Below are 50,459 nucleotides of genomic sequence, written 5' to 3'. Positions count from 1 at the left end.
CCGTCCGAAGACGCACGATTCGCTTTGATCTGCGTGATGCTGATCAGTAAGTTTTGCGCGGGCCGTTTTGCGCGGCCGTTGCTATTTGTTGACGTTTTGCTGTTCAGTTTTCAAGGTTCAAGTTGTTCGCCGTTTCTGTAATGGCGACTTTTCAATATTACCAACTTCTCATTCAGAAGTCAACAACTTTTTTGTTAATGTTTTCTTCGCATCTTTTATTATGAAAAACGCGACAAGAAATAGTATAGCATCGTTTCGAAATAGATACAAGTACTTTTTTAAAAAATCACCGATTTAAAGGTTAAACCCCTTTAAACCGGCTTTTTTGAAACACTCTCTTATTCTTTAGGTCGCATTTGAGGGAATAATAACACGTCTCGAATAGATGAAGAATTCGTCAACAACATGATTAAACGGTCAATACCAATTCCCAATCCACCAGTTGGCGGCAATCCGTATTCTAGCGCCTCAATAAAATCCTCATCCATTTCATGAGCTTCATCGTTTCCTTCTGACTTCTCAATCAATTGCGCCTCAAAACGTTGACGTTGATCGATAGGATCATTCAATTCTGTGAAAGCATTCGCATGCTCACGTCGTACGATGAACAATTCAAAGCGATCAGTGAAACGTTCATCATCAGGATTCTTTTTAGCTAAAGGCGAAATTTCAACAGGATGTCCGTAAACAAAGGTTGGTTGAACCAATTGCTCTTCTACTTTTTGCTCAAAAAACTCATTTAAGATATGCCCTACTTCCATTGTAGGTTTAATATCAATGCTATGTTCTTTTGCTAAAGATTGAGCTTCTTCTTTCGTCATCTGTTTCCAGAAATCAACACCTGTGTATTCTTTCACTGCATCAGCCATGTGTAGTCGTTTCCAGCCCACCGCTAAGTCAATTTCATCTTCTCCATATTGTACCGTAGTTGTTCCAAGCACTTCTTGGGCAATATGCGCAACTAAATTTTCAGTAAGAGCCATAATGTCATTATAATCTGCATAAGCTTCATATAGTTCCAGCATCGTAAATTCCGGGTTATGACGAGTTGATATTCCTTCGTTACGGAAAACACGACCAATTTCATATACTTTCTCTAAACCACCAACAATTAATCGCTTTAGATGAAGTTCAATTGCAATGCGGATATACAATTCCATATCCAACGCATTGTGATGAGTTACGAATGGTTTTGCAGCCGCTCCTCCTGCGATTGAATGAAGCATAGGCGTTTCCACTTCTAAAAATCCTGCGTTATCTAAATAGCGGCGCATAGATTGAATGATGCGGCTACGAAGGATAAAGGTCTCTTTGCTAGATTCGCTTGTCAGCAAATCCAAATAACGTTGACGGTAACGTTGCTCTATATCTTTTAAGCCGTGGAATTTTTCAGGTAAAGGACGTAATGCCTTTGTAAGGAATTCCACTTCTTTTGCTTTAATAGAGAGTTCTCCTACATTTGTTTTAAATACAATCCCTTTAATCCCTAGGATATCTCCTAGATCAACTGTATTGTAAAACGCGTAAGCTTCTTCGCCAATAGCATCTTTACGAACGTAAATTTGAATTTGGCCTTTTAAGTCTTGAATATGGGCAAATCCAGCTTTCCCTTTTCCACGCTTGGTCATAACTCGTCCGGCAATAACTACTTCGTACGATGCTTCTTCTAACTCTTCTTTAGAAAACTCTCCATATTGCTCAATGATTTCTTGCGACAAGTGCGTCCGTTCGAATCGTCCACCGAATGGATCCATTCCGTTGTCTCGGAAGTTCTGCATTTTTTGACGTCTAACTACCAATTGATCGTTTAATTCTTCTGACATGCCCTACACTCCTTTATCTGTTTAACACTAAATCTCATTCATGTATTTCTCTATTGTACACAATTTCTTACCATACTACATAAAAAAGCTGCCACGAATTTGTGGCAGCTTTTTTACTGTGTTGCGAAAAGCTTTTGAGTCCACCAATTCTTCCGAACGGAATTTCTGTTACAACTCCATTCGTACGTCTTGCAAAAACATTTCAATGTCTTTGTAGGACTTCCATAAACGAACACCGTCTACTTCGAAATTATCTTCCACTTTAAATTCCTGGTTTATTTCGAGTAGCGGCACGATAACGAAAGCCCGTTCATCCATTCGTGGATGCGGAACAATAAGTCTGTCATTTTTTATATTATCTTGATTATACAATAAAATATCAAGATCTATTGTCCGTGGCCCCCACCTAATAAGGCGCTTACGATTTAAATTTTGTTCAATCTTCTGGCAAACATCCAATAATTTGACTGCATTTAATTCCGTTTCGAGTTGGACAACCATATTTAAGAAAGGCTCTTGCTCTTTATATCCCACAGGATCTGTTTCATACAGAGAAGAAATGCGCGTAACTGTAATGGACGGGAATGTTGAAAGTTGCAAGACAGCTTGTCTTAACATTTCGAAACGGTCACCCATATTTGAGCCGAGTGATAAATAACTTTGGTTCATGCGAACTTTCCTCGCGTTAAGTCAATGGCCACGGATTTATAGTGACCGGGAATCGGTGGATCTGGTTTGATTAGTTGTACACGAACGCCTTGCACTAAAGGAAAATCTGTTAGAATTCGGCTAGCTACACTTTCCGCTACAGCTTCCACCAATTTCTTCGGCTCTCCTTCGACAATTGAACGGCAAGCTTCATAGACTTCTCCGTAATGCACTGTATGTTCTAGAGCGTCAGTCTCTCCAGCTTGCTGAAGGTCCACTGCCAATGAAACCGTCATACGAAATCGTTGACCTAATTTTGTTTCTTCAGGAAATACACCGTGGTAACCATAAAATTCCATATCGTTTACGTGAATAAAATCCATTATTTCTCCTCCTTATACGGGCGCTTGCCCGTTAACGCGTCCATCATTCGAACTGTGCGCACCGTTTCTTTTACATCGTGCACACGAACTACGTGACATCCGTGACTTATGCCACAACAAATCGTTGCGAGCGAACCTTCTAAGCGTTCTTCAACAGTGGTGTCTAGAATCTTTCCAATGAATGACTTTCTTGAGGTACCCAGAAGAATGGGATAACCCAATTCCACCATTTGCTCAACCAACTGAATCGCTTGGAGGTTTTGCGTTACTGTTTTAGCAAAACCAACACCGGGATCGAGCCAAATATGCTCTTTACGCACGCCGGCAGCTAAAGCAATTTCAATACTTTCACTTAAATCCTGCATCATGTCTTCTCGGAAATTCGAATAGGACGCATGATGTCGGTTGTGCATAAGAATCATAGGGACGTTCCATTTAGCAGCCACACTCGCAATTAACGGATCAAACTTCGCCCCCCAAATATCATTTATAATATGGGCTCCAGCAGCAATAGCCGCATCCGCTACACGCGATTTGTACGTATCGACAGAGATCAATACATCAAAATGTTCTCGTAAAGCTTTGATGACTGGCACAATCCGCTCAATTTCTTCTTGATCTGAAATCCGGACATGGCCCGGGCGTGTAGATTCACCCCCTACATCAATAATATCCACACCCTCTTCTACCATCTGTTTAGCGTGACTCAATGCCTGTTCGACACCCGCGTACTTACCACCATCAGAAAAAGAATCTGGTGTGACATTTAATATACCCATGACGAGCGTTTTATTCGTAAAATTGATTTCCATAAACGTTCACGTCCAAACTTGGAATATGTATTGCTTCTTGAAAATGCAAGCACGCCTTCATTTTACCTCAATTGATCAGTTTTTTCCCATAAAAAAAGAGCAGCATAGGCCTGCTCTTTTTATCTTTTAATTTGATTCGTCAAATTGATACAGTGGTGTACTTAAGTAGCGTTCTCCATTAGACGGAATAATCGCCAATACTTTTTTGCCTTTACCCAATCGTTTAGCAACTTGAAGTGCAGCGTAGATGGCAGCACCGGAAGATACCCCTCCGAGAATGCCTTCTTCACGCGCTGCTTGACGAGCTGTTGCATATGATTGATCGTTGGTTACTTGGATAATTTCATCATAGACTTTGGTGTTTAGCACAGATGGTATGAAGCCAGCTCCAATACCTTGAATTTTATGTGGTCCTGGCTTACCACCTGACAAAACTGCAGAATCCGTAGGTTCTACTGCCACTATACTTATTTCAGGATATTTTTCTTTTAACACTTGGCCTGCGCCCGTAATCGTACCGCCTGTCCCAATCCCTGCAATGAAAGCATCCAATTGATCGCCCATCGTTTCAACGATTTCAGGACCTGTCGTTAACCGGTGCACTTCCGGGTTTGCTTCATTATTGAATTGTTGCGGCATATACCATCCGTGTTCAGCTGCATTCTTTTCAGCTGTTTTAATCGCACCATTTGGACCGTTCATACCATCTGGACCTGGTGTTAAAATCAAGTCTGCTCCGTAGGCACGCAATAAATTACGGCGCTCCATACTCATTGTCTCCGGCATCACTAACACAGATTTATAACCTTTCGCTGCCGCGATCATCGCTAAGCCAATTCCGGTGTTGCCACTTGTCGGTTCAATGATGGTATCACCTTCTTTTAACTCACCGGACTTCTCAGCCGCTTCAATCATTGCAAGCGCTATACGATCTTTAACACTGCTACCAGGATTGAAGTATTCTAATTTCAAATAAACATCAGCATCTTCAGGACCCGTTAAGCGATTTAATTTTACGATTGGTGTTTGCCCAATCAAGTCGGTAATTGAATTTCCCACTCTCGCCATCTCCAACACTCCTAATCCCTAGTAAATTTGTCGACTTTAATAAAGTTAATGTTAGCAATACTGTAGACCCTTTGTCAAACTTCGTGAATTCATAAAAAAAGACGTTTTATCACGAAACGTCTAGTGAAAATCTATTCTCCATAAAACCAAGTAGCATCAAACTCTTGCCAAAAAGCTTCTGGAGATACCGATTGCGGCAATTGCTCAAGCGCTAGCTCACGGCTAATGTGACCTGCCACATCCTCATAAGAAAACGTTTGGCCATCTACTTTTTCTGTAACAGAAATAATGGCTGTTTTGCCATTTTCAAGCGCCAGCGGAGATGACCATCCACCTACCTCTATTTTTGTAACCGCTTTGGCAATATTAGCATCTACCCCCGGTTCGCCATTAGAAATATAACCAATGTCGCCACCAAGGTTTCCAGTTGCACTGTCGATGGAACGTTCACGAGCAGTCGCTTCAAATGAAGAGCCTTTTTCGAGCTCTGCAATGGTTTCTTCCGCCTCTGCTGATGAATTTAAGACAATCATTTGCGTACGGTATGAATTTTTAACATCATAAAGTGATTGATTATCGTCGTAAAACGCCTTGATTTCATCATCTTCAATAACGACGTCTTTTGTCAGCACTTTTTCTAAAATCAATTGCGCTTTTATTTTTTCGCGTTGACGCGTTTCGTCTGCTGCATACAACGCTGTTTCCGTACCGTCTTGTGATGATCGAAGAAGCGCCAATTCCAAGTCAATTTCTTTATCACTTACTTCAATTCCATAATCCTTAGCTGCTGTTGCCATGACTTTTTCGTTGACCAACTCGAGTAACGCTTCGCGGCCATGCTGTTCTTCCATAGAAGCCAGCCATTGCTCACGTGTAACGGCTTGTCCGTTAACTGAAGCGACTTCTTCTGCCTTTCCGGTATCATTTGGAATTAACCAAGCAATAAACCACAAAAAATTAGCTAATAGCAAGATCCCTATGATCATCAGTACCGGCTTCGTTTTTAAATGTCTTTTCGGCTTCGCTGTATCTGCCGGTGATACAGGTCGACGGTTATTATAATTGGAGCTCATTAATAAACGACTCAAGTTCCTCTTTGGAATAATGATACGTTTCTAAACAGAAATGGCATTGCGCTTCTGCCATTCCGTCTTCATCGATCATGTCTTGGATTTCCTTTTTCCCAAGCCCTAGAATAGCTGTTGCGAAACGATCTTTGGAACAATTGCAGTCGAAATGTACCGGCATTTTATCAAGAATTTGAACATTCCCTTCTCCAAGAACCGCTTCAAGAATTTCTTCTGGTGATAAGCCGCGCTGAATCATATGCGACACAGGCTCCATACCGGCCAGGTGTTCTTCGATTTGCGTGATTGTTTCATCGTCAACATTTGGCATCAATTGAATAACAAATCCACCCGCCGCCAAAATTGAGTTGTCTGTATCTACCAATACACCCAGTCCAACTGACGACGGTACTTGTTCAGATGTAGCAAAATAATAAGTGAAATCTTCTGCAATTTCTCCCGAAACAATTGGCGTTTGACCTGTAAAATTATCGCGCATTCCCAAATCTTTCACGACTGACATCATGCCGGTTGTACCAACTGCACGACTAACATCCAATTTCCCTTGTGCGTTTAAATCGAAATGAGTTTGCGGGTTAGAGACATATCCACGAACGCCACCTTTGGCATTGCTATCGACTAGCAACGCGCCAACTGGTCCGCCACCTTCAATTTTGATGGTTACTTTATCGTCACCTTTTAACATAGCTCCTAGCATAACGCCACCTGTCATGGCACGTCCTAATGCCGCTGACGCGGTTGGCCACATCATGTGACGACGCTGCGCTTCTCCTACTGTTTTCGTACTATCTACCGCAAATGCACGGACGCTCCCATTAAAACCGAGGCCGCGAACTAAATAATCTGACACATTTATCGTCCCTTTCTTTACGCTTGGTTGCGTTTGTAAATTAAATACAGTCCTCTTACTGTTAAAAAAGGATCTACATAGTCGATGACTGTTGTTTCGCTAGCAATTAAAGAAGCCATACCACCCGTCGCAATCACTATCGGCTTTTCTTTGCTGTGCTTTTTCATTCGCGTCACGATTCCTTCTACTTGACCTACGTAACCGTAGACAATACCAGCTTGCATAGCGGAAATGGTATTTCTGCCTACTACATGATCTGGAGTAGCGATTTCAATCCGCGGCAATTTAGAGGCACGAGCATATAGCGCCTCTGTTGAAATGTTAATGCCAGGCGCAATGGCACCTCCCATATACTGCTGCTTTTCATCAATATAACAGAAGGTGTTGGCCGTACCAAAGTCCACAACAATTAACGGACCACCGTATTCGTGAATGGCGGCTACCGCGTTGACAATCCGGTCGGCACCGACTTCACGAGGATTGTCATACTTAATATCGAGACCTGTTTTGACACCAGGTCCAACAATCATCGGCGTTACCCGAAAATATTTTTGACACATACGCTCTAACATAGACATAATCGGCGGCACAACAGAAGACATAATAATACCATTTATTGATGAAAACGTTAATCCTGCTTCATCTAGAAATGCTTTGATTTGCATTCCGTATTCATCTTCTGTTTTGTGGCGAAGAGTTGCCATACGCCAATGGTGCAATAGCTGATCCTGGTCGTAAACGCCCAGAACAATCGTTGTATTTCCAGCATCTAATACGAGTATCATCATTTACCCTCACTTGTTGACGAATTTCCAAAACATCATACCATAATTTAAAGAAAGCAAAAAGCTGATTGCCTGTCCCCTCAAAAGGGAATGGGCAACCAGCTTGTTGTTTTTGTTATTTACGTTCTTCTTGAATCGAATCTCTTACAGGAGCCGCTTCGCCTTCTGCAGATGGTAAATCTCCTGCTGAAGGATCAGACGGAGCACCTACAGCTTCCGAAACGTCACTGTCTTTAGTCAAATCGGGTTTGCTGTCGTCTCCGAAATCACCGTTTAATGTTTCGTAATCACGTTCAGGAAGTGTACCGTGATCTTTCAAATGCAAAATCTGACCTGCATCTAAAGTTTCCACTTCAAGCAATGTAGTCGCAATCAATTCAAGAAGTTCTTTCTTCTCAGTCAGAATTTCTTTTGTGCGAATATATTGCTCCTTGATGATTCGTTGCATTTCCTGATCGATTTCAAAGGCAATGGCATCTGAATAGTTTTGTTCAGAGTTAAAGTCACGCCCTAAGAATACGTTACCGCCTTGTGCTGTACCGAATTGAACTGGACCAATCTTGTCACTCATTCCGTATTCCGTTACCATGCTGCGGGCAATTGCCGTCGCACGTTGGAAATCGTTATGAGCGCCGGTAGATACTTCACCGAACATGATGTCTTCAGCTACACGTCCGCCTAGTAAACCGGAAATCTTATCAAGCAGTTCAGGTTTCGTCATAAAGTAACGATCTTCTTTTGGTAGCATGACCGCATAGCCGCCAGCTTGCCCACGGGGAACAATGGTTACTTTATGGACTGTTTCAGCATCATCAAGCGTTAATCCGATGACTGTATGACCTGCTTCGTGGAACGCCACGATATTGCGTTCTTTTTTCGAAATGACACGATTTTTCTTAGCAGGACCCGCAATAACACGGTCAGATGCTTCGTCAAGATCGGACATATCAATTTTAAGTTTATTGCGACGAGCTGCAACGAGTGCTGCTTCGTTCAATAAATTCTCTAAATCCGCACCTGAGAATCCAGGAGTACGTTGAGCGATTGCTTTTAAATCAACGTTTTCTTCAAGCGGTTTGTTGCGCGCATGTACTTTAAGAACTTCTTCGCGACCTTTAACATCTGGACGACCTACAGTAATCTGACGGTCAAAACGACCTGGACGAAGTAGAGCCGGATCCAAAATGTCTGGACGGTTTGTTGCAGCAACAATGATGACGCCTTCGTTTACACCAAAGCCATCCATCTCTACCAATAACTGGTTCAATGTTTGTTCACGTTCATCATGTCCACCACCGAGGCCAGCGCCACGTTGGCGTCCAACTGCGTCAATTTCATCGATGAAAATAATACAAGGTGCATTTTTCTTCGCGTTTTCAAATAAATCACGAACTCGAGAAGCTCCGACACCAACGAACATCTCAACAAAATCTGAACCACTGATAGAGAAGAAAGGAACACCTGATTCTCCAGCAACAGCACGTGCCAACAAGGTTTTACCAGTACCCGGAGGTCCAACAAGCAAAATTCCTTTTGGAATGCGAGCGCCGATGTCAGCAAATCTACGCGGATCTTTCAAGAAGTCAACAACTTCGACAAGTTCTTGTTTTTCTTCATCTGCGCCTGCTACATCATTAAAACGAACTTTTTGTTTCTGATCATCATATAACTTCGCTTTGCTTTTACCAAAGTTCATCACACGGCCGCCTCCGCCACCTTGTGATTGGTTAAGTAAGAAGAAGAAAAGAATAAAGATGATAATGAACGGGATGATACCTGTGAAAAATGAAACCCAACCACTCGTTTGTGGAGCTTTCACATATTCAACTTCAACACCGTCTTGCGTTTTTGCAACTGCATCAATTTCAGCAGTCAACGCTTCATTTTCTAGCGGAATATTCGTAACAAACGACTGACCGTCTTTATATCCAGTCATTTTCCCTGTCACTTCATAGACCATTGCATCTGGCTGAATTTTGACTTCTTCAATTTTGCCATCTTCAAGTGCTTCTAAAAATTCGTTATATCCTATATTTTCAGTCGGCTGGTTGCTATTGTTGAAAGTACCCAGAATCCCGATAATAACTAGGAAAATCAGTAAATAAAATATGGTGTATCGAAATATCCGATTCATCCCGCGCCTCCTCATAAAGTTTCCCTAAAACTATACTAAATACTACCATAGGAACATTTCAGCATACAACGAAAAGCCCTTATTCTCGCCGTTAAATCCCCAGACTGTGAACGATCATTGTCTATTCTTCTTGTTCAGCGTAAATCGATGGCTTTAAAACACCGATGTAAGGCAGATTCCGGTATCTTTCTGCAAAATCCAGTCCATAACCTACAACAAATGCATCCGGCACTTCAAACCCAACGTAATCAGCTTTCAAATCTACTTTTCGTCCAGTTGGTTTATCCAACAAGGTAACGATTTTAATCGATTTTGCTTTGCGGTATTTGAATAGGTCCACTAAATAGCTAAGTGTTTTTCCACTATCGATGATGTCTTCAATAATTAGCAGATCGCGTCCTTCGACACTAGCGTTCAAATCTTTAACGATTTTAACTTCTCCAGAAGAAACAGTGGCATTCCCATAACTCGAGACGTCCATAAAATCCATTTCAACAAAACCATCAATGCGCTTCATCAAATCTCCCATGAACGGCATTGCACCTTTTAATACCCCAATAGCTAATGGATATTTATCTTTGTAATCCTCTGTTAACATAGCTCCCAGTTCACGTGCTTTGTCCTGTAGCTGTTCTTCGCTAATCAATATTTCTTTAATATCGTTCTGTAACATAGTGGACCTCCTAATATTCCTTGTTTTACATGCTATATAATTGTTCAATTAGTACCCAATTATCTCCACCGCGCTTATGCTGACTAATTACGGAAGATGACCGTAAGCCTGGCACTAATAACAGTTCATTTGTGTCCGTCGCAATGACAGGCCAATTTTCTCTCCTAGGCATAGGGATTTTTTCATCAATCATCAAACGTGCCAGTTTTTTTGGCTGATCCATCCCAGCTAGCTGAATCCGATCACCCGGTTCTCTGCTCCGCAAAAAGAATGTAGAATCTTTTGGTGCTTGAAAATACCAAATTACGGCGTTTTCAACTTTTTCAAATTGCGCAGTAGGCATTATTTTGTAACGATATCCGCTGTAAACGGGTGTCCAGTCCGCTTCAATAGCAATAGGTGCGAGTGTATCCTGTTGCCTTAGCGATTGCTGTTTGAAGACAACTAAATCGTATTGACGTGTTGCTATATAATTTTGCGGCAAATGCAAAAAGACAGTGCCAGATGAACTTTGCATCATTCCCTGCAGTTGTTCGACCAGTTGTCTCGTCACAGGAACTCGCTTCGGATTATATAGATAGTTTAATAGTAGTAGAACCATTCTTTTTTGTAAAGCACGCGCTTCAACTCTGAAACTTTTGGCAGACAACATAATTGCTCCATCTCTTCTCTGAATCAACCGTTGCAGTTTGTCTTTAGTCAACTCCTGAAGAAATTGTTGATCTTGCTGCATGTCTTCAGCGAGTTCTACGAAATTCTGAGAGACTTCTTTATTCTCTTCTTTGAGAAGTGGTAAAATCCGCTTGCGCAAGCGATTCCGTGCATATGTTATTTCACTATTACTCGAATCTTCTCGGTACGGAATTTCATAAAAATTGGCGTAAGCTAAAATTTGCTCTTTATCTACCGCCAATTGAGGACGAATTAAAAAACCGTCTCCGAAAGGCCGGCTCGCTTGAATGCCAAAAGCACCATCTTGAAGACTGCCTCTCAACCCTGACATGAGGATTGTCTCAAGTTGATCGTCTGCATGATGCGCTGTAGCAAACTTATTGGCGCCCGTCTGCTTCATGATTTTCAAGAAGTAGGCATAGCGTTCGGATCGGCACAATTGCTGCTTATTGCCGCCTTGTTCTTCTAAAATTTTTAGAATCGGAATAGCTCGACTAAAGCATTCAACTCCCCACCGCATAGCTGTTGCTTGTGTAAACAGATGATCTTGATGCGATTCTTCGCCTCTTAGCATATGGTCTACATGAACTGCCACAACTGAAATACCCAGTTCCTCTTTTTGTGCATTCAAAAAATGAAGTAACACCATGGAATCGATTCCACCTGAACAACCGACAAGCACCTTGTCTCCTTCTTGAAATAACTTATGCTTTTTACTATAGTGCATCAGTAACTCTTGAAAGTTTTTCATTTCTTCATTTCACCTGCCTATCTCCACTTTTAATACATTTATTGAGAAAGTGGACTAAATTGTTTTGAATTAGTAATTGACAGACCGAACATTCAATAGTATGCTATTAAATGTTCGTTTAAACAAGGCGGCGTAGCTCAGCTGGCTAGAGCGTACGGTTCATACCCGTGAGGTCGGGGGTTCGATCCCCTCTGCCGCCATCATAGTTTACTTTAAAGCAGTACCCTTCAAGGGTGCTGCTTTTTTTGTTTCAAAAAATCAATACCCAGACATAAAAAAAACGCTCCCCATGGTGAGAAGCGTTTCAATATCAATTTCTAGCTGTGTTGAAGCATTTCCCTATACTATTAAAACAGCTAGCAAGTTAGCCTCTTTTTGCCCCTCTGCCGCCGCGCTTAGATTCAGTAGCGCGCTTCAAAGTCGTCATATTTTCTTCGCTGTCTTTCAAGAACTTTGCCATTTTCGTTTCAAAGTTCTCTTTTGGAGCGCGTTCAAATGAACGATTATTGCTTGGGCGTGGGCGTTGTGGTCGTTCTGTGCCGCCTGCTGGTTGTGGCTTCGCTTTACGAATGGAAAGGCCGATCTTACCGTCTGCTTCTACATTCATGACTTTCACTTCTACCATTTCGCCAACTTTAAGATGATCGTTAATATCTTTTACATAGTTGTCAGCGACTTCACTTATATGCACGAGGCCTGTTGCACCAGTTGGAAGCTGAACAAATGCTCCAAAGTTTGTAATACCTGTGACTTTACCTTCTAACTTGCTGCCTACTTCAATCGACATAAAAAAAATGCTCCTCCTTAAAAATTAAGGTGACTCCAAAATTCTAGGTCACGCTGTCATTTTGCGGGACTTGTCCCACTTTTTATTATAACCATCAAAAAAAGAGTGTCAACTGACTACTCTTTTTCTGCTGGTTTTTCTTCATCTTTATTTTCATCATGTGGCGTGGTAAAAATGATCTCTCCTTCTTCTGAAAGAAAGTAATCCTTACGTGCCAGCTTAGCTAAATACTCTTCGTCATTTAATAACAAAATCTGTTCTTGTAGCTGATCTTGCTGCTTTTCAACTTCTTTAAGTTCCATCAGTGCTTCCTCACGAAGTTGTGCTTTTTCAGAGATTGTTTGTGTTTGTGCATAAATAGTCGAACCAATCCAAATCGTAGCCACCAGAATCATTAATCCAAAAACTGACAGTCTTCTAAATAATCGTACTCTGTGAGCCGATTTGCGTGCTTCCTCTACTTCTACCGAACGGACATAGTCATTGCGAATTGAGGTGACTTCGCGCTTTTCCGCCTTGTTGTCTCTCTTCAAACTCATGACCCGCTCTCCTTCCATACTAACTTTGTCATTATTATACATGAAATCCCTTGATATGATAAGCTTTTTCAATAATTTTCCCTATTTTCACTTCTTTCCTCCATTAATCGGCGAAACACAATTTTTTGGTATCATAAAAATACAGTTGACTTAATTTTTATACAGACATATAATACTAATCATTATCTTTTTATCTATTCTAACGGATGATTTTTAGTTTAACTTTTAATTTTCATTTTATAAATATACATAATCAATGAATAAAATTTGGAGGGGAATAAATGACAGGTTTATTGACATTATCGAATGGGACAGCATTTAAAGGACATTGGTACGGTAAAGCTTCTGCTATTCAAGGAGAAATCGTCTTTTTCACAGGCATGACTGGCTATGAAGAAGTTTTAACAGATCCGTCTTATAAAGACCAAATCATTGTATTTTCCTTTCCACTTATTGGTCAATACGGAATTCAATCTCTGTATGCACAGTCTGACGTTATTCAAGTAGCTGGCATCATTGTTTCAGGATTGTACGAAGGACCACTCCCTGATGGGGCGATTTCACTTGCAGAGTTTGCTAGTAGTCATGAAGTTCCGATTTTCAGCGACGTCGATACACGTACCCTTATTCAACATGTTCGCGACTCCGGAACCATGCAGTCGCAATTAATTCACGATTCCTCGTCTGAGCTAGAGTGGCAAGCTATAAAAACCCACTTTTTTTCACCTATTGAAGAAACTGAAGAAATTCAAACGATCGGCTGTGGCTCTATCCATATAGGATTGATTGATTTTCATTACAAATCCTCCATTTTAAAAGAGCTGCTGAAATTGGATTGTAAAGTAACCATTGTGCCTTACGCAACGCCGACAGAAAAGCTTGATTCACTAGAGCTTGATGGCTTACTTTTCTCCAATGGTCCCGGAGACCCCGCCGCTCTTCAACAGTTGTTGCCTATCTATCGCGACTGGGCTGAGCGCTATCCAAGTCTCGGTATTTGCCTCGGTCATCAAGTACTTGCTTCGGCATTTGGCGCGAAAACAACTAAGCTTGTCTATGGTCATCGCGGAGCCAATCATCCGGTTATGAACATGCAGACAAAACGTGTCAGCATGAGTTCACAAAACCATAGCTATGTGGTCGAAAACGATAGTTTAACCACTATCCCTTTTTCTGTACTTTATAAGAACGTCAACGACGACAGCATTGAAGGGCTCATTCACGATACTTTGCCCATAACTACTGTTCAATTTCATCCAGAAGCAGCACCTGGTCCCACTGATCACCTTGAATTGTTCCAGCAATTTTTGGCGGTGATTCACCAGCAAGAAGGAGCGAAACTATATGCCTAAACAGCAACAAATCAAAAAAGTGTTAGTCATTGGGTCTGGTGCTATCGTTATCGGCCAGGCAGCAGAGTTCGATTATTCGGGTACACAGGCTTGTGTTGCTTTAAAAGAAGAAGGCATCTCTGTCATTTTAATCAACAATAATCCCGCAACGATTATGACCGACAAATCCATTTCCGATCGAGTCTACTTTGAGCCACTGACTTTGGATAGCATTACTGCCATTATTGAAAAAGAACGTCCCGATGGATTGCTTGCAACAGTTGGCGGTCAAACCGGTTTAAACTTGGCGATGACTTTATCTGATTCGGGCATCCTGACTCAATATGGCGTCACTTTGCTTGGCACTGACATGAAAGCCATCAAGCAAGCCGAAGACCGTGAGCAGTTTCGCTCGTTAATGAAGCAGTTAGGTGAACCTGTTCCAGACAGTGACATCATTTATTCAGTTGAAGGGGCATTAGCATTTGCGACTTCAGCCGGTTACCCTCTCATCGTGCGTCCTGCTTATACGCTCGGCGGCTTTGGTGGTGGAATTGCCGAAGATGAAAAAACCTACATCAAGCTGGTCAAGCAAGGATTAAGTGCCAGTCCTATTAAACAATGTTTAGTAGAAATCAGCATTGCCGGTTATAAAGAAATCGAATATGAAGTAATGCGCGACGTAGATGGCACATGCATCACTATCTGCAATATGGAAAATCTAGATCCTGTTGGTGTACATACCGGTGACTCAATTGTAGTAGCACCCAGTCAAACTTTGAACGACAAAGATTTCCATATGCTGCGTAGCGCGTCTATTCACATTATTGAAGCCCTCGGTATTATCGGCGCTTGCAATGTGCAGTTTGCGCTACACCCGGAAACTTCGGCTTATTATTTAATCGAAGTCAATCCGCGGGTCAGCCGTTCTTCTGCTCTCGCTTCAAAAGCAACCGGTTACCCAATCGCTCGAATCGCCGCGAAATTAGCAATTGGCTATACATTGGCCGAATTGAAAAACCCAGTAACCGGCACGACATTCGCCAGTTTCGAACCCGCATTGGATTATGTGGCGGTCAAAATCCCGCGCTGGCCTTTCGATCAATTTCCACAAGCGGATCGCGTACTCGGCACTCAAATGAAAGCGACTGGCGAAGTAATGGCAATCGAAAGGTCCATGGAAGCGGCCCTGCAAAAAGCGATTCGTTCACTTGAATTGCCAATTGATGGCTTTCGCCTGGTAGCACTTTCGGAATTTTCTACAGAATATTTATGCGAATTAGCAAATAAAGCCGATGATCGTCGTTTGTTCGTACTCTTCGAATTGCTACTACGCGGCAAGTCCACCGACTCGCTTCATAACCTTACAGGCATCACACCCTACTTCTTGTTTGTAATGGCTACTATCGTTACAGAATGGCAAGAGCTTCAGCAATTGGACTGGAACAGCATGACGCGCACTCGTCTTTTGAAGGCCAAAAAGCTCGGTTTCAGTGATCAGCAATTGGCTGACTTATGGACGATTCCTTGTTCAGAGATTTGGGGACAACGCCGACTTTGGCAAGTAACACCCGCTTATCGAATGATCGATACGTGTGCCGCTGAGTTCCAATCGGATACAAATTATTTTTATTCGACATGGCAAGGCGTTTCAGACGTTACACGGACTCATCACAAGAAAAAAGTAGCAGTTGTGGGTTCTGGACCCATCCGAATCGGACAAGGCATTGAGTTTGACTATTGCTGTGTGCATAGTGTTCTGGCTGCACAAAAGCTAGGCTACGAAGCCATTATGATTAACAACAATCCGGAAACGGTTAGCACTGATTACGAAGTGGCAGACGCTCTTTATTTTGAACCCATCACACCCGAAGATATTCTCAATGTCTTGGATTTTGAAGGCATTACTCAAGTAATTCTTCAGTTCGGTGGGCAAACTTCACTAAACGTTGCGGCGGCCTTGCAAGAAGCAGGCATTACAGTTCTTGGATCGACAGTTGATTTGTTAGATCAAATGGAAGACCGTGATCGTTTTTATGCCTTCCTAGAATCGATCGACTTACCGACAATCCCTGGTAAAACAGCACTTGATGCTGCTGCTGTCATTCCAGCTGCTCGCGCCCTCGGCTTCCCAGTGCTACTGCGACCATCCTATGTTATCGGTGGACGCGGCATGATTGTTTTGCACAACGAAACCGAACTTACCAAATGGTTGCAACAAACAACCATGACATTCCCTGTACTAGTAGATCATTTTATTACCGGTAAAGAAGTCGAAGCCGACATCTTAACCGATGGCGAGCATGTCTGGATTTCTGCCTTGTTTGAACATGTTGAAGGAACCGGCGTTCACTCGGGCGATAGCATCGCGATAACGCCACCTGTATCGTTATCGGAAAAGGCACTACAAGAACTTTCTGACACTGCGACGCATGTCGCTAGAAATATGGATTATACCGGCTTATTCAATATTCAATTCGTTTACGAAAACGAACAATTATTTGTCATGGAAATTAACCCACGGGCCTCTCGTACAGCTCCCATTAGCTCCAAAGTGACCGATGTGCCACTCGTTCAACACGCCACGGCTTTATTGCTCGGAGTGCCTTTTGAAAAACTAGCTATCGGAAAAACCTATAACGGACAGCCCGAGTATACGGTTAAAGCACCAGTCTTTTCTCATATTAAATTGCCGGGTCTCTCTCCTATCTTGTCACCTGAAATGATGTCGACAGGTGAAGTGATTGGAACAAGCCCGAATTTAGATACCGCCTTAGCAAAAGCCTTAAACGGCGCTTCCGTTCAATTGGCAGAGCTCTCTTCCGGTGGGACGATTTTTGTTGCAGAACAGTCAGTCGATTACGTAGATCTCGCTACCTGGCAAGCACTGGGCTTTCGTATTGTCACCGAGACCGTTATGCCTTTTGAGGACTGGTTGAAAACGGAATCGAAAAAAGCTTATATCGACTTTGCCCCTGACCCGGAAAGCACGAATGCGAAGCAAGCAGCCATTCACCGTCTCCACGTGTGGACACGTCCTGAAACAGCGGCTGCCTTTAACGGAACCTATTCATCCATTCTCTCACTATCAAAAGGAGTGCTTGCAAAATGACAATGACCACCCCATTTGCACCATCGATTATCCAGGAAAATTTCTTGTCTTTGAAAGATTACAGCACAGATGAAATTATGGATTTACTAAATCTCGCCATTGAATTAAAAAAACCTGAAAACAAATATTTACCGCTGTTACAAGGCAAAGTGCTGGGCATGATTTTTGAAAAATCTTCGACGCGTACGCGTGTTTCATTTGAAGCTGGTATGCTTCAACTTGGTGGCAACGCTATGTTCTTGAGTTCACAAGACACACAACTTGGACGTGGAGAAACCATTGCTGATACCGGACGTGTTTTGTCAGGTTATTTAGACGGGCTAATGATTCGTACGTTTCATCAATCTAGCGTTCAAGAACTAGCAGATTTTAGTTCAATTCCTGTCATTAACGGATTAACCGATGACTATCATCCGTGCCAAGTGATGGCTGATTTGATGACGATACTTGAGCATTTCGGTACCTTAAAAGGCAAAAAAATGGCCTATATCGGAGACGGCAATAATGTAGCTAACTCATTAATGATCGGTGCCGCTAAAGTCGGCATGGATATAAGCATTGCTTCTCCAATCGCCTATGCTCCAAAACCAGAAATGATCGCTTTAGCAAAACAGATCGCACAATACACCGGTTCAACCATTGAAATTACAGACAACCCAGAACAAGCAGTTAGTGGAAGTGACGCCATTTATACGGATGTCTGGGCAAGTATGGGACAAGAGCAGGAAACCATTGAACGTTTCCAACATTTCCAAGGCTTTCAAGTAAACGAAAACCTCGTCAAACACGCTAAGACCGATTACATCTTCATGCATTGTTTGCCCGCTCACCGTGAGGAAGAAGTGACTACTGCTATTTTAGAAGGTCCGCACTCCGTCATTTTCCAGCAATCTGAAAATCGGTTGCATGCACAAAAAGCAATTCTCGTTGCATTGATGGCTGATAAATAAGCAGAAAAAAGCCTTAGGAATCATTGGATCCCTAAGGCTTTTTCTGTTTTTACGCTTCGTCATCAATAAATTCAGGCTCAACTTTTTCTAGCTTTTCTTCTTTTAAGATGGTGTACATCGTAACAGCTTCTTCTTTTTTCGCTATTTCTTTCAGCCGATCAATACGTACCGTTACGATTTTTTGACCAAAACGAATTTGCAGTTCATCATTTTCTTTAATAACTGAGCTGGCTTTCGCTTTATTGCCATTTACTAGTATGCGCCCTTGGTCAGCTACTTGCTTGGCTAACGTACGGCGTTTGATCAACCGAGATACTTTTAGAAATTTATCTAATCTCATTTCAGTCTTCCTTTCTTGCCAATAATTTGGCTTGGTTCCAAAATGCATCTAACTGCTCTAGCGAATAATCACTAAAATCACCGGTTCCTTGTGTTACTTGCTGTTCAACATAATGGAAACGACTTTTGAACTTCTGATTCGCTTGCATCATCGCTTCTTCCGGTGACAAATCAAAGAATCGTGCAAGATTCACTAAGGTAAACAGTAAATCACCCAATTCATCTAATTGACGAGCTTTGGAACCATTCGCTATTTCTTGCTGGAACTCCTTCAATTCTTCTTGAAATTTATCCCAAGCTGCTGCTGCATCCGGCCAACTGAATCCGATCTTCGCTGCTTTTTTTTGATAATTAAATGACGTTGTTAAAGAAGAACTAAATCGTTCTTGGCCTTCTAATACAGAATCTGCTGCCGGTTTTTCCTGTGCTTTGATTTCTTGCCAATTAGCGATAACTTGCTCGGAATCGTCAACCGAAACATCACCAAAAACGTGCGGGTGACGACGAATCATTTTCGCACTAACCGCTTCAAGTACATCTTCTAATTGGAAATAGCCGTTATCTTGACCGATTTGAGCATGCAAGAACACTTGCAGCAATACATCGCCCAATTCATCAGCAATCGCTTCATCATCACCTTCTTGAATTGCCTGAAGCAGCTCATGCGCTTCTTCGATCAAATATGGACTTAGGGACTCATGCGTCTGCTCGCGGTCCCACGGACAGCCTTCAGGGCTTCTCAGTTTCGCAACAATACTGCGGAAAGTTTGCCATTCTTTTAAGCGCTGCGTTTGTTGTGCAGCTGGCGGTACGTAGACAGTCGTCAAATTCGTCACTTCTGCTACGCGGTCTAATTCATGAAGCGGTACGGTCTGTAGCACTTCATCTTTAGAACCGGCAGCCGTCACAATCGTTACTGGATACTCATCCGGGTATTTTTCCATCAGCGTTAACTTTACTTCAGAGGCGCTAAAGCTGTCGTATACTTGTGCGATCAATAAATGCTGCGTCATATTTACTTGGTCGCTGGTCATTTCGGTGCCATCCATCAATTGAAAACCTTCGATTGGGTCAATACGAAGCGCACCAAACAAAGAATCTAAGAAACTATGCCCGCCTTCAATAACCAATTGGCAACGTCCCGCTTTTTCTGCCTCAATCAAATTTTGCACTGTTTGCTCGGCAACCAATGGATGACCTGGCACTGCATAAATGACTGATTCTTTTTCAGACAAGTCGATCAAGGTTTCTGCAATTTCTGCATATACCGGACTAAAGCTATCGTGTTTTTCATAAACCGCATCGAAACTTGTGAACGCTACGCCTTCTTGGACAAGTTCTGTCAATACAGGGTGATCCTCGGTTCGTACATATAAGTTAACTGCCGCTTTTAATTTTTTATAGACACCGAGCGGCAATTGGTCTAAATCTCCTGCACCGAGGCCAATAATGTGAATTGTATTCATCGCTTTTCACCTTTTTTCTTTGAATTTATTGCTAATTGTAATTTGGCTAGTTTGCGGCCGAACGGAATAATGTACCATTCCTTTTCTGTGATGATTCGACTTTTTCCGATGATTGCCATAAAGATTAAAGCACCAAGTGGAATGGCTGTAGCCGTTGTTAGAAAAGCACCGAAACGACTAGATAAGTGATCAAACAAATAGTTATCAGCTAAAATTGACCAGCCGAATACTACGACAGACATTGCCAGCGCAGCACCGAAAAGCCAGCCATAATAGGAAAGTGGCGCAAATGTTATTGGCCATACCCGCTTAAAATAAAGCAATAAGCCCATTACTACGACCATCAAACCAATGTTTCCAGCAACAGCCGCGCCAGTTACTCCCCAGACAGGCAATAGTAACCAATTACCGATAACTTTCACAACCATTCCCGTCACTAGCAATAAAGCTGGAACTCTGACCTTACCGAGTCCGTGAAGCATCGCTGTCATAATGAGTAGGAGTGACATCCAGACGATTTGCCAACTGAAAATAATTAACGCTCCAGATCGTTCACGCGTTTGAAATAAGGTTTCATTAACGTATGGCATAACGAACGTCAGCCCAACTGCCGCTGCAAACGCAAATAAAAACGAGACACGAAAAGCTAAACGTGCGTACATTTCAGCTGGTCGACCACTGTCTTTTTTAGAAGTTCTTGCGACTAGGGGAACAATCGCTAACGTTAGTGAAGTAGCGATTAAAATACCGAATTGTACAAGCGGTTGCCCTCGATCGTAAATCCCTTTTTGCTCCATCGCAACAAACCGTCCCATGCCGCTTTCCTCGAGCAGACGAAAAACCGTAAACGAATCCACTAGCTGAAACAGTACCAAAATTAACGAGCTCATGCTGACGCTCAAACTCACTGCCGTCATTTCCTTAATAATGGGCCAAGCACGAACCGGTAACATCTGATTCTGCGTTTTTAAACCTCTGTTAAAGTAAACCAGTAGTAAAATAACTGCACCAAGTCCACCAATGGCCGCGCCAAGCATTGCCAGTTGTCCAGCAACGTATAAGGAAAACCCATTCGAGACAACCAGCCAAGCACCAGCCAAAATAACGGTGACACGGATTCCTTGTTCCAATACTTGAGCATATGCAACTGGCGCCATGTTGTTGGCGGACTGAAAATAACCTTTCAGCACTGCCAGTGGCGCCATCAATAGTACCGAAAACGCACCGACTTTTAGTAATGGATTTAACTGCAGATCCCCCATCCAACCTGCCAATAATTCGGCACCTGAAAACATGACAACGAAGATCACGACAGAAATGCCTGCTACATAAATGACAGCGATGCGAAGAATCGCTCTGTGTGATTGCGAATTATAGTCTGCTAATAATTTGGAAATAGCAATGGCAAAACCGTAAGAAGTCCAAATGCCAAAAATCGCAACAAACGGATACACTTGTTGGTAAATGTAAAAGCCTTGGTCTCCTACAAGATTTTGAAAAGGTACTCGGTAAATTGCACTCAGCAACTTAACGATAAACCCTGCAATCGTCAGCAAGACCGCACCTTTCATAAATGTTTTCATTGTGCCTTCATTGTTCAAAGGACTCACTCACCTCTTACTGATATGAACTAACTCTAATTATTCGGCCGATAAGTCCGGTGATAGTTGCCAAGTACGAAGCCATATGGTGGAATATCCGCTCTAAAATTCATTGCCTGAAGTTACAAAACCACTTTTTCTTCTCGAAGTGATTCTGGTAATAATTTCATCATGCCTTCTAACACATCAAATGGATGTTGTTTTTTCGTTTTATTTTCATCAATAGACATCATTAACTGTTGACCGGCCATACTAAAACCAACGGCGCGCCCATATACAGCAGATTCCTCTACGACTTTGCCGCCATTGATACTAGCGGTCCCTTTTTCACTAAGTCGAACTGTCACAATTTTACCCGTTTGTTTGATGGATTCGACACCTACTTGGCGCGCCCATACTTTCATGCGGGCAATGCGCAACAAGCTGTCCGTTTCATTCGGCATGTCCCCAAAACGGTCGATTAACTCATCCTGCAGCTCAGTCATTTCCTCTACCGTATCCACACCTTTGACACGTTTGTACATTTGGATTTTCTGGTAGCCATCACTGACATAGGAATCTGGAATGTACGCATCAATATCGAGTGAAATCTCGATTTCAGGCACTACTTCTTTTTTGATACCGGTCTGACGTTCATCAATTGCCTCTTGCAGCATTTGCGAATAAAGATCAAAACCGACAGAATCAATAAAGCCGTGCTGCTGTGAACCGAGCAGATTTCCTGCTCCGCGAATCGTCAAATCACGCATGGCAATTTTAAACCCCGATCCAAGTTCCGTAAATTCTTTTATTGCCATCAAGCGTTTTTCTGCAACGTCAGTTAACACTTTGTCACGCTGATACATAAAATAAGCATAAGCGACACGACTCGAGCGTCCGACGCGTCCACGCAATTGATACAGCTGTGACAAGCCCATTCGGTCAGCATTGTAAACAATCAAGGTATTAACGTTTGGAATATCAATGCCGGTTTCGATAATAGTGGTCGTCACCAAGACATCGTAATCGCCATCTAGGAAACCTAAAATGACTGATTCCAGTTCGGTTTCACTCATTTGTCCATGAGCATAACCAACGCGAGCTTCTGGTACTAATTGTTGAATTTCTTCCACTTTTCGCGTCATATCATCGACACGGTTATACAAATAAAACACTTGCCCACCGCGCGCCATTTCGCGTTCGATCGCTTCGCGTACGAGACCGCCATTGTGCTCCATTACATAGCTTTGTACAGGAAAGCGGTTTGCTGGTGGTGTTTCGATAACAGATAAATCTCGAACGCCAATCATCGACATATGAAGCGTACGTGGGATTGGTGTCGCTGTCAGCGTTAAAACATCAACGTTTGTCTTCATTTGTTTGATTTTTTCTTTATGAGTAACACCAAAACGTTGTTCTTCATCAATAATCAGTAAGCCCAGATCCTTGTATTGCATATCCTTCGACAAAATTCGGTGCGTGCCAACGACAACATCAATCGATCCATTTTTCAGTCCTTTAACGGTTTCCGTTTGCTGTTTTTTAGAACGGAAACGACTCATCAAGCCGACTGTAATTGGGTAATCTTTGAACCGCTCGCTCATTGTTTCAAAATGCTGTTGTGCCAATATCGTTGTCGGCACTAAAAACGCCACTTGCTTGCCATCGAGTACCGCCTTAAACGCGGCTCGGATTGCCACTTCCGTTTTACCATAACCTACGTCCCCGCAAATCAAACGGTCCATCGGTCGCTCGTTTTCCATGTCCCGTTTGACTTCATTGATTGAACGCAATTGATCGACAGTTTCTTCGTATGGAAACTCCGCCTCAAATTGACGCTGCATATCCTGCTCTTCAGAAAAGGCAAAGCCTCGTAACGCTTCTCTTTCTGCATAAAGCTTGATCAAATCATCCGCAATGTCTTGAACAGCAGCCGACACTTTTGTACGTGTCTTTTTCCATTCTGCGCCGCCCATTTTATGCAGCTTTGGTTCTTTTTCTTCAGAAGCCACGTATTTTTGAATCAAGTCAATTTTATCGACCGGTACAAATAATTTATCGTCGGCTTTGTAAACGATATGGAGGTAATCTTTATGAACCCCACCGGTTTCTAAAGTTTCAATACCGATAAAACGACCAATCCCGTGATGGATGTGAACAATATAATCACCCGGTTTGATTTCGGAATAACTCTTAATACGTTCTGCATTCGTCAGCTTTTGAGACCGCGTTTTCTTTTTCGGTTGCTGCTTAAATAATTCAGAATCCGTAATAACAGTTAATCGTTGCAGCGGCATTTCAAAACCAGTCGCTAGCTCTCCATCAACCAAATAAATGTTACCACCTTGGATTTCTGTCGAAGGAACTGCGATTTCAGCTTTCATATCGTAGTCGGCAAGGACCGAACGTACTTTCTCTAAACGCTCCTCGCCTTGCGCTACGATAAAAATCTGCGACTTCCCTAAAACCCAGCGCTCCATTTCCGCTTTTAGCAAATGCATCTGACCATGGAATGACTGCATCGGCTTACAAGAAAAGGCCAATGATTTTTTGACCGATACCATTGGAAATGTCCGAACGAATAAAGACAGAAACGTTACTTTCTGCTCCAATTTCGTCATCATTTCACGGAACGTATACGTTAAAGAAACATCGTGAAGAAACTTCCCTTCTTCAAGCAATGACACAATCCAGTCGCCTTCTTCGCGTTCTAATGTATCTGTCATTTCTTGAATTCGTCCGAGTTCGTCGAAAAAAACCAGTCCATTTCCCGGGAAATAATCGCCTAGAAAAGCTGATTGCGTATCAATCAACGAAGCATATTTAGCTAGCTGTTCTGGTGTTTCGCCTTGTTTTAATTGATTGATATCATGCTGAATATGCTGGTGCATCAAAGCTTTCGTATCGTCAGCTTTTAATTTCTTTAAGCTAGCTGCAAGGTTCGTTTCCAATTTTCCAGCTAGTTGGACCCGTTGGTCTTTTGATAACACTAATTCGCTAGCAGGCAATATGCACAGTGAATGAACTTTTTCGAGTGAACGCTGGTCTTCTGCAGAGAATAGCCGTAGTGAATCCACTTCCGTATCAAATAGCTCGATACGCACCGGATGTTCAAAGTTCAGTGGATAAACATCCAGTATGCCTCCACGAAGCGCAAACTCGCCCGGGGTCGTTACCATTGGAGTACGAGAATAGCCCATCGCCACCAACTTTAACAGCCATTCGTTCGTATCGAGTTCTTCCCCTTCAGCAATCCGCAAGGTAGCATAATCCCATTGTTCTTTCGTTGGCAATAATTTACGCATTCCCGCAACTGGTGTAATGTAGATTCCTTTGCCTACACTCTTCATATGATCAAGCGTATCAATGCGATGAGCTCGCAGTTCAGGCCCTGAAAAAGACACCTCTGCTGCGATTAACTCTTCCGCTGGGTAAAGGTGGACTTGCTGTTCACCCATCAAACGAACCAAGTCATCATAGACGCGCTGTGCATGCAATAAATTAGGCGTCACAATCAATAGCGGTGTTTCCATTTCAGACCAAATGGTTTGGTAAAAAATAGGCCGCGCGCTACCAGACAAACCAGAAATCAACTGATGGTCCTGCCCTTTCTTCAAATCAGCGATAAATTTTTGTGTGTGGGTATCCTCCGAAAAAATCTGTAAAATATGGTTCATTCAACTTCCTCCTTTCAACAAAATACAAGAAACAGAAAAAAGCTCTGAACGCCGAATGCGTCAAAGCGGTTATGCTCCATTAAATTGATTCATGACTTCGAGATACGGTTTAGATAACCAGTTTTCACAAGCTGCCGCACTTTTTTTGATGGCGTCATCTACCTCAGGTCTTTCCTCTTTTGAAAAACGCTGCAGTACGTAATCTGGCACTTTCATCCCTGCTGGTGGGCGACTAATGCCAATACGCAAACGATTGAATTCTTGTGTTCCTAAATGCTGAATCAGTGATTTAATGCCGTTGTGGCCACCTGCACTCCCTTTTTGCCGCAATCGTAATTGACCTGCTGGCAAATCAAGGTCGTCGTATATAACAATAATGTCTTTTATATCAATATCGTAGTATTCCATCAGCGCACCTACACTCTCGCCAGATAAATTCATATAAGTCAGTGGCTTTAATAGCATCACTTTGCCTTCAGGTCGATGACTAATAGAATACATGCCTCTAAATTTAGACTGCGTCAAGGGTGTATTCCATTGACTTGCTAAATAATCGATTACCTTAAAACCAATATTATGGCGCGTATCTTCGTATGCTTTCCCCGGATTTCCCAGGCCAATAATCAATTTCATACCCATCTTCCTTTGCTTTTTCAGTGACTTCTATTTTACCATAATCATTTGATAAGAAGAACATAAGCGGTCTCCTTGATTTGATGGACAAACAATTTACAATTGAAAAACAAAAAAACAAGAGACTGTCTCTCGACAACCTCTTGCTCGTTCTTTGTATTTAACTTTATTTTTCTTCTTCTTTAGAATCTTCGCTGCCAACCACTTCTGGTTCTGCATCTTCATCAGATACAGTCTCCAGCTCATCCAACTCATCTTGAGTACGCGGAGCTGTTGCAGATACAAGGATAAAGTCGTCTTCATCTAAAATTTCATAAGATACCGTTCCGCGGATATCGCCGACTGTGATTGTTTCGCCAATCGCCAGTTCAGTAGTATCTACTTCTAGTGCATCAGGTATGTCAGAAGGTTTTACACGAACATTCACTTCACGGTTTGGCTGAGTGATGAATCCGCCTTCTTTTTCGCCTGCTGATTCGCCTGTCAAGTGAACTGCTACAGCCACTTCAAGCTCATCTGACATATTAATTGCTAAAAAGTCAACATGCTTAAAGCTACCTTTTAAAGCATCCATTTGATAATCACTTAACACAACATTTTTAGATGTGCCATCGATTTCAAGGCTGATTACACCGTTACGTCCAGATTCACGTAAAGTTTTAATCAATTCAATTTCAGATACAGTCACCGGTGTAGTTTCCGTTTTAAAGCCATAAACTACTCCTGGCACATCGCCTTTTGCACGAAGTTCAGTTAACGCCGAATTCTTATTGTTGCTTTCTCTTTTTTGTGCTGTCATTTTTACAGTCATTGCTTTCAGCCTCCAGTTATATTAAAGTACGTAGTCACGATAAGTACATAATCTATATATACCCATGTCTTGTCTTAATGAAACCTAGAGCATGAAAAGTTGTTGCTGCTGATCAATCAAAAAGAGTGCTGACAGATTTTTGTTCGTGAACACGGACAATCGTCTCAGCCAATAGACGCGCTACAGACAATTGTTTGATTTTAGGAGATTTCTTTTCTTCAGGCAATGCAATCGAATTAGTGATAATCAATTCTTTGATTACTGAGTCGTTAATACGTTGTACGGCAGGACCTGAAAGAACAGGGTGTGTACAGCACGCGTAAACTTCTTTCGCGCCACTTTCAATCAACGCACTAGCAGCAATTGAAATTGTTCCAGCAGTATCAATGATGTCATCAATGATGATCGCCGTTTTCCCTTCTACATTACCGACGATATTCATAACTTCCGCTACGTTTGGACGCGGACGACGCTTATCGATGATGGCAATCGGTGCTTTCAAGCGATCTGCCATTTTACGTGCACGTGTAACCCCGCCGTGATCCGGCGAAACAATAATGACATTTTCAAGATCAATGCCACTTTCATTTAGGAAGTAGTCAGAAAGCAAAGGTACAGCTACTAAGTGATCAATCAAAATATCAAAGAATCCTTGGATTTGAGGAGCATGCAAATCGAGTACGATTACACGCGTTGCACCAGCAGTTTCCAATAAATTCGCTACTAATTTTGCTGTAATCGGCTCACGTGAACGAGCTTTGCGATCTTGACGCGCATAACCGTAATAAGGCATTACGACGTTAACTGTACGAGCAGAAGCACGTTTAACTGCATCAATCATGATCAATAACTCCATCAAGTTCTCATTTACTGGCTGGGAAGTCGATTGGACGATAAACACATCATAGCCACGAATACTTTCTTCAATATTAATTTGGATTTCACCATCACTAAAATGTGTCACCGAACTTTTTCCAAGCGGAATACCCGCGTGTTCTGAAATTTCCTCAGCTAGCTCTTGGTTCGAATTCAATGAAAAGATTTTCAATTTCGAGTTTGCATTTTGATAGCCCATTAGGTGTGAACCCTCCTATTTTCTTCCGTTTAATCTACTTGCATAGCCTTCTTTATTTTCCTGGCGCGCGCGTGCGATTGCCAATGAATCCTCAGGTACATTTTTTGAAATAGTAGATCCTGCAGCGATGTAAGATCCTTTTCCTACAGTGACAGGTGCAATCAGATTTGAATTGCAGCCGATAAACGTATCATCTTCAATGACAGTCTGGAATTTGTTTTTGCCATCATAGTTCACGGTGATGGTACCGCAACCGATATTAACACCTGTGCCGACGTGAGCATCGCCAATATAGCTCAAATGAGAAACCTTGCTATCGTTGCCGATTTCTGCTTTTTTCACTTCAACAAAGTTGCCGATTTTCACATCGTTGCCTAAAACGGTTTGAGGACGAATGTGCGCAAACGGTCCTACAGCTGTATCCGTTCCAATGCTGCTGTCATGAATTTCTGAACTGCGAATTGTTGTACGATCTCCAATGATGCTATTGACGATATGGCTGTTCGAAGAAATAATGCAATCTTCCCCAATTTGTGTTAAACCATCAATTGTCACGTTCGGGTGAATAATCGTATCCGCTCCGATTCGGGCTTGTGCACTAATATAAGCAGTAGCAGGATCGATAATCGAAACGCCAGCTCTCATATGTTTTTCAGCAATTCGCTTGCGCATAATGTTTTCGGCCTGGCTCAATGCCACACGGTCGTTTACACCAAGCGTTTCGTCAAAGCTATCTGTTGCATAGGCAGCTACAATTTCGCCTTGCTTTTGCAGAATTTCAATCACATCAGGCAAATAATATTCACCTTGAACGTTATCATTTGAAACTAATTTCAACGCCTCAAATAACGCTTCGTTATCAAAGCAATAAGTACCGGTATTGATTTCCTTTACTTGTTGCTCTTCTAAAGACGCGTCTTTTTGCTCGACAATCTTTTCGACGATGCCCGCATCGTTGCGGAGAATCCGTCCATAACCTGTCGGATTATCAGCGATTGCCGTCAAGATCGTCGCTTTTGCACCAGTTTCGGCATGCTGATCAAGCAATGACTGCATGGTTTCTGGTCGAATCAGTGGCGTGTCTCCACAAACCACCAAAGTCGTTCCTTTAAGACCTTCAATCAATGACGCTGTTTGTTGCACGGCGTGAGCTGTTCCAAGTTGTTCTGCCTGCAAGGCATATTCACTTTTGTCACCTAGTTGCTGCTGAACTTTTTCAGCACCATGACCAACGACAGTAACGATTTTCTCAACTCCGAGTTGCTCGACATTGCCCGTTACATGTTCAACCATTGGCATGCCACAGACTGGATGAAGCACTTTGTACAATTTTGACTTCATCCGTGTGCCTTGTCCTGCTGCTAAAATTACTGCGTATGTATTTGCCACTTCTTATCCCTCCACTCTTGATTTGATAAGAACTCTTGTTACTGGTTCTATCCATTCATTTATTCTATCAATTGATAGACCCAGTCTCACACTGGCTATGTCAATTAAAAATTTGCTTTTCCTTATTGACTATAGCGGAAAAACCTTGATTTTTCAAGGTTCCAAAGCATGACAATACCATGACAAAAAAAAGCCAAATAAAAAAAGAGCCATTTCAATGTAGAAGGCTCTTGATTCAGCTCCGTTAAACGTTGGCATTTTCCAATACCGATTCACTTTCGCTTTGTTTATATGCAGTTAAGACAGCTTCTTGAAGCTTAGTGCGTGCGCTTGAGTTGATCGGATGTGCAATATCACGAAACTCTCCATCAGGTGTTCTTTTACTTGGCATTGCGACGAATAAGCCATCATTTCCATCGATTACTCGAATATCATGAATAACAAACTCATCGTCCAGCGTGATGGAAGCGATTGCTCTCATTCGGCCATCGGTTTGTACGCGTCGTAGTCTTACATCTGTTACTTCCATTCTCTCGTCCCCCTCCTCTCAGCCGCAGTATTTCAACCCTAATTATGGGTATTCGCTAAAAGGGACTATTATCCTTCATAAATTGCAAAACTTATTAGAAAATTTACTTAATGGAACTAATGACCGAAACGACATACACTTCACGCTTGAACATAATTTTTTATTCTCTCTATGAAAAAATGCAGATCGCCTCGTATTTAACGAGGCGATCTGCATTGCTATAACTCATTCTAGTTTACTGGTTAACTTTTGCGATCACTTCGATTTCTACTTTTACGTCTTTTGGCAACCGCGCTACTTCAACAGTTGAACGCGCTGGTTTATGATCGCCAAAATAAGTTGCATAAATCTCGTTTAGTTCTGCAAAGTCATTCATGTCTTTGATAAAAACAGTTGTTTTAATGACATCTCCAAAAGAAGAACCGGCTTCTGCAAGAACCGCTTTCAAATTTGAAAATACTTGATGCGCCTGCTCAGAGATTGTGCCTTCAACCAATTCGCCTGCTGCTGTTAAAGGTATTTGACCTGAACTGTAAAGAATTCCACCCGAGACCACACCTTGTGAGTATGGTCCAATTGCGGCTGCCGCTTTATCTGTCGCTACGTAATTCATTCAAATTCCCCCATTTTCAAAGTAATTGCCTTCTTCTAATGCAATCGTACGTTCTTTTTCGCTAACTTCATGCAATTTAACAAGAGATAAATACTTTTCTACGAGCCGTTCATCCGAATGTTCCGATTCTACTAATACAGCAACACCTGCTAATGTGCATTCAAATTCTTCCAGTAGATTTTTCATACCATTCATCGTGCCGCCGACTTTCATAAAGTCATCCGTAATTAGTACGCGTTGACCGCTTTTCATACTACGCTTTGACAAGACCATCGTTTGAATTCGACGAGAAGAACCCGAGACATAATTGATGCTAACTGTAGATCCTTCAGTAACTTTACTGTCTCTACGGACAATTACCACGGGCACATTTAAGTGGCGCGCAATGGCATGGGCAATCGGAATGCCTTTTGTAGCTACCGTCATGATGACATCAATTTTTTCTTTAGCAAATGCTGTAGCAAACACTTTACCGACACGATTCATCATTTCCGGATTACCTAGCACGTCGGTCATGTACAAATAGCCACCCGGCAATAGCCGGTCTGAGTGACTTAGCTCTTCCATCAAATCAGCCATTACTGCTCTGATTTCACGTTCTTGAAGCTTAGGTACATATTTCACGCCACCTGCTGCTCCAGGAACTGTCATCAACAAGCCAATTCCTTTTTCTTCAAATGTCTCTTTAACAATCCCCAAATCCTCACTAATAGACGATTTGGCCGATTGGTACAGATCCGAAAAATAAGTTAGTGGAATCAATTTATGCGGATGTTCCAATAAAAAATGCGTCATATCAACAAGCCGTTCACTGCGCTTCCACTTCAAAACTACCCTCTCCTAAACACGAATGATTTATAGAAAACTTACCATAAATGTCCGTATTTAGGCAAGTGGCTCCCGTTCGCCAATCAAGCGCACAGCGTATACTTCTGAGCAAAAGCCACGCAAGCCATTGTATATACGTGGAATACGCGCTTCTTGGTGCACCAAACCAAACACTGTTGGTCCACTCCCACTCATAAGTACAGCGTCCGCTCCAAATTTCTTCATCTGCTCTTTAATTTGTTCAACTTCGGGATATAACTTTAACGTAACGCTTTCAAGTGCATTACCAAGGTTAGCGCACATAGCCTCGTAGTCACCGTTGTTAAGTGCTTGAATCATGGCACCTGTATTTGGATGTTGAGCGGTTTGAACATCGAATGCGCCATAAACATCGGCTGTAGAAACGCCAAGTGTAGGTTTTGCTAAAATGACCCAGCAATTCGGTGGCGTTGGTAATTGTTGAATGATTTCTCCACGACCTTTGGCTAATGCTGTACCGCCATAAACGCAGAAAGAAACATCCGAACCAATTTTAGCCCCCAGTTCCGCCAGTTCATCGAGTGACAGATTAAGCTGCCAAAGTTTGTTTAATCCTTTTAATGTCGCTGCAGCGTCACTGCTGCCTCCAGCTAAGCCTGCAGCGACCGGGATTTTTTTATCCAGTGAAATGATAACTCCAGTTTTGATATTAAAGGTATCTTTAATCAATTGCGCCGCCTGGTAAGCGAGGTTGCGGGAATCGTCTGGCACGAACCGGTCTGCTGATTGAATATGTATGCCTTTGGCTGTGCCCATCAGTCCAATACGATCCGACAAATCCACAGTGGTCATAATCATTTCAATTTCATGGTAATTATCTGGACGTTTGTGCAAAACATCTAATGTTAAATTGATCTTGGCAGGCGCTTTTACGTAGAGCATCCCACTGCCTCCTTTTTATATTCTAATGAACACTATTTTAACATACCGCGAGATAATGGAAAGTAAAGTGTCGATAGAAACAAAAAAACTCGCCTTCCGCTTAGATCAGCAGTAGCAAGTTTTGGAGTAACTTATAAATATAATTCAATTATTTCACAACAAGTGCATCTTCAGTTCCTTCGTACACAGTAATTTCTACTGCTTCAGTTAAGATGTCTGCGTAGCTGTAAGACACGCGTTCAAATGCATGCTCTTCTTGATCTAGCTCAATCACGAACACGGAGTGATAGGTCTCGCGTAGGATTCCGGCACGTTCTACCGTTTTCTTACGACCTCCGTTTGCCTTCAAAAGCAATCGTTTTCCTAAATGTAGGTCTAACGATTTTTTAATATCCGCCAAAGTTTTGGGCATTTTGTCTACACCTCACTATGGATATAATTCTACCATAATTTGATGGAATTGTCAAGCAAATTTATAATTTTATCAACCAACCTTAGTCGCTGTCAATATTTATTTATTCGAAATTTCTTTAATCCGAAAGAAGTTGTGCCGATTTTGTAACAGAATAACCATTTCATCCGAAATATGCATACAATTTATCTGCCAACAGTCCAAACTCCTTAATCGTTAACGTTTCTCCACGTCTTGTTGGATCAATTTCTGCTTCTGCTAATGCTGTTAAAATCAACTCTTTTTTCTCTTTACCTAAAGGCATAGCAACTTGAAGATTGTTCAAAATGGTTTTTCTGCGTTGTACGAACGACCCTCTCGTAACGGTAAAGAAGAAGTCTTCATCAATTACCACGACTTCTGGCACGTCGCGTTTGGTCATGCGGATAACAGCCGAATCAACATTGGGTTGCGGCAAAAATACAGACTTAGGAACAGTCAATGCCATTTCAGCCTGTGTGTAGTACTGGATAGCGATAGAAAGTGATCCATAAGCTTTTGTACCTGGTTTAGCTGTAATGCGCTCAGCGACCTCTTTTTGCAACATAACGACCATGCCGCGAATTGGCAGCTTTTCGAGTAATAACTTTAAAATAATCGGTGTCGTTACGTAATAGGGCAAGTTGGCCACGACCACGATGTCATCGTACCCTTCCAGTTCACGATCAATCGCTGCTTGGACATCTGCTTTTAAAATATCCGAATGAATAATGGCAATGTTATCATAAGGCGATAAAGTATCCTCGAGCACCGGTAATAATCGTTGATCAATTTCAAAAGCTAATACTTTTCCGGCTTCTCTTGCCAAATGTTCTGTTAAAGCACCAATTCCTGGACCGATTTCAATTGCTGCAGACTTCTTGGTCAATTTCGCTTGCCCAACAATTTTACGCAAAATATTCGGATCGATTAAAAAGTTTTGTCCTAAGCTCTTCTTTACTTTCAACCCATATTTCGCCATAATTTCTTGCGTTCGAATAGGTGTGGCAATATCTTTAGTCATTAGTTTTCCTCCTGAGTTAACGCTTGTACCGCTTTAATAAACTGAGCTTTGGATATACCGAACATATAGAGCCGTTTTTGAAGCTGCTTGCCGTTCGTATAGCCAATCTGCAAGTCATTGCCCATTTGAATACGGCGCTGCTTTGCTTTTGGATGAGCCACAAGACCTGCATCAATTAAATCTTCCATCGTAATTTCTACTGCACGCTCTTCCTGTAGCGGCGTATAAACTGCGTGCAAAGCTTCACGAATATCTTCATCGCAGGCATGTTCGATTCCTAGGCCTTTGCCGTTTTTAGCAATGGTTTTTTCTTTCGCCAAAAATGCGTGTTTAGCCAGTGGCACATGTTCTTCAATAATAGCACGTATGCGTCTTCCAGGATAATCCGGATCCGTAAAAACGATGACGCCTCTTTTCTGCTGTGCATGAGCGATTCGTACGAGTGTTTCTGCTGTAATGGCTGAACCATTTGTTTCAATCGTATCTGCATCAACCGCACGTTTGATTGCTACCGTATCATCTTTTCCTTCAACTACTATAATCTCATTTATCTTCATTTATAATTTTCCTCTTTTCAAGCTTCTTGTTTATTCTACACGTTTGCCTATAAACATGTAAAAAGCTTTCCCGGGAAATATCCCAAGAAAGCTTGCAGTTAAACTAACAATCGATTAGTTCAGAATTCTAACCTTTACTTGCTTGCGTCCGAATGACAAAGCATCAGATTTATTAGCCATAAATAAATCAATTTTATTTCCTTTGATTGCTCCGCCTGTATCGCCTGCAATCGCATTACCGTATCCTTCAACCCATACTTTAGAACCTAATGGAATCACACTAGGATCTACTGCAATTACTTTTAGGCCTGGATTCGTTTTTAAGTTTATGCCTGTAGCAGTAATTCCTGAACATCCTGTGCAGCTAGCTGTGTAGGCTGTCGCAGATACATAAAATTCTTTTCCGTCAGCTGGCTCTGCTTGAACAGGTGTTGCTTTTTCAGCTACTGTTTTAGTAGGCGCTGCTTTTTCTGTTGAAGCTGTTTTAGCCACCGCTTTTTGAGGCGTTACTTGTTGTTTTTGCTGTACAGGTGTTGTTTTTTGTTGAGTACCACGTGAAACGCTAGCAACCATCGTTTTTGTTCCAACAGCTGTTACTTGTTTCGTTGGCTCTGTAACAACTTTTTCTGTTTTAAGGTCGCGCTTTACTTCTTTGCCATTTTCTTTTACTACTTCATACGTTTTTTTGACTACGCCATTTTTACCTTTTTGAACGATTTTTTCACTGCCTTTAAGAAGTGTTTCGTCTTTTTTAGTTTCGACTGCATATTTTACAGAACCTTCGACTACGTCAGTTAGCTTTTCAACACGAACTACTTTGACTTCAGAATTCGGTAAAACCAATTCGTCCATTTCGCTTTCAACACGATCTAGTTTACCTAAAGTAACTTGATTTTCTTTTAAGAGATTAGCCACTGTTGTTGAAGTTGACCATACTTTCTTTTCTTCAACACCGTCTTGAATCGTAACTTCATATGCTTTTTCAACTGAGATTTTTGTATCCTCATTTACTTGTTCATCTAACGCTGGTGTTACTTTATCGTGTTTAGTTAGTTCAATTTTAGCTGTTTCCAAAATTTCTGATACCGTGTTTTTAGTCGTCCAAGCTGAGGTTGATTTCCCATCAACTGTCACAGCATATTGTTCTGCTGCATCCCATTCAACAGCCATGTCTTTGTTAATAACTGTTTCCGCTGAATGACTAACGAAATCATGTTCTCCAGTTTTGATGTCTTGTTCTTTTAAAAAGGCACCTACTGTTTCTGCATGTGTTCTTACTTCTTCTTTTTCACCGTTTGCTGTTACCGTTACTGTATTTTTTGTTCCTTCGTATATAGCAAAAGTTAAAACCGCCGCGAACAACAACACAGTTGCAATTGTTACCGCCAATGATTTACCTTTGAATAATTTTGTTGAATAGGTATTACTTGTTTTGTTTGACAAAAATAACTCCTCCTTCTTCACCTGAGTGATTATATAGATTCACGTTTAAGCTATCAACAGATACTAATTTCATCATTTATCTTTTTTTAAGAAAATTTGTAGAACCTTTTAGCGTTCTCAGTTGTAGCTTTTGCTACTTCTTCTATTGAAATTCCTTTTAATCGTGCAATTTCTCCTGCCACTAGCGGCACATAAGAAGGTTCATTTCGTTTTCCACGATGTGGATGTGGCGCCAAATACGGGGCGTCTGTTTCAATCATTAAATGATCAAGTGAAATTAATTCAGCGACTTCTTTTGGTTTTTTAGCATTTTTGAATGTTACTGGTCCTCCAAGAGAAATCATAAAGTTCATTTCTATACTTTCACGGGCTGTTTCTACACTGCCACTAAAACAATGCATGACACCGCCAATTTCTTTTGCATTTTCTTCTCTGAGAATTCTCAAAACGTCTTCAGTTGCTTCTCGGTTATGAATAATAATCGGTAGCTCTACTTTTTTAGCCAACCGAATCTGCTTACGAAAAACTTCCTGTTGTACTTCTTTCGGTGATTTATCCCAGTAGTAATCCAATCCGGTTTCCCCGATTCCCACTACTTTCGGGTGAGCTGCAAGCTCTTCAATCCATTCCAAGTCTTCCTCAGTACAGTCGATGGCATCAACGGGGTGCCAACCAACTACTGCGAAGATGAATTCATAGGTTTCGGCCAATTCTATGGCTCGTTCGATCGTTTTTCGGTCGAAGCCGATGACTACCATTTTCTCCACATGGTTTTCTTGTGCGCGCTCAATGACTTGTACCAGGTCCTCATCATATTGATCTGCATTTAAATGTACATGGGTATCGATAAACATCAATCATTCTCCTCACATTAAGCTTTATTCTAATGGTTCTTCCCGTGTCTTTCTTCACAACAACATTACAATTGAGTAACAAAACATGTTAGTTTAGTGTCAAAATCATTTATTTCTCTGTAATATTAGGTAAAAAACACTACAAAACCAAAAAAAGACCCACCGGTGAAAGTGGGTCAAAACAGGTCTTTTTTAGTAGTCTTATTTGATTTTTGAGCCGTTTGGAAGCTGCTCTGCAACCGATGCCAAAGTTAAATATCCATCTTTCTCACCAGCAAGAATCATTCCTTGGGACAGTTCACCACGTAATTTTACAGGTTTTAAGTTTGCTACGACGACCACTTTTTTTCCGATTAAATCTGTTGGTTTATAGTGCTCTGCAATTCCTGAAACCACTTGTCGCTGCTCGTAACCCATATCTAGCTGCAACTTTAATAACTTAGAAGTTTTTGGTACAGCTTCACAATTTGTAACAGTCGCTACACGTAAATCGACTTTTGCAAAATCCTCAATCGCAATTTCTGGTACATCTGGAACTTCCACGATTGCCGGCTCTTCTGCAACAGGTACTACTGAACCGCGCATTTGTTCACGAATATAAGCTACTTCTGGTTCTACTTCAAGACGGGGAAAGATTGGCGTTCCTTTTGACACTACTTGAATGCCAGCTGGAATTTTACCAAAGCCTTGTAAGCTATCCCACGTCAAATAGTCTTCCGTTAAGCCTAACTGTTCAATAATTTGTTTAGGTGCATTTGGCAAGAACGGCTGTAACATAACCGCAGTCATGCGAAGACTTTCTGCTAAATGAGCCATAACTGAATCCAATTGTTCTTTTGCGCTTTCATCTTTTGCCAATACCCACGGCTGTGTTTCATCAATATACTTATTGGTTCTCGAAATCAATGTCCATACTTCGCTCAACACAATACTAAACTGCATTCTTTCCATATGCTGCTCATAGACTTTTACCGTCTGTTCAGCTACTTGTTGTAACGGTGCATCAAATTCCGTCTGCAAACCATTGATTTGTGGCACAGCACCATCGCAGTATTTATTGATCATGGATACGGTACGATTCAATAAATTCCCGAGGTCATTCGCCAAATCATAATTGGTTCGTTCAATAAAGGATTCTGGTGAAAAGACACCATCAGAACCGAATGGCAATTCACGTAAAAGGAAATAACGTGTGGCGTCTAATCCATAGCGCTCAACAAGCATTTCTGGATAGACGACATTGCCTTTGGATTTCGACATTTTACCGTCTTTCATCATAATAAAACCGTGTGCGAAAACTTTTTTCGGCAATGGCAAATCTAAAGCCATTAAGAAAATCGGCCAATAAATCGTGTGGAAACGAACAATATCTTTCCCTACTACATGAACATCAGCTGGCCAATACTTATTAAATAAGCTATCGTCTTTTGAACCGTAGCCAAGCGACGTAATGTAATTCGACAAAGCATCGACCCACACATAAATAACGTGCTTCGGATCCCCAGGAACCGGAATGCCCCAGTCAAAAGAAGTTCGTGAAACCGATAAATCTTCTAATCCCGGTTTGATGAAGTTATTGATCATTTCGTTTTTACGCGATTCTGGTTCAATAAATTCAACATTGTTTTCGTAGTAGTCAAGAAGACGTGCAGCGTATTTTTTCATATTAAAGAAATACGATTCTTCTTTTACTTTGTGAACCGGACGTCCACAGTCTGGACAATTGCCGTTTTCTAACTGATTTTCCGTGAAGAACGATTCACAAGGTGTACAATACCAGCCTTCATACTGACCTTTATAAATATCGCCGTTGTCGAGGAATGTTTTAAAAATTCGTTCCACGCCTTCTTTATGGCGATTTTCTGTCGTGCGAATAAAATCATCGTATGTGATATCCATAACCGACCAAACGTGTTTCGCAGCTTCTGCCATCTCATCCACAAACTCTTGTGGTGCTTTTCCTGCTTCTATCGCTTTTTCTTCGATTTTTTGACCATGCTCATCCATTCCAGTTAAAAATCGAACATCAAATCCACGCAATCGCTTATAGCGAGCCATGGCATCAGAAGCGACTGTCGTATACGCCGTTCCAATGTGAAATTTTCCGCTTGGGTAATAAATCGGTGTAGTCAAATAAAATGTGTTGTTAGCAGTCACGAAAAATTCCTCCAGTTTTTTTGTATAGTTCTTATTTTAACCAAGTCCCTAATTTTGTACAATCTTTCAATTCGACAAAGTCATTTTTAAGTAAAGTTTTCATGTTACTAAACATGTCTATAATGGAATTTTTTACTTTTGGGGCTACTTTGTCTAATTAATAGCGTTTTTTCAACTAATCTAGATGAAATTAATACTAAATATAAATTTTTATTATCTTTTCGATAGTTTTTTATTGACCTAATTGACAGTAGTTGGTATGATTTATTACAAGAAGTGGAAAATGTCGAATTTTGACGAATCTAACTGACAAACTAAAAGGAGGACTATTATTATGAAATCAACAGGTATTGTTCGTAAAGTAGATGAGTTAGGACGTGTGGTAATTCCAATCGAATTGCGTCGTACTCTAGGAATCGCTGAGAAAGACGCATTGGAAATATATGTAGATGACGACAAGATTATCTTGAAAAAGTATTTACCCAACATGACGTGTGCAGTGACAGGCGAAGTATCAGACGAAAACATGAAATTAGTTGGCGGTAAATTGATCTTAAGCTCTGAAGGCGCTGAAATGTTAGTAAAAGAAATTCAAAACAACTTAAACAAGTAATATTCAAAAAAACCGGATGCCCGCGCATCCGGTTTTTTATTTGCTAAATAGAAAGTATTTGCACTTCGCCAGACTGGCTTACGCCCCGCAGAGCTACATGGGTGCTTGCGCTTTTCTTTGTCCAGACTCCAGCACCCAGCTCTTTGGGTCGTAAGCCATTCTGACTGTGCGGCTGAAAATACGCCACTTCGCCAGACTGGCTTACGCCCGGCAGAGCTACATGGGTGCTTGCGCTTTTCTAAGTATGATAGGCCTGGTATACTTCTCTTTTTGATAATTGGCGCTCGATGGCTGCTTCTTTGATTGCTTCTTTCGATGTCAGGCTTTTGGTTTCCATCAACTGATCAACATGTTCTTCAATGGACAAGTTTTCCCACCATTTGACGTTTTCTACAGGATCCGGGTCGGCATTCCCTTCAAGGACTAAACAAAATTCACCACGAATTTCGTTTTCTTCTGCCCATGTAATAGCTTCTCCAACTGTGCCTCTTATAAACTCTTCGAATTTCTTGGTTACTTCTCGTGCCAAGACAATTTTTCGTTCGTTACCTACTGCTTTTTGCATGCTTTTCAAGCTTTCTTTTAATCGGTGCGGCGCTTCGTAAAAAATAAGCGTTTCTTCTTTTTGGCTTAGTACTTCCAGCTCAGTTAGCCGATCCTTTTTATTGCGTGACAAGAACCCGTAAAATAAAAACGGCTGTGGTGAAATTCCAGAAGCGATTAACGCACTGAGTGCTGCATTGGCTCCTGGGATTGGCACTACAGGGAAGCCATCTGCAACTGCTCGTTTCACAATATCTTCGCCTGGGTCCGATATACAGGGCATACCTGCATCACTAACTAACGCCACAGATTTGCCTTGTTCTAAATAAGACAATATTTTAAAACCGCCACTTTCTTGATTATGCTCGTGGTAACTAACTAATTTTGTTTGGATATCAAAGTAATTGCAGAGGTTTTTGGTGTTACGCGTATCTTCTGCTGCAATAATGTCGACTTCTTTTAAAATACGTAATGCGCGCATCGTCATGTCTTCTAGATTGCCAATAGGCGTTGCTACTAGATACAGTGTTGCTTCTTTGTGCTGAAAACTTTTTTGAGATTTCATTTGCCGCTCTCCTTCTCTTCAGCAATATAACGAATTTTTTTACCTTTAGTTAATTGCTTAAAGGCATATTCTGCTTTCATTGCCTCTTGTTTTGTCTCAAAGCATTCATGATAAATCAGCTTCGACGGTCCTTTAGCACGTGTGTACTTTGCACCTTTTCCAGCATTGTGTGCAGCTAGTCGCTTTTCAAGATCATTAGTATAACCTGCATAGTACGATTGATCTGCACATTCTAAAACGTAAAAAAAATGCTTATTTGTCGCCATACAATAACTCACGCACTTCTTCAGTGTATTCCCCGTCTTCTCCGTAAACAATAAGCGGTGGCAAGATTTTCAAATCCGGCTTGCCATCTTTGATTCCTTCAATTAAGAGGGTATTGGCTTCTTTGCCGGCTTTTGGATAGACCAGTCGAATCCGTTTTGGTTCTAAGCGATTTGCCCGCATTGCCGAAATCAAATCAATCAATCTGCCTGAACGGTGAACAAATGCTGCTTTTCCGCCTTGCTTGAGCAATTGGCTCGCTGATAAAATGGCTTCATCTAATGTTAGATATAGTTCGTGCCGTGCAATTGCCATATGCTCACTGATGTTTTTATCACTCATTTCGTGTGCTGGAAAATAAGGAGGGTTACACGTCACGACATCGTATTTTTCAAACCCTAATTGTTTTGGCATATCTTTAACGTCGCCTTCAATAATATCAATCTGACTTTCTAACTCGTTGTAAGCGACACTGCGGCGTGCCATATGAACGAGGCGCTCTTGCAGTTCCACACCAATAATCCGAGATTCTGTACGGGCGCTCAGAAACAAAGGAATTGCCCCATTGCCTGTACACAAATCTACAATTGTGCCTCGTTTTAACGGAACATAAGCAAATCGCGCCAATAAAACAGCGTCTAACGAAAACGAAAACACCGATGGACTTTGAATAATCCGTAAGTCTTCCGCTAATAAATAATCAAGTCGTTCATCATCCACTAACATTTATTCAACTCCTAGCATAACAAAAGGCTGCCGCCACACGGAGTGTCGGAAGCCTTTCTCTTTAAAATTTGGATAATACGTTCTTTTTAGTTTTGCTTGTTCAAGAATGACAAACAAAACAGGCAATCGTCACCTTTTCGGGAACTGCCGAAATGTACATTACAGACATGATAGCCTTCATGATACAAACGCGCTAAGTTATCGTAACCTTCACCGATGTCCATAACAGCTTTTTTTAATTTTACAGGATCTACAGCTGCTACTTCAGGTACTGCTTTATGAAATTCATCTAAGCGTGAACGCAAATGATGATTTTCCAATTGCAGCGCATGATGTTCTTCCATCGTCCGAGCTACGACTGCTTTTAATTCGCTGAATTGCTCTTGCATGGATTGAAGTTGTTGTTCAAACTCCATAACCGTATCCAAAAAATTCTTTTCCTTCACTTAAACCACCTCACGCTCTCGTTCCTTGGCCCATTATCTCATCTAATGTATATTCAAGTGTTTGTTCCTGCTCAGTTAAACGAACTTTTAACACTCGTTCTAAAATATTCATGCCAACAACACGACCATCGCCATCTGGTGTGGTTACTCGTGTACCAACGTCTGGCATTTCTTTTTTCGCTGTTTCGTATTCATCGTTCTCATATTTTAAGCAGCACATCAAACGGCCACATAAGCCTGAGATTTTAGAAGGATTCAACGATAGATTTTGATCTTTCGCCATTTTAATGGATACTGGTTCAAAATCACCTAAGAACGTCGAACAACAAAGCATACGACCACAAGGACCGATACCACCAAGCATTTTCGCTTCATCACGAACGCCGATTTGGCGAAGTTCGATGCGTGTACGGAAAATGGAAGCCAAGTCTTTGACCAAGTTCCGGAAATCCACGCGTCCCTCTGCTGTAAAGTAAAAAATGACTTTATTGCGGTCGAAGGTATATTCGACATCTACTAGCTTCATGTCTAAACGATGCTCTTCGATTTTGTCCGTACCCAGTTCAAAAGCACGACTTGCTTCTAATCGATTTTCTTCCACCTGTTGGCGGTCGCGTTCAGTCGCTATTCTTACTACTTGCTTTAAAGGTAGAACCACATCGTTTTCTCCAACAGTTTTCGTTGGCACCACTACTTTGCCGTATTCTACACCTCGTGCTGTTTCGACAATAACGTAATCGTCTTTTTCAATCCCTAATTCAGCTGGATCGAAATAATATATTTTACCCGCTTTCTTAAAGCGGACACCTATGACATTATACAATTGCTACCCCTCCTGCAGATTCAGCATTAACTGCTCCATCAACAGCGTCCGGTTCATATTGCGCGGCAATTGTTGTTTGGCTTGTAATATAGCCTGCAACTGCCTGGACAATACCGTAAAGGAGCGTTGGAGAGCCATCTGCTTCCAAGTTTCTTCCATGTCTGGATATGTGCGTGCAGTCTCAAGACCTGCTTTTACCGAAGCAATGTCCCGATATGCAAATAATAACATGTCTAGACCTCTTTCGGCATCTTCTTTTTCTTTAAATAATGGCAACCAGTCAGACTGAAGCATTAAAAGAGCTTCATGAACGTTGATACTAGCGACTTCTACTAGTTTCAACACTGTTTTTCTAGCTTGTGCAAATTGTTCATCCTGACTTAAAGTAAATGCTTCTTCTTCGCTTTGTGTTAGCATGCTGACAGTTGCAGCCATCGATTCAGTCATTCCTTCAGCCATTAACTTCTCCATTAACTTTGGTCGCGACAACGGACGAAACGAGACTAACTGACACCGAGAACGGATTGTACTCATCAGTGCATTCAGTCGCTCCGTCAACAAAATTGCCGTGACGTTAAACTCTGGTTCTTCCAAGAATTTCAGCAAAGCATTGGCAGAAGAATTATTCATCCGATCTGCCTGCTCAATTACGTATATTTTACGACCTGTATTCAAGCCCGTTTTATTCAATCTAAAAATCAATTCTCGAATTTGATCAATTTTAATGTTTTGACCATCTGGTTCGATGAAAACAACATTTGTATGATTGCCTGAATTATAAAGTTGGCAACTTCGACATGTTTCACATGGAACATTTTGAATAGGTATTTCGCATAACAGCAGCTTAACGAAAAAATGAGTAATCTCTTTTTTACCTGAACCTGCAGGCCCTTCGAATAGATAAGCATGTGCTAGACGTTCTTTTGAATAAGCACCTTGTAGTCGTTTCATAACTACCGGTTGCATTTCCAAAAATTCATCGGTTGTTTTTTGCATCAATTTCACCTTCAGACTTTGTAAAAAATCCCGTGTTCCGATTGGAGCACGGGTATTATTTATGGTGCTAGGAAATTCACGTGTCTTTTATCGATTAAAAATGATGGAATTGTTCGATCGGCAAGACAAAAATAGTTGCGCCTCCGACTTCAACTTCCACTGGATAAGGAATATATGAGTCAGCATTTCCGCCCATTGGTGACACTGGTGCTACCATCTGTTCGCGTGATCGGCAATTTTCACGAATCAAGTCTAATAACTTCGGTATGAGATCATCTTCTACACCGATTAAAAAGGTCGTGTTCCCTGAGCGCAAAAACCCTCCTGTACTGGCAAGCTTTGTAGCCCGGAAATCATTTTTTGTTAACGCATTGGATAATCGGTTACTGTCTTGATCCTGTACAACTGCTACTACGAGTTTCATCAGTATCCACTCCTTTTTATCTTTCTTCTATATAAGTATAACATGAACAAAGCTACGCGCTGTACATCTTTACAGCTGTTTGACAAAAAAACAGCTGCTCCTCAAGAAGGATCAACTGCCGTTTGCCGTTCTTCTATAAATCGTATAGCTGTTTCTAATGCATCTGAAAAAACGTTCTCTAGCTCATTTTCCGCATTGATCAAGCGAATACGCTCTGGATTTTGACTCAATAGCAAAAGGTAACCTTCTCTTACTTTATAATGGAACTTCATCGACTCTACATCTAGTCGATTTATTTCCCGGTGTGCATCCTTTTCAATACGGGCCATCCCTACTTTCGGATTAACGTCAAAGTAAAGAGTTAAATCTGGCATGTACGCATCAATGGCGAATTTGTTGATAGCAAAAATTTCTTCCATCCCGATTCCTCGTGCATAGCCTTGGTACGCGAGACTTGAATCGATGTAACGATCACATAAAACGATGCTTCCTGCTTCAAGTGCGGGAATAATTTTTTCAACTAAATGCTGTCTTCTCGCTGCAGCATATAGCAAAGCTTCTGTTCGCGCATCCATCGCAGTGTTTTGTCGATTTAAAATGACCTCACGGATTTGTTCGGCAATATCAATGCCTCCTGGTTCTCTTGTGCAGACAACGGAAAATCCTTTTTCTATTAGTGCATCTGCTAGCATTTTTAAGACCGTCGACTTGCCTGATCCCTCTCCGCCTTCCAGATTGATCAAATAACTCATTTCCTATTCACCTTATTTCATGAAATTAATCTTCAGTTGCTGTTTTGAGCTCTTTATACTATACACGAAAAAGTACTCCTTTTATAGTGACCAGTAATGACGATATAACTAAACAACAGCTTTATTCTTCATCTTCTGCCACTTGATAAGCTCTTCGGAATAACTCTTTTTGGCTATCTATTGCCGGCTCATCATTTTTTCGTGATACGTAATGATATACACCAGTCGCATCCTGCCTTCTCGCTTTAACATTGTCCGCAAGTCCCAATTCAAGTATGGTTTTAACTTGTTTTTTAATCGTTTCATCAACTATTGGAAACAAAATTTCGATACGGTTGTTCAAATTCCGCGTCATCATATCAGCTGAGGATAAAAACGTCTTTTCTTTGCCGTTATGATTGAAAAAATAGATGCGGCTATGTTCCAATAAGCTCCCTACAATGCTTCGTACTTGAATATTTTCGCTGACATCTGAAATACCTGGTCGTAAACAGCAAATTCCTCTGACGATTAACTCGACCTTCACTCCAGCATTCGATGCTTCATACAGTTTCATAATAATGAGTTTGTCTGTCAATGAGTTCATCTTCGCTATAATCCGACCGGTTCCATGCTTTTTTTGAAAGCGGATTTCAGCATCAATCAAGTCAATAATGTCTGTACGAATTGTAAAAGGCGCTACCGATAAATAATGGAACTCAGGTTTTTCCGTATAGCCGCTCAAATAGTTGAAAAAATTAGTCGCATCAATTCCGAACTGTCTTTTCGACGTGAACAAACTCATATCAGTATAGATTTTAGCCGTTTGGTCATTGTAATTCCCCGTACCTAAATGAACAAAGCGTTCAATTTTATCTTCTTTTTTTCGGACTACTAGCGTGATTTTACTGTGGGTTTTCAAGTGAGTCATGCCGTAAATAACATGACATCCTGCTTTCTCCAGCTCTTTTGCCCATTGCACATTGTTTTCCTCATCAAAACGCGCTTTTAATTCTACTAGCACCGTTACTTGCTTGCCATTTTCTGCCGCTCTTTTTAATGCCTTGATAACTGGTGAATCTCCGCTAACACGGTATAAAGTTTGTTTGATCGCCAGTACGTTCGGATCATCTGCAGCTTCTGAAATAAATTGAACGACGGGCTCAAAGGATTCGTATGGGTGATGAAGAAAAACGTCTTGCTCGCTAATTTTCTGAAAAATTTGTTTGCCAGTTTCCATTCCTACCGGCAGCTGCGATACCTTTCCTTCAAAAACCAACTGCTCCCAAGTAGGGGCCATCTGTTTATAAAAGTTGAAAAAAACCGTTACATCTAAAAAACCTTCAATGAAGTAGACATCTTTTTTATCGACCTCTAACTCGTCTGTCAAGTAGTCTAAAATAACGTCATCAAATCCAGGTTGTTGAATTTCCAGACGGACAGCCGCTCCCCATTTTCGTTTACGGAGTTCCTCTTCAATTTCCTTCAGCAAGTCGCGCGCGCCTTCTTCGTGAATGGTCATATCGGCATTACGGGTAATCCGAAACACCGATACCGATACTACTTTAAAGCCATGAAAAAGCTTGCGAATAAAGAAACTAATAACGTCTTCTAACAAAACAAATTTTAAACTGCCTTTCTCTGACTGTAAACGGACAAATCGTTCTAATACAGCAGGAACTTGAACGATGGCAATTTTCTGTCCTTCTTCGTCTCTTTTTTCCTCGTCTTCCAACCTCACCGCTAAGTTGATGCTTTTGTTCAACAGCATTGGAAAAGTTCGATAAGCATCGATGGCCATAGGCGTCAGTACTGGAAAAATATATTCTTCAAAGTATCGTTCTAATTCGTCCAACTGATTGGTGTCTAAGTCTGCTGTTTTCACAAATTCCACATGCTCTTTTTGAAGCTTTGGCAATAACGTGTTTTGTAAAGCTTCATATTGTAACTCGACAAGCTGATGAGTCTTTTTTGCGATTTCATTTAGTTGTTGCTTAGGGGTCATTCCAGCTTTATTTTCAGGCTTCGTAAATCCAACTTTCACTTGATCCTGCAAACCTGCTACACGAACCATAAAAAATTCATCTAAATTAGAGCTGAAAATCGCCAAAAATTTAAGCCGTTCAAGTAAAGGATTTTTTTTATCGAATGCTTCTTGTAGAACACGTTCATTAAAAGCAAGCCAGCTCAACTCACGATTATTATAATAAGCCGGATTTTTGAGTTCGACGTTCTTTTTTTTCTGCGTCTCCAATTTTGAATCTCCTTTTTACTTATATTTTATTCAGACTATCCCTTGTACTAAAATGAGATTCACCTTTAAACGATTGATTAGCTATCAAATTTAAATTCTACTGATTTTTTCAGTTGTTTTTCCACATGCTTTTTCTGTTTTTCTACTTGGTATTGCTCCGGTTTCCAGTCTTCACGACAGTGAACAGAAAAAACAAGCACGTCATCTTTTTCTTCTACTGCGATCGTCTCCACAATGTCTCGTTTCGTCGCATTTAAACTATAAGCCACTTTAATAATAGCTCCGAGCAGCGTGTATTTGGCTAATTCATCTTTGGTAAACCACTCTTCGTAAAGAGCCACATTGCGCTTAAAGACATTTCGATTTTTAAACGAAGCCATCAATGCGATAATGACTCGTTCTTTATGAAGCAAGCCATCAATGGTCCTGTTACTCAATAGATAAAATGTATGCTGGTGACTCGATTCTGAATCGATGTAACTGCCCAAATTATATAAGGCGCTGCTTAACTTTAAGCGTTTGTCATCCTGCTCGTCCAACGATAACAAGCCCAATTTCTCTAGCTCTTTTGAAATTAGCATTGCACTCGTGCTGACATGAAATGCATGTGTTAAATTAATGTCATAATCGACAGCCAGCTCATGGAAACTTTCTTCCACGACATTTGGGAATACGGATAAATCGAAGCCCTTGGTCGTCTCTTCATAGAAAACACCATCTCGCAACCCTTTTCTACTAAGAGCAAACTGCTTTGTATCAATCAATTCCATTAAGTAACGAAATACTTCTACAGCTGGAATGATAATATCCGCACGATCCTTTGATAATCCCTCTAGTCGCTGTAATTCCGAAAACTCAAGAGAATTGAACAACTCGTTAATGTCCTCAACATCGTCTTTACTCATGACATATTGATGAACGCCAGAAAATGGGTATTCAATGTGCTCCTGATGGATTTGTGCTAAATTTCGAGCACTTCCTCCAATTCCAATCAGCGGTAAGCGTTTGTCATTTAGCCATTCTAACTGATCAAACTGTTCTTTTAAAAACGATCGTAACTCACGCAATTCCTCTTTTGTCGGCATATCCCCTTCAATAAATTGCTCTTTCAAGGACAACACACCAAATGGAAAACTATAAAAGTAAATCAGCTGGCGATTCTTAAAGTACGTAATCTCTGTACTACCTCCACCGATATCTACCGTGATGCCACTAGTAAATGGTGTCGAGTTGACGACTGCTAGGTATCCATAATTCGCTTCTTCAAATTCAGAAAGGATACGGATTGAAAAGTCGGTTTCGCTCTGTACTGCCTTTATAATGTCATCTTGATTTACTGCTTGACGAACTGCTGCTGTAGCCACACATTTGATAGCTTCAAGTTGATGATGGCGCGTAACTCCTTGAAAACTTTTCAGGGTCTTGATTAGTATATCGATTCCTTCTTGTTCTAAAATATTTTCTTCGTTCAAGTAGCTGCGGAGACGAGCCACGGCCTTCACGTTCTCACTTTCAGTAAAACGACCACTTTTGTCTCGTGTATAGATAACAAGTCGGATGGTATTTGAACCAATATCAATAATTGCGTATTTTTCTTGAGCCATGAAAATCCCCCTCATCCTACTCTATTTAAAACGATAGTACAGTATACCCTCTATCCCTTACTTATTACTGGATCTCCTTGTTGAAGTACCGATAATTGCTTAGACTCTAAACGATGATCTCCTTGAATTTGCGCATTTGAAGCCAGATGATTCATCAACTCTTCCACTTTGGCCAATGTCCACTTTTCACCAGCGACTATGAGTGGAATTCCGGGTGGATATGGAATCACCATACCTGCAGCAATTCGACCAATCACTTGTGTATACGAAACCCACTCTTGGTCCGCCACATCAATTTCTTCAAAAGACAATTCCGGAACCGTTACATCGACGAATTTTGTTAGTCCTAATTTTGTTTCTTGCCTTTCTTCATCTTCAAGCATTGATATAGCTTCTTTTAAACGACTACGAATTTCTGCAAACGGGTAAGTATGCCACTGCTTTAACAATGGTAAAATTAGGAGCACTTGAAAAAGATCAGCCAATTCCACTTCGATTCCAACTTGCTCTAGTTTTTGTTTTAATTGATAGCCACTATGATGATCTACTCGCATCATAATTTTCAATGGGTCATCGGACTCCACCACTGTTAGATGTGGAATCATACGCAAGCTGCTAAGAAAGCGATCGCGCTTTTCATTAAACATTCGGATATCCGGTTGCGAATAGTTTTGAAGATATGAGCGTGCATCATCCAAAGAAGCCAGGATCAAATAAGACGGACTGCTTGATTGATACATTCGCAAATATTTTTGAATTTTTTTTACATTTATGCGGTCACTACCCATATGCAAAAATGATCCCATTGTCATCGCTGGCAAGGTTTTATGCGCTGACTGGACTACTACATCTGCACCTAATTCTAAAGCTGAAGTCGGGAACGGTAATCCTACTTGAAAATGAGCACCGTGCGCTTCGTCTACTAAAACCGCAATGTTTTTCTCGTGGCACAGAGAAATAATAGCAGCAAGCTCTCGGGATACAATTCCGTAGTAATTGGGATAGGTCAGCACGACTGCCTTTGCTTCCGGATATTCCTCTAGCGCTGATTCTATTGCGTTAAGAGAGACCGCAGCGGCCGTCATAGACTCTTCGTCCCATTGTGGTGAAACGTAAACTGGACGCACGCATGCAAGCTCTAGTGCATGAAAAATGGACTTATGCGAATTGCGCTGAACAATAACGACATCCCCTTCTTCACACGCTGCATGAACCATGGCCAAATTTCCTACAGTCGAGCCGTTTACCAACAAGAAGCTCCTTTTCGCTCCATAAGCCTCCGCCAATAAAAGCTGCGCTTCTTGAATGATGCCTTGTGGATAATGCAGATCATCCAAATCTGACAGTTCCGTCACGTCGTAGGACAGTGCTGATTGGATTTCTTCTGGTAATCCTGATAAAATCCCATGCTTATGGCCGGGTACATGAAAAGAAACAGGCTGTCTTTTTTGAAATTGGATTAATGCATCTACGATTGGGCGTCGTTGCGTCATAAATTTTCATCCTCACATTGATTAATTACTTTCATTATAGCAACTCCAGCCAAGAACGGTGAGTCGGAGCCTGAATAGCCTAACTATGTTATTAATTTTTTCCATACAAAAAAGCCGCTACCGGAATCGGTAACGACTTTTTTCATGTGCCCAGCGACGTCTTACTCTCACAGGGGGAAACCCCCAACTACCATCAGCGCAAAAGAGCTTAACTGCCGTGTTCGGGATGGGAACGGGTGTGGCCT

The 50,459-nt window shown here is 41.4% G+C and carries 46 protein-coding genes, 1 tRNA gene and 1 rRNA gene; 5 read left to right on the top strand and 43 right to left on the bottom strand.

Features of this window, described 5'->3' with window-relative positions; genetic code table 11:
- Positions 1–338: 338 nt before the first annotated feature.
- From lysS to tilS, 11 genes are all read right to left on the bottom strand, one after another.
- Complete coding sequence (gene lysS, locus FQ085_RS17740; RefSeq protein WP_149457274.1) at positions 339–1,823, bottom strand: lysine--tRNA ligase; 1,485 nt, start codon at positions 1,821–1,823, stop codon at positions 339–341.
- Between the two features lie 168 nt (positions 1,824–1,991).
- Entirely contained in the window at positions 1,992–2,492 is a 501-nt protein-coding gene (folK, locus tag FQ085_RS17735; protein WP_058386763.1) for a 2-amino-4-hydroxy-6-hydroxymethyldihydropteridine diphosphokinase, read from the bottom strand.
- Entirely contained in the window at positions 2,489–2,854 is a 366-nt protein-coding gene (gene folB / locus FQ085_RS17730) for a dihydroneopterin aldolase (RefSeq protein WP_058386764.1), read from the bottom strand. The genes folK and folB overlap by 4 nt, the downstream gene beginning before the upstream one ends.
- On the bottom strand, positions 2,854–3,666 hold the full coding sequence (folP, locus tag FQ085_RS17725; protein WP_058386765.1) for a dihydropteroate synthase: 813 nt from the start codon (positions 3,664–3,666) through the stop codon (positions 2,854–2,856). The genes folB and folP overlap by 1 nt, the downstream gene beginning before the upstream one ends.
- A 126-nt stretch (positions 3,667–3,792) precedes the next feature.
- Positions 3,793–4,734, bottom strand: a complete 942-nt coding sequence (cysK, locus tag FQ085_RS17720; RefSeq protein ID WP_058386766.1) for a cysteine synthase A — start codon at positions 4,732–4,734, stop codon at positions 3,793–3,795.
- A 131-nt stretch (positions 4,735–4,865) separates the two neighbouring features.
- Positions 4,866–5,807, bottom strand: coding sequence for a peptidyl-prolyl cis-trans isomerase (locus tag FQ085_RS17715; protein WP_149457273.1), 942 nt, complete (start codon positions 5,805–5,807; stop codon positions 4,866–4,868).
- Positions 5,791–6,672, bottom strand: a complete 882-nt coding sequence (gene hslO / locus FQ085_RS17710; RefSeq protein WP_149457272.1) for an Hsp33 family molecular chaperone HslO — start codon at positions 6,670–6,672, stop codon at positions 5,791–5,793. Before hslO ends, FQ085_RS17715 begins: the two co-directional genes overlap by 17 nt.
- A 17-nt stretch (positions 6,673–6,689) precedes the next feature.
- Complete coding sequence (locus tag FQ085_RS17705; protein WP_149457271.1) at positions 6,690–7,457, bottom strand: type III pantothenate kinase; 768 nt, start codon at positions 7,455–7,457, stop codon at positions 6,690–6,692.
- Between the two features lie 115 nt (positions 7,458–7,572).
- A complete protein-coding gene (ftsH, locus tag FQ085_RS17700; protein WP_058386770.1) occupies positions 7,573–9,591 on the bottom strand; it encodes an ATP-dependent zinc metalloprotease FtsH in 2,019 nt (672 codons plus the stop codon).
- 121 nt (positions 9,592–9,712) lie between these two features.
- Positions 9,713–10,264: a hypoxanthine phosphoribosyltransferase gene (hpt, locus tag FQ085_RS17695; protein WP_058386771.1), complete on the bottom strand. Its 552-nt coding sequence runs from the start codon at positions 10,262–10,264 to the stop codon at positions 9,713–9,715.
- A 25-nt stretch (positions 10,265–10,289) separates the two neighbouring features.
- On the bottom strand, positions 10,290–11,687 hold the full coding sequence (gene tilS / locus FQ085_RS17690) for a tRNA lysidine(34) synthetase TilS (RefSeq protein ID WP_149457270.1): 1,398 nt from the start codon (positions 11,685–11,687) through the stop codon (positions 10,290–10,292).
- A gap of 126 nt (positions 11,688–11,813) precedes the next feature.
- Here tilS and FQ085_RS17685 point away from each other — a divergent pair.
- Positions 11,814–11,887 (top strand) — tRNA-Met (locus FQ085_RS17685).
- Between the two features lie 164 nt (positions 11,888–12,051).
- Here the strand turns inward: FQ085_RS17685 and FQ085_RS17680 are convergent.
- Entirely contained in the window at positions 12,052–12,474 is a 423-nt protein-coding gene (locus FQ085_RS17680) for a S1 domain-containing RNA-binding protein (RefSeq protein WP_058386773.1), read from the bottom strand.
- Between the two features lie 116 nt (positions 12,475–12,590).
- Positions 12,591–13,013 carry an FtsB family cell division protein gene (locus tag FQ085_RS17675; protein WP_058386774.1) on the bottom strand — a complete coding sequence of 141 codons (423 nt, stop codon included), beginning with the start codon at positions 13,011–13,013 and terminating at the stop codon, positions 12,591–12,593.
- A gap of 281 nt (positions 13,014–13,294) precedes the next feature.
- On the opposite strand from FQ085_RS17675, the gene FQ085_RS17670 reads away from it, so the two are divergent.
- From FQ085_RS17670 to argF, 3 genes are read left to right on the top strand one after another with little or no spacing between them, the layout of a single operon-like run.
- The gene (locus FQ085_RS17670; protein WP_058386775.1) at positions 13,295–14,365 is read left to right on the top strand and encodes a carbamoyl phosphate synthase small subunit; all 1,071 of its coding nucleotides are present in this window, start codon (positions 13,295–13,297) and stop codon (positions 14,363–14,365) included.
- Complete coding sequence (carB, locus tag FQ085_RS17665) at positions 14,358–17,456, top strand: carbamoyl-phosphate synthase (glutamine-hydrolyzing) large subunit (RefSeq protein WP_149457269.1); 3,099 nt, start codon at positions 14,358–14,360, stop codon at positions 17,454–17,456. Before FQ085_RS17670 ends, carB begins: the two co-directional genes overlap by 8 nt.
- Positions 17,453–18,406, top strand: a complete 954-nt coding sequence (argF, locus tag FQ085_RS17660; RefSeq protein WP_058386777.1) for an ornithine carbamoyltransferase — start codon at positions 17,453–17,455, stop codon at positions 18,404–18,406. Before carB ends, argF begins: the two co-directional genes overlap by 4 nt.
- Positions 18,407–18,455: 49 nt before the next feature.
- On the opposite strand, the gene FQ085_RS17655 is transcribed toward argF, so the two are convergent.
- The 18 genes from FQ085_RS17655 to metG all read right to left on the bottom strand — a co-directional run bounded on the left by FQ085_RS17655 (position 18,456) and on the right by metG (position 38,732).
- Entirely contained in the window at positions 18,456–18,746 is a 291-nt protein-coding gene (locus tag FQ085_RS17655; RefSeq protein WP_058386778.1) for an RNA-binding S4 domain-containing protein, read from the bottom strand.
- Between the two features lies 1 nt (position 18,747).
- The gene (gene yabN / locus FQ085_RS17650; RefSeq protein WP_149457268.1) at positions 18,748–20,211 is read right to left on the bottom strand and encodes a bifunctional methyltransferase/pyrophosphohydrolase YabN; all 1,464 of its coding nucleotides are present in this window, start codon (positions 20,209–20,211) and stop codon (positions 18,748–18,750) included.
- Positions 20,208–21,812 carry a putative polysaccharide biosynthesis protein gene (locus FQ085_RS17645; RefSeq protein ID WP_149457267.1) on the bottom strand — a complete coding sequence of 535 codons (1,605 nt, stop codon included), beginning with the start codon at positions 21,810–21,812 and terminating at the stop codon, positions 20,208–20,210. The genes yabN and FQ085_RS17645 overlap by 4 nt, the downstream gene beginning before the upstream one ends.
- Before the next feature lie 122 nt (positions 21,813–21,934).
- The gene (mfd, locus tag FQ085_RS17640) at positions 21,935–25,468 is read right to left on the bottom strand and encodes a transcription-repair coupling factor (protein ID WP_149457266.1); all 3,534 of its coding nucleotides are present in this window, start codon (positions 25,466–25,468) and stop codon (positions 21,935–21,937) included.
- A 69-nt stretch (positions 25,469–25,537) separates the two neighbouring features.
- Entirely contained in the window at positions 25,538–26,101 is a 564-nt protein-coding gene (gene pth / locus FQ085_RS17635; protein WP_058386781.1) for an aminoacyl-tRNA hydrolase, read from the bottom strand.
- A 166-nt stretch (positions 26,102–26,267) separates the two neighbouring features.
- Positions 26,268–26,912 carry a 50S ribosomal protein L25/general stress protein Ctc gene (locus tag FQ085_RS17630; RefSeq protein ID WP_058386782.1) on the bottom strand — a complete coding sequence of 215 codons (645 nt, stop codon included), beginning with the start codon at positions 26,910–26,912 and terminating at the stop codon, positions 26,268–26,270.
- 112 nt (positions 26,913–27,024) lie between these two features.
- Complete coding sequence (locus tag FQ085_RS17625; protein WP_058386783.1) at positions 27,025–27,987, bottom strand: ribose-phosphate diphosphokinase; 963 nt, start codon at positions 27,985–27,987, stop codon at positions 27,025–27,027.
- Between the two features lie 15 nt (positions 27,988–28,002).
- Positions 28,003–29,376, bottom strand: a complete 1,374-nt coding sequence (glmU, locus tag FQ085_RS17620; RefSeq protein ID WP_149457265.1) for a bifunctional UDP-N-acetylglucosamine diphosphorylase/glucosamine-1-phosphate N-acetyltransferase GlmU — start codon at positions 29,374–29,376, stop codon at positions 28,003–28,005.
- A gap of 244 nt (positions 29,377–29,620) precedes the next feature.
- Positions 29,621–29,905 carry a septation regulator SpoVG gene (gene spoVG / locus FQ085_RS17615; protein WP_058386785.1) on the bottom strand — a complete coding sequence of 95 codons (285 nt, stop codon included), beginning with the start codon at positions 29,903–29,905 and terminating at the stop codon, positions 29,621–29,623.
- Positions 29,906–30,140: 235 nt separating this feature from the next.
- Positions 30,141–30,518, bottom strand: a complete 378-nt coding sequence (locus FQ085_RS17610; RefSeq protein WP_058386786.1) for a RidA family protein — start codon at positions 30,516–30,518, stop codon at positions 30,141–30,143.
- Positions 30,519–31,346, bottom strand: coding sequence for a pur operon repressor (purR, locus tag FQ085_RS17605; protein WP_058386787.1), 828 nt, complete (start codon positions 31,344–31,346; stop codon positions 30,519–30,521).
- Positions 31,347–31,403: 57 nt separating this feature from the next.
- Positions 31,404–32,267, bottom strand: coding sequence for a 4-(cytidine 5'-diphospho)-2-C-methyl-D-erythritol kinase (gene ispE, locus FQ085_RS17600; protein ID WP_149457264.1), 864 nt, complete (start codon positions 32,265–32,267; stop codon positions 31,404–31,406).
- Positions 32,268–32,415: 148 nt separating this feature from the next.
- On the bottom strand, positions 32,416–32,679 hold the full coding sequence (gene veg / locus FQ085_RS17595) for a biofilm formation stimulator Veg (RefSeq protein WP_006830753.1): 264 nt from the start codon (positions 32,677–32,679) through the stop codon (positions 32,416–32,418).
- Between the two features lie 163 nt (positions 32,680–32,842).
- On the bottom strand, positions 32,843–33,721 hold the full coding sequence (rsmA, locus tag FQ085_RS17590) for a 16S rRNA (adenine(1518)-N(6)/adenine(1519)-N(6))-dimethyltransferase RsmA (RefSeq protein ID WP_058386789.1): 879 nt from the start codon (positions 33,719–33,721) through the stop codon (positions 32,843–32,845).
- Entirely contained in the window at positions 33,721–34,278 is a 558-nt protein-coding gene (gene rnmV, locus FQ085_RS17585; RefSeq protein ID WP_058386790.1) for a ribonuclease M5, read from the bottom strand. Before rnmV ends, rsmA begins: the two co-directional genes overlap by 1 nt.
- Before the next feature lie 114 nt (positions 34,279–34,392).
- Positions 34,393–35,721 (bottom strand): resuscitation-promoting factor, encoded by a 1,329-nt coding sequence (locus FQ085_RS17580; protein ID WP_149457263.1) that lies wholly within the window; start codon positions 35,719–35,721, stop codon positions 34,393–34,395.
- 86 nt (positions 35,722–35,807) lie between these two features.
- Complete coding sequence (locus tag FQ085_RS17575; protein ID WP_058386792.1) at positions 35,808–36,575, bottom strand: TatD family hydrolase; 768 nt, start codon at positions 36,573–36,575, stop codon at positions 35,808–35,810.
- 201 nt (positions 36,576–36,776) lie between these two features.
- Positions 36,777–38,732, bottom strand: a complete 1,956-nt coding sequence (gene metG / locus FQ085_RS17570; RefSeq protein WP_071153224.1) for a methionine--tRNA ligase — start codon at positions 38,730–38,732, stop codon at positions 36,777–36,779.
- 328 nt (positions 38,733–39,060) lie between these two features.
- Between metG and abrB the strand changes: the two genes are divergently transcribed.
- Entirely contained in the window at positions 39,061–39,345 is a 285-nt protein-coding gene (gene abrB / locus FQ085_RS17565; RefSeq protein ID WP_269465414.1) for a transition state genes transcriptional regulator AbrB, read from the top strand.
- 238 nt (positions 39,346–39,583) lie between these two features.
- Here abrB and rsmI read toward each other — a convergent pair whose 3' ends face one another.
- The 12 genes from rsmI to rrf all read right to left on the bottom strand — a co-directional run.
- A complete protein-coding gene (gene rsmI / locus FQ085_RS17560) occupies positions 39,584–40,453 on the bottom strand; it encodes a 16S rRNA (cytidine(1402)-2'-O)-methyltransferase (protein WP_058386795.1) in 870 nt (289 codons plus the stop codon).
- Entirely contained in the window at positions 40,450–40,719 is a 270-nt protein-coding gene (locus FQ085_RS17555; protein ID WP_058386796.1) for a GIY-YIG nuclease family protein, read from the bottom strand. The genes rsmI and FQ085_RS17555 overlap by 4 nt, the downstream gene beginning before the upstream one ends.
- Entirely contained in the window at positions 40,706–41,443 is a 738-nt protein-coding gene (locus FQ085_RS17550) for a tRNA1(Val) (adenine(37)-N6)-methyltransferase (protein WP_058386797.1), read from the bottom strand. Before FQ085_RS17550 ends, FQ085_RS17555 begins: the two co-directional genes overlap by 14 nt.
- A gap of 86 nt (positions 41,444–41,529) precedes the next feature.
- Positions 41,530–41,889 (bottom strand): DNA replication initiation control protein YabA, encoded by a 360-nt coding sequence (yabA, locus tag FQ085_RS17545; protein WP_008433090.1) that lies wholly within the window; start codon positions 41,887–41,889, stop codon positions 41,530–41,532.
- A gap of 10 nt (positions 41,890–41,899) precedes the next feature.
- Positions 41,900–42,712, bottom strand: a complete 813-nt coding sequence (locus FQ085_RS17540) for a PSP1 domain-containing protein (protein WP_149457262.1) — start codon at positions 42,710–42,712, stop codon at positions 41,900–41,902.
- A gap of 3 nt (positions 42,713–42,715) precedes the next feature.
- The gene (holB, locus tag FQ085_RS17535) at positions 42,716–43,708 is read right to left on the bottom strand and encodes a DNA polymerase III subunit delta' (protein WP_149457261.1); all 993 of its coding nucleotides are present in this window, start codon (positions 43,706–43,708) and stop codon (positions 42,716–42,718) included.
- Positions 43,709–43,802: 94 nt separating this feature from the next.
- Positions 43,803–44,132 carry a cyclic-di-AMP receptor gene (locus tag FQ085_RS17530; protein ID WP_058386800.1) on the bottom strand — a complete coding sequence of 110 codons (330 nt, stop codon included), beginning with the start codon at positions 44,130–44,132 and terminating at the stop codon, positions 43,803–43,805.
- A 101-nt stretch (positions 44,133–44,233) separates the two neighbouring features.
- Entirely contained in the window at positions 44,234–44,884 is a 651-nt protein-coding gene (gene tmk, locus FQ085_RS17525; protein ID WP_058386801.1) for a dTMP kinase, read from the bottom strand.
- Between the two features lie 121 nt (positions 44,885–45,005).
- Positions 45,006–47,117: an RNA degradosome polyphosphate kinase gene (locus tag FQ085_RS17520; RefSeq protein ID WP_058386802.1), complete on the bottom strand. Its 2,112-nt coding sequence runs from the start codon at positions 47,115–47,117 to the stop codon at positions 45,006–45,008.
- Between the two features lie 77 nt (positions 47,118–47,194).
- A complete protein-coding gene (ppx, locus tag FQ085_RS17515) occupies positions 47,195–48,721 on the bottom strand; it encodes an exopolyphosphatase (RefSeq protein ID WP_058386803.1) in 1,527 nt (508 codons plus the stop codon).
- Between the two features lie 50 nt (positions 48,722–48,771).
- Positions 48,772–50,214 (bottom strand): aminotransferase class I/II-fold pyridoxal phosphate-dependent enzyme, encoded by a 1,443-nt coding sequence (locus FQ085_RS17510; protein WP_149457260.1) that lies wholly within the window; start codon positions 50,212–50,214, stop codon positions 48,772–48,774.
- A gap of 148 nt (positions 50,215–50,362) precedes the next feature.
- Positions 50,363–50,459 (bottom strand): 5S ribosomal RNA (rrf, locus tag FQ085_RS17505); the annotation flags it as partial.

This window comes from Planococcus sp. ANT_H30, from assembly GCF_008369335.1.
Lineage (GTDB): Bacteria > Bacillota > Bacilli > Bacillales_A > Planococcaceae > Planococcus > Planococcus kocurii.
Note: the sequence above shows the minus strand (reverse complement) of the source record. Positions and strands in the feature narration are given on the sequence as shown.

Bases quoted from the DNA above. Each gene is read 5' to 3' on its own strand.
- ppx (WP_058386803.1), bottom strand. From the start codon at position 48,721: ATGGCTCAAGAAAAATACGCAATTATTGATATTGGTTCAAATACCATC.
- folP (WP_058386765.1), bottom strand. From the start codon at position 3,666: ATGGAAATCAATTTTACGAATAAAACGCTCGTCATGGGTATATTAAAT.
- folB (WP_058386764.1), bottom strand. From the start codon at position 2,854: ATGGATTTTATTCACGTAAACGATATGGAATTTTATGGTTACCACGGT.
- FQ085_RS17670 (WP_058386775.1), top strand. From the start codon at position 13,295: ATGACAGGTTTATTGACATTATCGAATGGGACAGCATTTAAAGGACAT.
- tmk (WP_058386801.1), bottom strand. From the start codon at position 44,884: ATGAGTTATTTGATCAATCTGGAAGGCGGAGAGGGATCAGGCAAGTCG.
- tilS (WP_149457270.1), bottom strand. From the start codon at position 11,687: ATGAAAAACTTTCAAGAGTTACTGATGCACTATAGTAAAAAGCATAAG.
- FQ085_RS17530 (WP_058386800.1), bottom strand. From the start codon at position 44,132: ATGAAACTCGTAGTAGCAGTTGTACAGGATCAAGACAGTAACCGATTA.
- FQ085_RS17675 (WP_058386774.1), bottom strand. From the start codon at position 13,013: ATGAGTTTGAAGAGAGACAACAAGGCGGAAAAGCGCGAAGTCACCTCA.
- ftsH (WP_058386770.1), bottom strand. From the start codon at position 9,591: ATGAATCGGATATTTCGATACACCATATTTTATTTACTGATTTTCCTA.
- FQ085_RS17625 (WP_058386783.1), bottom strand. From the start codon at position 27,987: ATGGGCTATCAAAATGCAAACTCGAAATTGAAAATCTTTTCATTGAAT.
- lysS (WP_149457274.1), bottom strand. From the start codon at position 1,823: ATGTCAGAAGAATTAAACGATCAATTGGTAGTTAGACGTCAAAAAATG.
- folK (WP_058386763.1), bottom strand. From the start codon at position 2,492: ATGAACCAAAGTTATTTATCACTCGGCTCAAATATGGGTGACCGTTTC.
- rnmV (WP_058386790.1), bottom strand. From the start codon at position 34,278: ATGAAGATAAATGAGATTATAGTAGTTGAAGGAAAAGATGATACGGTA.
- FQ085_RS17610 (WP_058386786.1), bottom strand. From the start codon at position 30,518: ATGAATTACGTAGCGACAGATAAAGCGGCAGCCGCAATTGGACCATAC.
- holB (WP_149457261.1), bottom strand. From the start codon at position 43,708: ATGCAAAAAACAACCGATGAATTTTTGGAAATGCAACCGGTAGTTATG.
- mfd (WP_149457266.1), bottom strand. From the start codon at position 25,468: ATGAACCATATTTTACAGATTTTTTCGGAGGATACCCACACACAAAAA.
- hpt (WP_058386771.1), bottom strand. From the start codon at position 10,264: ATGTTACAGAACGATATTAAAGAAATATTGATTAGCGAAGAACAGCTA.
- FQ085_RS17630 (WP_058386782.1), bottom strand. From the start codon at position 26,912: ATGACTGTAAAAATGACAGCACAAAAAAGAGAAAGCAACAATAAGAAT.
- cysK (WP_058386766.1), bottom strand. From the start codon at position 4,734: ATGGCGAGAGTGGGAAATTCAATTACCGACTTGATTGGGCAAACACCA.
- rsmI (WP_058386795.1), bottom strand. From the start codon at position 40,453: ATGAAATCTCAAAAAAGTTTTCAGCACAAAGAAGCAACACTGTATCTA.
- veg (WP_006830753.1), bottom strand. From the start codon at position 32,679: ATGCCCAAAACTTTGGCGGATATTAAAAAATCGTTAGACCTACATTTA.
- pth (WP_058386781.1), bottom strand. From the start codon at position 26,101: ATGAAATTGATTATTGGCCTGGGAAATCCGGGGAAAGCATACGAAGAT.
- FQ085_RS17655 (WP_058386778.1), bottom strand. From the start codon at position 18,746: ATGAGATTAGATAAATTTCTAAAAGTATCTCGGTTGATCAAACGCCGT.
- FQ085_RS17575 (WP_058386792.1), bottom strand. From the start codon at position 36,575: ATGTTTATCGATACCCATGTACATTTAAATGCAGATCAATATGATGAG.
- argF (WP_058386777.1), top strand. From the start codon at position 17,453: ATGACAATGACCACCCCATTTGCACCATCGATTATCCAGGAAAATTTC.
- FQ085_RS17705 (WP_149457271.1), bottom strand. From the start codon at position 7,457: ATGATACTCGTATTAGATGCTGGAAATACAACGATTGTTCTGGGCGTT.
- FQ085_RS17555 (WP_058386796.1), bottom strand. From the start codon at position 40,719: ATGGCGACAAATAAGCATTTTTTTTACGTTTTAGAATGTGCAGATCAA.
- FQ085_RS17510 (WP_149457260.1), bottom strand. From the start codon at position 50,214: ATGACGCAACGACGCCCAATCGTAGATGCATTAATCCAATTTCAAAAA.
- rsmA (WP_058386789.1), bottom strand. From the start codon at position 33,721: ATGACTAAAGATATTGCCACACCTATTCGAACGCAAGAAATTATGGCG.
- yabN (WP_149457268.1), bottom strand. From the start codon at position 20,211: ATGAATACAATTCACATTATTGGCCTCGGTGCAGGAGATTTAGACCAA.
- FQ085_RS17550 (WP_058386797.1), bottom strand. From the start codon at position 41,443: ATGTTAGTGGATGATGAACGACTTGATTATTTATTAGCGGAAGACTTA.
- ispE (WP_149457264.1), bottom strand. From the start codon at position 32,267: ATGCTCTACGTAAAAGCGCCTGCCAAGATCAATTTAACATTAGATGTT.
- carB (WP_149457269.1), top strand. From the start codon at position 14,358: ATGCCTAAACAGCAACAAATCAAAAAAGTGTTAGTCATTGGGTCTGGT.
- FQ085_RS17715 (WP_149457273.1), bottom strand. From the start codon at position 5,807: ATGAGCTCCAATTATAATAACCGTCGACCTGTATCACCGGCAGATACA.
- FQ085_RS17680 (WP_058386773.1), bottom strand. From the start codon at position 12,474: ATGTCGATTGAAGTAGGCAGCAAGTTAGAAGGTAAAGTCACAGGTATT.
- spoVG (WP_058386785.1), bottom strand. From the start codon at position 29,905: ATGGAAGTAACAGATGTAAGACTACGACGCGTACAAACCGATGGCCGA.